Annotated in this window: 53 protein-coding genes and 3 pseudogenes (1 of these 56 cut by a window edge); 31 read left to right on the top strand and 25 right to left on the bottom strand. The window is 69.7% G+C overall.

Annotation, left to right across the window (positions count from 1 at the left end; genetic code table 11):
• The 5 genes from AB0D57_RS11145 to AB0D57_RS11125 all read right to left on the bottom strand — a co-directional run.
• Nucleotides 1-366: the 5' end (the start) of a dipeptide ABC transporter ATP-binding protein gene (locus AB0D57_RS11145; RefSeq protein WP_362070259.1), read on the bottom strand. The gene continues 681 nt to the left of window position 1, outside the view; 366 of the gene's 1047 nt are visible here — the first part of the coding sequence; it begins with the start codon at nt 364-366; its stop codon lies beyond the left edge, outside the window.
• A gap of 26 nt (nt 367-392) precedes the next feature.
• Complete coding sequence (locus AB0D57_RS11140) at nt 393-1430, bottom strand: ABC transporter ATP-binding protein (RefSeq protein WP_362070256.1); 1038 nt, start codon at nt 1428-1430, stop codon at nt 393-395.
• A gap of 50 nt (nt 1431-1480) precedes the next feature.
• On the bottom strand, nt 1481-2461 hold the full coding sequence (locus tag AB0D57_RS11135; protein ID WP_362070253.1) for an ABC transporter permease: 981 nt from the start codon (nt 2459-2461) through the stop codon (nt 1481-1483).
• A 306-nt stretch (nt 2462-2767) separates the two neighbouring features.
• Entirely contained in the window at nt 2768-4528 is a 1761-nt protein-coding gene (locus tag AB0D57_RS11130) for an ABC transporter substrate-binding protein (RefSeq protein ID WP_362070250.1), read from the bottom strand.
• Nucleotides 4529-4607: 79 nt separating this feature from the next.
• Nucleotides 4608-5636, bottom strand: coding sequence for an ABC transporter permease (locus tag AB0D57_RS11125; protein ID WP_362070247.1), 1029 nt, complete (start codon nt 5634-5636; stop codon nt 4608-4610).
• Between the two features lie 447 nt (nt 5637-6083).
• Here AB0D57_RS11125 and AB0D57_RS11120 point away from each other — a divergent pair, with 447 nt between their 5' ends.
• From AB0D57_RS11120 to AB0D57_RS11100, 5 genes are read left to right on the top strand one after another with little or no spacing between them, the layout of a single operon-like run.
• The gene (locus tag AB0D57_RS11120) at nt 6084-7712 is read left to right on the top strand and encodes an ABC transporter substrate-binding protein (RefSeq protein WP_362070244.1); all 1629 of its coding nucleotides are present in this window, start codon (nt 6084-6086) and stop codon (nt 7710-7712) included.
• Nucleotides 7713-7718: 6 nt separating this feature from the next.
• Nucleotides 7719-8642 (top strand): ABC transporter permease, encoded by a 924-nt coding sequence (locus AB0D57_RS11115; RefSeq protein ID WP_362070241.1) that lies wholly within the window; start codon nt 7719-7721, stop codon nt 8640-8642.
• Nucleotides 8635-9618 (top strand): ABC transporter permease, encoded by a 984-nt coding sequence (locus tag AB0D57_RS11110; RefSeq protein ID WP_362070238.1) that lies wholly within the window; start codon nt 8635-8637, stop codon nt 9616-9618. The genes AB0D57_RS11115 and AB0D57_RS11110 overlap by 8 nt, the downstream gene beginning before the upstream one ends.
• Before the next feature lie 5 nt (nt 9619-9623).
• Complete coding sequence (locus AB0D57_RS11105) at nt 9624-10598, top strand: ABC transporter ATP-binding protein (protein ID WP_362070235.1); 975 nt, start codon at nt 9624-9626, stop codon at nt 10596-10598.
• On the top strand, nt 10591-11652 hold the full coding sequence (locus AB0D57_RS11100; protein WP_362070232.1) for a dipeptide ABC transporter ATP-binding protein: 1062 nt from the start codon (nt 10591-10593) through the stop codon (nt 11650-11652). The genes AB0D57_RS11105 and AB0D57_RS11100 overlap by 8 nt, the downstream gene beginning before the upstream one ends.
• Before the next feature lie 245 nt (nt 11653-11897).
• Here the strand turns inward: AB0D57_RS11100 and AB0D57_RS11095 are convergent, their stop codons facing one another.
• Entirely contained in the window at nt 11898-14027 is a 2130-nt protein-coding gene (locus AB0D57_RS11095; protein ID WP_362070229.1) for a prolyl oligopeptidase family serine peptidase, read from the bottom strand.
• Nucleotides 14028-14203: 176 nt separating this feature from the next.
• Between AB0D57_RS11095 and AB0D57_RS11090 the strand changes: the two genes are divergently transcribed.
• The gene (locus tag AB0D57_RS11090) at nt 14204-14398 is read left to right on the top strand and encodes a hypothetical protein (protein ID WP_362070226.1); all 195 of its coding nucleotides are present in this window, start codon (nt 14204-14206) and stop codon (nt 14396-14398) included.
• A gap of 264 nt (nt 14399-14662) precedes the next feature.
• On the opposite strand, the gene AB0D57_RS11085 is transcribed toward AB0D57_RS11090, so the two are convergent.
• A complete protein-coding gene (locus AB0D57_RS11085) occupies nt 14663-14872 on the bottom strand; it encodes a DUF397 domain-containing protein (protein WP_362070223.1) in 210 nt (69 codons plus the stop codon).
• Nucleotides 14869-15747, bottom strand: coding sequence for a helix-turn-helix transcriptional regulator (locus AB0D57_RS11080; RefSeq protein WP_362070220.1), 879 nt, complete (start codon nt 15745-15747; stop codon nt 14869-14871). Before AB0D57_RS11080 ends, AB0D57_RS11085 begins: the two co-directional genes overlap by 4 nt.
• A gap of 144 nt (nt 15748-15891) precedes the next feature.
• Between AB0D57_RS11080 and AB0D57_RS11075 the strand changes: the two are divergent.
• The 6 genes and pseudogenes from AB0D57_RS11075 to AB0D57_RS11050 form a co-directional block, all read left to right on the top strand.
• Nucleotides 15892-16323: pseudogene (locus AB0D57_RS11075) on the top strand (ATP-binding protein); the annotation flags it as partial.
• 353 nt (nt 16324-16676) lie between these two features.
• Complete coding sequence (locus AB0D57_RS11070; RefSeq protein WP_362070217.1) at nt 16677-16802, top strand: hypothetical protein; 126 nt, start codon at nt 16677-16679, stop codon at nt 16800-16802.
• A gap of 53 nt (nt 16803-16855) precedes the next feature.
• On the top strand, nt 16856-17812 hold the full coding sequence (mshB, locus tag AB0D57_RS11065) for an N-acetyl-1-D-myo-inositol-2-amino-2-deoxy-alpha-D-glucopyranoside deacetylase (protein ID WP_362070214.1): 957 nt from the start codon (nt 16856-16858) through the stop codon (nt 17810-17812).
• The gene (locus AB0D57_RS11060; protein ID WP_362070211.1) at nt 17809-18228 is read left to right on the top strand and encodes a DUF6113 family protein; all 420 of its coding nucleotides are present in this window, start codon (nt 17809-17811) and stop codon (nt 18226-18228) included. The genes mshB and AB0D57_RS11060 overlap by 4 nt, the downstream gene beginning before the upstream one ends.
• 160 nt (nt 18229-18388) lie before the next feature.
• Nucleotides 18389-20812: a hypothetical protein gene (locus AB0D57_RS11055; protein ID WP_362070208.1), complete on the top strand. Its 2424-nt coding sequence runs from the start codon at nt 18389-18391 to the stop codon at nt 20810-20812.
• Nucleotides 20813-20907: 95 nt separating this feature from the next.
• Nucleotides 20908-21208 (top strand): annotated as a pseudogene (locus AB0D57_RS11050) (ATP-binding cassette domain-containing protein); the annotation flags it as partial.
• A 27-nt stretch (nt 21209-21235) separates the two neighbouring features.
• Here the strand turns inward: AB0D57_RS11050 and AB0D57_RS11045 are convergent.
• Together AB0D57_RS11045 and AB0D57_RS11040 are read right to left on the bottom strand one after the other, a co-directional pair.
• Nucleotides 21236-22087: a transglutaminase-like domain-containing protein gene (locus AB0D57_RS11045; RefSeq protein ID WP_362070205.1), complete on the bottom strand. Its 852-nt coding sequence runs from the start codon at nt 22085-22087 to the stop codon at nt 21236-21238.
• 17 nt (nt 22088-22104) lie between these two features.
• Entirely contained in the window at nt 22105-23118 is a 1014-nt protein-coding gene (locus AB0D57_RS11040) for a GNAT family N-acetyltransferase (RefSeq protein WP_362070202.1), read from the bottom strand.
• Between the two features lie 140 nt (nt 23119-23258).
• Between AB0D57_RS11040 and fdxA the strand changes: the two genes are divergently transcribed.
• The gene (gene fdxA / locus AB0D57_RS11035) at nt 23259-23579 is read left to right on the top strand and encodes a ferredoxin (protein ID WP_019058397.1); all 321 of its coding nucleotides are present in this window, start codon (nt 23259-23261) and stop codon (nt 23577-23579) included.
• Nucleotides 23580-23692: 113 nt separating this feature from the next.
• On the top strand, nt 23693-24799 hold the full coding sequence (locus AB0D57_RS11030; RefSeq protein ID WP_362070198.1) for a bifunctional succinyldiaminopimelate transaminase/glutamate-prephenate aminotransferase: 1107 nt from the start codon (nt 23693-23695) through the stop codon (nt 24797-24799).
• A gap of 315 nt (nt 24800-25114) precedes the next feature.
• Here the strand turns inward: AB0D57_RS11030 and AB0D57_RS11025 are convergent.
• A pseudogene (locus AB0D57_RS11025) lies at nt 25115-25513 on the bottom strand (ATP-binding protein); the annotation flags it as partial.
• Between the two features lie 345 nt (nt 25514-25858).
• Nucleotides 25859-26848: a heavy metal transporter gene (locus AB0D57_RS11020; protein WP_362070195.1), complete on the bottom strand. Its 990-nt coding sequence runs from the start codon at nt 26846-26848 to the stop codon at nt 25859-25861.
• A 76-nt stretch (nt 26849-26924) separates the two neighbouring features.
• Between AB0D57_RS11020 and dapE the strand changes: the two genes are divergently transcribed.
• Both dapE and AB0D57_RS11010 read left to right on the top strand, forming a co-directional pair.
• Complete coding sequence (gene dapE, locus AB0D57_RS11015; protein ID WP_362070192.1) at nt 26925-28007, top strand: succinyl-diaminopimelate desuccinylase; 1083 nt, start codon at nt 26925-26927, stop codon at nt 28005-28007.
• Between the two features lie 109 nt (nt 28008-28116).
• On the top strand, nt 28117-28875 hold the full coding sequence (locus tag AB0D57_RS11010; RefSeq protein ID WP_362070189.1) for a TIGR00730 family Rossman fold protein: 759 nt from the start codon (nt 28117-28119) through the stop codon (nt 28873-28875).
• A 147-nt stretch (nt 28876-29022) separates the two neighbouring features.
• Here the strand turns inward: AB0D57_RS11010 and folP are convergent, their stop codons facing one another.
• Entirely contained in the window at nt 29023-29883 is an 861-nt protein-coding gene (gene folP, locus AB0D57_RS11005; protein WP_362070186.1) for a dihydropteroate synthase, read from the bottom strand.
• Between the two features lie 150 nt (nt 29884-30033).
• Here folP and AB0D57_RS11000 point away from each other — a divergent pair, with 150 nt between their 5' ends.
• Nucleotides 30034-30384 carry a DivIVA domain-containing protein gene (locus AB0D57_RS11000; protein WP_362070183.1) on the top strand — a complete coding sequence of 117 codons (351 nt, stop codon included), beginning with the start codon at nt 30034-30036 and terminating at the stop codon, nt 30382-30384.
• Nucleotides 30381-30959: a DNA-3-methyladenine glycosylase I gene (locus AB0D57_RS10995; protein WP_362070180.1), complete on the top strand. Its 579-nt coding sequence runs from the start codon at nt 30381-30383 to the stop codon at nt 30957-30959. The genes AB0D57_RS11000 and AB0D57_RS10995 overlap by 4 nt, the downstream gene beginning before the upstream one ends.
• 291 nt (nt 30960-31250) lie before the next feature.
• Here AB0D57_RS10995 and AB0D57_RS10990 read toward each other — a convergent pair whose 3' ends face one another.
• Entirely contained in the window at nt 31251-32054 is an 804-nt protein-coding gene (locus AB0D57_RS10990) for an enoyl-CoA hydratase-related protein (protein ID WP_362070177.1), read from the bottom strand.
• A 375-nt stretch (nt 32055-32429) separates the two neighbouring features.
• Here AB0D57_RS10990 and AB0D57_RS10985 point away from each other — a divergent pair, with 375 nt between their 5' ends.
• Nucleotides 32430-32597, top strand: a complete 168-nt coding sequence (locus AB0D57_RS10985) for a DUF3117 domain-containing protein (RefSeq protein ID WP_003966491.1) — start codon at nt 32430-32432, stop codon at nt 32595-32597.
• Between the two features lie 145 nt (nt 32598-32742).
• On the opposite strand, the gene AB0D57_RS10980 is transcribed toward AB0D57_RS10985, so the two are convergent.
• Entirely contained in the window at nt 32743-33441 is a 699-nt protein-coding gene (locus AB0D57_RS10980) for an O-methyltransferase (RefSeq protein WP_362070422.1), read from the bottom strand.
• 251 nt (nt 33442-33692) lie between these two features.
• Between AB0D57_RS10980 and sigE the strand changes: the two genes are divergently transcribed.
• The 5 genes from sigE to AB0D57_RS10955 all read left to right on the top strand — a co-directional run bounded on the left by sigE (nt 33693) and on the right by AB0D57_RS10955 (nt 38759).
• The gene (gene sigE / locus AB0D57_RS10975) at nt 33693-34391 is read left to right on the top strand and encodes an RNA polymerase sigma factor SigE (RefSeq protein WP_362070420.1); all 699 of its coding nucleotides are present in this window, start codon (nt 33693-33695) and stop codon (nt 34389-34391) included.
• On the top strand, nt 34388-35368 hold the full coding sequence (locus AB0D57_RS10970; protein WP_362070174.1) for an anti-sigma factor: 981 nt from the start codon (nt 34388-34390) through the stop codon (nt 35366-35368). The genes sigE and AB0D57_RS10970 overlap by 4 nt, the downstream gene beginning before the upstream one ends.
• 138 nt (nt 35369-35506) lie before the next feature.
• Nucleotides 35507-37246, top strand: a complete 1740-nt coding sequence (locus AB0D57_RS10965) for a trypsin-like peptidase domain-containing protein (protein ID WP_362070171.1) — start codon at nt 35507-35509, stop codon at nt 37244-37246.
• A 192-nt stretch (nt 37247-37438) separates the two neighbouring features.
• Complete coding sequence (locus AB0D57_RS10960) at nt 37439-37900, top strand: sec-independent translocase (RefSeq protein WP_362070168.1); 462 nt, start codon at nt 37439-37441, stop codon at nt 37898-37900.
• A gap of 202 nt (nt 37901-38102) precedes the next feature.
• Nucleotides 38103-38759, top strand: coding sequence for a hypothetical protein (locus AB0D57_RS10955; RefSeq protein ID WP_362070165.1), 657 nt, complete (start codon nt 38103-38105; stop codon nt 38757-38759).
• A 147-nt stretch (nt 38760-38906) separates the two neighbouring features.
• Here AB0D57_RS10955 and AB0D57_RS10950 read toward each other — a convergent pair whose 3' ends face one another.
• Genes AB0D57_RS10950 through AB0D57_RS10940 form a run of 3 tightly spaced genes read right to left on the bottom strand, consistent with a single transcriptional unit; the run spans nt 38907 to nt 41999 of the window.
• Nucleotides 38907-40040, bottom strand: coding sequence for an Mrp/NBP35 family ATP-binding protein (locus AB0D57_RS10950; protein WP_362070162.1), 1134 nt, complete (start codon nt 40038-40040; stop codon nt 38907-38909).
• Between the two features lie 44 nt (nt 40041-40084).
• Nucleotides 40085-40678 (bottom strand): DUF1003 domain-containing protein, encoded by a 594-nt coding sequence (locus tag AB0D57_RS10945; protein WP_362070159.1) that lies wholly within the window; start codon nt 40676-40678, stop codon nt 40085-40087.
• Nucleotides 40668-41999: a CBS domain-containing protein gene (locus AB0D57_RS10940; RefSeq protein ID WP_362070156.1), complete on the bottom strand. Its 1332-nt coding sequence runs from the start codon at nt 41997-41999 to the stop codon at nt 40668-40670. Before AB0D57_RS10940 ends, AB0D57_RS10945 begins: the two co-directional genes overlap by 11 nt.
• 200 nt (nt 42000-42199) lie before the next feature.
• Here AB0D57_RS10940 and AB0D57_RS10935 point away from each other — a divergent pair, with 200 nt between their 5' ends.
• A complete protein-coding gene (locus AB0D57_RS10935) occupies nt 42200-42958 on the top strand; it encodes a hypothetical protein (protein WP_362070153.1) in 759 nt (252 codons plus the stop codon).
• A 166-nt stretch (nt 42959-43124) separates the two neighbouring features.
• On the opposite strand, the gene AB0D57_RS10930 is transcribed toward AB0D57_RS10935, so the two are convergent.
• Together AB0D57_RS10930 and AB0D57_RS10925 are read right to left on the bottom strand one after the other, a co-directional pair.
• On the bottom strand, nt 43125-43673 hold the full coding sequence (locus AB0D57_RS10930; RefSeq protein WP_362070150.1) for a hypothetical protein: 549 nt from the start codon (nt 43671-43673) through the stop codon (nt 43125-43127).
• 32 nt (nt 43674-43705) lie between these two features.
• A complete protein-coding gene (locus tag AB0D57_RS10925) occupies nt 43706-44818 on the bottom strand; it encodes a magnesium and cobalt transport protein CorA (RefSeq protein WP_362070147.1) in 1113 nt (370 codons plus the stop codon).
• A 531-nt stretch (nt 44819-45349) separates the two neighbouring features.
• Here AB0D57_RS10925 and AB0D57_RS10920 point away from each other — a divergent pair.
• Nucleotides 45350-45934, top strand: a complete 585-nt coding sequence (locus AB0D57_RS10920; RefSeq protein ID WP_362070144.1) for a suppressor of fused domain protein — start codon at nt 45350-45352, stop codon at nt 45932-45934.
• Nucleotides 45935-45962: 28 nt separating this feature from the next.
• On the opposite strand, the gene AB0D57_RS10915 is transcribed toward AB0D57_RS10920, so the two are convergent.
• Nucleotides 45963-47216, bottom strand: coding sequence for an MFS transporter (locus tag AB0D57_RS10915; RefSeq protein ID WP_362070141.1), 1254 nt, complete (start codon nt 47214-47216; stop codon nt 45963-45965).
• Between the two features lie 173 nt (nt 47217-47389).
• Here AB0D57_RS10915 and AB0D57_RS10910 point away from each other — a divergent pair, with 173 nt between their 5' ends.
• The 3 genes from AB0D57_RS10910 to AB0D57_RS10900 all read left to right on the top strand — a co-directional run bounded on the left by AB0D57_RS10910 (nt 47390) and on the right by AB0D57_RS10900 (nt 49804).
• The gene (locus AB0D57_RS10910) at nt 47390-48031 is read left to right on the top strand and encodes a DUF6758 family protein (protein WP_362070138.1); all 642 of its coding nucleotides are present in this window, start codon (nt 47390-47392) and stop codon (nt 48029-48031) included.
• Between the two features lie 165 nt (nt 48032-48196).
• A complete protein-coding gene (locus AB0D57_RS10905) occupies nt 48197-49054 on the top strand; it encodes a PHP domain-containing protein (protein WP_362070135.1) in 858 nt (285 codons plus the stop codon).
• Between the two features lie 144 nt (nt 49055-49198).
• Nucleotides 49199-49804: a MarC family protein gene (locus AB0D57_RS10900; protein WP_362070132.1), complete on the top strand. Its 606-nt coding sequence runs from the start codon at nt 49199-49201 to the stop codon at nt 49802-49804.
• 121 nt (nt 49805-49925) lie between these two features.
• Here AB0D57_RS10900 and AB0D57_RS10895 read toward each other — a convergent pair whose 3' ends face one another.
• Nucleotides 49926-50102: a hypothetical protein gene (locus AB0D57_RS10895; protein WP_362070428.1), complete on the bottom strand. Its 177-nt coding sequence runs from the start codon at nt 50100-50102 to the stop codon at nt 49926-49928.
• Nucleotides 50103-50295: 193 nt separating this feature from the next.
• On the opposite strand from AB0D57_RS10895, the gene AB0D57_RS10890 reads away from it, so the two are divergent.
• Nucleotides 50296-51201, top strand: a complete 906-nt coding sequence (locus AB0D57_RS10890; protein WP_362070418.1) for an NYN domain-containing protein — start codon at nt 50296-50298, stop codon at nt 51199-51201.
• Here the strand turns inward: AB0D57_RS10890 and AB0D57_RS10885 are convergent.
• Genes AB0D57_RS10885 through AB0D57_RS10875 form a run of 3 tightly spaced genes read right to left on the bottom strand, consistent with a single transcriptional unit; the run spans nt 51198 to nt 55136 of the window.
• Nucleotides 51198-52079 (bottom strand): alpha/beta hydrolase, encoded by an 882-nt coding sequence (locus AB0D57_RS10885; RefSeq protein ID WP_362070128.1) that lies wholly within the window; start codon nt 52077-52079, stop codon nt 51198-51200. The genes AB0D57_RS10890 and AB0D57_RS10885 overlap by 4 nt on opposite strands.
• 10 nt (nt 52080-52089) lie before the next feature.
• A complete protein-coding gene (locus AB0D57_RS10880) occupies nt 52090-53430 on the bottom strand; it encodes a protein kinase (RefSeq protein ID WP_362070125.1) in 1341 nt (446 codons plus the stop codon).
• Nucleotides 53427-55136: a tetratricopeptide repeat protein gene (locus tag AB0D57_RS10875; RefSeq protein WP_362070122.1), complete on the bottom strand. Its 1710-nt coding sequence runs from the start codon at nt 55134-55136 to the stop codon at nt 53427-53429. The genes AB0D57_RS10880 and AB0D57_RS10875 overlap by 4 nt, the downstream gene beginning before the upstream one ends.
• 165 nt (nt 55137-55301) lie before the next feature.
• Here AB0D57_RS10875 and AB0D57_RS10870 point away from each other — a divergent pair, with 165 nt between their 5' ends.
• Complete coding sequence (locus tag AB0D57_RS10870) at nt 55302-55484, top strand: hypothetical protein (protein ID WP_362070119.1); 183 nt, start codon at nt 55302-55304, stop codon at nt 55482-55484.
• Nucleotides 55485-55576 lie beyond the last annotated feature (92 nt).

The raw sequence follows: 55576 nt of genomic DNA, 5'->3' as shown, positions 1-55576 counted from the left end.
CGGACCCGAGATGATCTTGCCGACCGTGTGCCTCGGGTTGAGGGAGGCGTAGGGGTCCTGGAAGATCATCTGGATCTCGGAGCGGACCGGCGCGAGCTGCTTGCGGCTCGCGTGCGTGATGTCCTGGCCGCGGTAGTTGATCGTGCCGGCCGTCGGCTCCAGGAGCCGGGTGATCAGACGGCCCGTCGTCGACTTGCCGCAGCCGGACTCACCGACCAGACCCAGGCTCTCGCCCTCGGCCACCTGGAAGTCCAGGCCGTCCACGGCCTGCACCGCACCCACCGTCCGGCGGATGGGGAAACCACCCTTGATCGGGAAGTGTTTGGTCAGACCGGTGACGTCCAGGAGGGGGTTCGTGTTGCTCATGATCGTGAAATCCCGTCACTCGTACGTCAGTTGGACCGGCTGCCGGCGAAGTCGGCGAAGAAGTCGCGGCGCTGGTCGGCGGTCAGGTGGCAGGCGGAGCCTCGTCCGTCCGTGATCTCGAGCAGCGGGCGCTCGGAGGAGCAGAGCCCGCCCTCGACCTTCTCGGTGAAGCTGCACCGGGGGTGGAAGCGGCAGCCCGACGGCGGGTTCAGCAGCGAGGGCGGCGAGCCCGGGATCGGCGACAGCGGCACGTCGACCGGACCGTCCAGGCTCGGCATCGAACCCAGCAGACCCCAGGTGTACGGGTGCTGCGGCGTGCGCAGCACCTCCTTCTTGGTCCCGCGCTCCACGCACCGGCCGCCGTACATCACCAGCACCTCGTCCGCGATGTCCGCGATGACACCGAGGTCGTGGGTGATGAAGATGATCGCCGTGCCGAACTCCTTCTGGAGGTCCTTCAGCAGGTCCATGATCTGGGCCTGCACGGTGACGTCCAGGGCGGTCGTCGGCTCGTCCGCGATCAGGAGCTCCGGGTCGCAGACCAGCGCCATCGCGATCATCGCGCGCTGGCGCATACCGCCGGAGAACTGGTGCGGGTAGTCGTCGACGCGTACGTCGGGCTGCGGGATGCCGACCCGGGTCAGCATCTCGATGGCGCGTGCCCGGGCCTCCTTCTTCGAGCAGCCCGTGTGCTTGCGGTACGTCTCACCGATCTGCTTGCCGATGGTGTGGTACGGCGACAGCGAGGTCAGCGCGTCCTGGAAGATCATCGACATCTTGTTGCCGCGGAGCCTCTCCAGGGTCTTCTCCGAAGCGCCGTTCAGCTCCTCGCCGTCGAGGGTGATGGAACCCTCGACGGTCGTGCTGTCCGGGTTGTGCAGCCCCAGGATGGTCAGGTTCGTGACGGACTTGCCGGAGCCCGACTCACCGACGATGCCCAGCGTCTTGCCGCGGGTGAGGTCGAAGGAGAGGCCGTCGACGGCCTTGACGGTGCCGTCCTCGGTGGAGAAGTGCACCTTCAGGTCCTTGACGGACAGGAAGGGCTGCTGGTCGGTGCTCGTCACGGGGACGCTCCTGAGGGGGGTGATGCGGGGTAGCTGGTGGGGGCGGCGGATCAGGCGAGCCGGATACGCGGGTCGATCATGGCGTAGGCGGCGTCCACGAGGATGTTGGCGATGACCACGAAGGATGCGGTGATGACCATGATGCCGAGCAGCATCGGCAGGTCGCTCGTATTCACCGACTTCACGGCGAGCAAGCCGACGCCCTGGAGGCTGAAGGTCTTCTCGGTGATCATCGCGCCGCCGAGCAGGACGCCGAGGTCGATGCCGAAGATGGTGACGATCGGTCCCATCGCGCCGCGCCAGGCGAAGCGGAAGAAGACGTTTCGGCGGGAGAGTCCCTTGGCGCGGGCGGTGCGGACGTAGTCCTCGCTGAGTTGCTCGACCAGTTGGGAGCGCGTCATACGGGTGTAGTTCGCGGTCCAGATCAGCGCCAGGACCAGCCACGGAAGCAGCAGTCCGTTGGCCCAGGAAGCCGGGTTGTCGGTGAAGTTCGTGTACGAGGGCTGGTCCAGGATCTGCCACTGGTACACGAAGAAGTACAGGGCCAGCGTGCCCACGAAGTAGATCTGCATCGACGAGGCGATCAGCGAGGCGCTGCTGGCGAGCTTGTCGAGCGTCTTGCCCTGCTTGACGGCGGCGATCATGCCCGCGCCGATACCGCCGATGAGGAACACCACGGACGAGCCGATGGCGAGCGAGACCGTCGTCGGGAACCGGTCCATGATGGTGGCGAGGACGGGCTCGCGGTTGACGAACGAGTAGCCCAGGCACGGCGCGTCGCACTGGCCGTAGGACCCGTAGTCCCGGCCCATGAAGATGCCCGTCAGCCAGTGCCAGTACTGCAGCGGCAGCGGGTCCGAGATCCCCATGTTGTGGCGGATCAGCTCGAGCGTCTCCGGGGTGCAGAGCTTGCCGCAGGTCAACCGGGCAGGATCGCGCGGCACCGCGTAGAAGAGCATGAACGTGACGGCGCTGATGATCAACAGCGTCACCACGGCGCCGAGGATGCGGCGGACGAGGAAGCGAAGCATGGGGAGTGGCTTTCCTGGGATGGGCCGTCGTGCGGAGCGAGTGCGGACCGGGTGTGACGAGAGGCCACGGAAGGCGGGGCCTAGGCCCTGTCGTCAAACTCCCGTCGTCCGCCTGGAGGGCGGGCCCTGCGGCGTCAGGTGCGTGCTCTCGGTGTGCCGGGCATAGACCCTCGTACTGGATGTACTTGGGTCTGTGCCCGGTGCGGCGAGAGTGCGTGCATGGCGTCGCGGGGCAGGCGAGAGTTTGACGACAGGGCCTAGGGTGGGGCGGCGCGGGCCGCCCCACCCGTCAGGTGTGGATCAGAACTACTTGACGTACAGCTTGTAGAGCATGCAGCCGTCGAAGTTCGGGTCCATCTTGACGTTGCCGAGCTTGGAGCCGTGGAGGTAGATGCGCTTCATGTACACGTCGGGGATGAAGGCGCCGGTCTCCGTGACCTGCTTGTCCAGGGCGGCCCACATCTTGTTGGCCTTGGTCTGGTCGGTCTCCAGCGTCGCAGCCTTGATGGCGGCGTCGACGGCCGGGTCCTTGAGGTGCGAGTAGTTCTGCCCCTGGTCCACGACGTTCGCGCTGTCGAACAGCGGCTGGAACACCGAGTAGCCGGTCGGCCAGTCGGAGGACCAGCCACCCCAGTAGACGTCGAACGGGTTGTCCAGCTTGCCGATCTGGTCGTACCACGTGGTGGAGTCGATGGCCTTGGTGACCACGTCGAAGCCGGCCGCCTTGAGGGCGTTCTCGATGACGACCGCGATCTTCGGCTGGACGTCGTCCTGCTGGTAGGCGTAGACGATCTTGGTCTTGGCCTTGCCGGCCTTGTCGAGGATCTTCTTCGCGGCGGCCGGGTCGCCCGCGGGGTTCTTCAGCTTGCCCCAGACGTCCTGCGACTCGTAGCCGGCCACGAGCGGGCTCATGATGCCGGTGGCGTAGTCGCCACGGTGGGTGCCGCCCAGGAGCTGACGGATCTGCGAGGTCGGCCACGCCTTGATCAGGGCCTCACGGACGGCCTTGTCCTTGACCCGGCTCGTGTTGATCCAGTAGACGCTGACACCGCTGCCAAGGTCCTCGAAGACGCGGTCCTTGGCCTCGGTGGTGGCCTTCTGGATGCGCTCCTGCGGGATCGTGCGCCAGCTGACGGCGTACTGGTCCTTGCCGGCGTCCGCGAGCAGACGGTCGATGGCGGTCAGCTGCTCGATGCCGAAGGTGAAGTCGAACTGGTCCGGGTAGGCGTTGCGGATCGGGTCGGTGTCCGCGTCCCAGTGCTCGTTGCGGACGAGCACCATCGACTTGTCGGTGACGTGCGACTTCACCTTGTAAGGACCGTTGGACAGCGGCTTCTTGTCGTAGTCCTCCTTGGTGTCCTTCTTCACCGTGGTCGGCGCGTACGAGTGCATCGCGACGACGTAGTTGAAGTCGGGGCGCGCCTCGGAGAGGTGGAAGGTGATCGTCTTGCCGGTGGTCTCGATCGACTTCAGGTGCTTGCCCTTGTACGGGCCCGAGTACGACTTGCGGTAGTCCGTCGAGCCCGTCAGCCACGCCTGGACGTAGAAGGCGCCCTCGGTGACGAAGCTGGCGAAGGCACGCTCGATGCCGTGGCGGACGTCGTCGACGGTGACGTCGGTGCCGTCCTCCCACTTGATGCCGTCCTTCAGGGTGAAGGACCAGGTCTTGCCGCCGTCGGACATCTTGCCCGTGTCGGTGGCGAGGTCGCCGACCAGGGTCATGGAGCCGTCGTCGCCGACCTTGTAGCCGGTCAGGGTGCGGGAGAGGACCACCGCGGCGAGCGAGTTCCAGGCGTAGTAGATGCGCTGCGGGTCGAGGTGCGAGAAGTCGTCGTCGTTCAGCAGGTAGGCGGTGCCGCCCTTCTTCGCGCCGGAGACCTCGGGGGCCGGGCCCTTGGAGTCGGCCTCGGTGCCGATCTTGACCACGGTCGTGTCGGCCTTGGCGGCGTCCTGCTTGCCGCCGGTGGAGCCGCCGGTGGTGTCACCGCTGCTGCACGCGGACAGCACCGTGGTCGATGCGGCCACAACGCTGGTCGCGATCAGGAAGTTTCTGCGCGAAAAAGACATCGCATCCTGCCTTGGAGGTGAGTGTGATGAGAGAAGCCGGCACCCGGCGTCGTTGCCGTGGTCCTGAAGAGGGCCGGAACTAGCGCTTGGTCTTCGGGTCGAGCGCGTCGCGCAGCGAGTCCCCGAGGAGGTTGAAGGCCAGGACGAAGACCACCATCGTGATGCCCGGGAAGAGCAGGTAGGTGATGTCGTCCTGGTAGACGTCGGCGGCGCGTCCGAGCATGACGCCCCAGTCCGGAGTCGTTTCCTTGACGCCGACACCCAGGAAGGCGAGGCCCGCCTCCGTGGTGACCATCAAAGGCAGCAGGAGCGTTGCCTGGATCAGGATCGGGGTCCAGAGGTTGGGCAGCAGTTCCTTGAAGATGATGCGTACCGGAGACGCGCCCGTGACCTTGGCGGCCTCGACGAACTCCCGCTCGCGCAGGGCCAGTACCTGGCCGCGCAGCAGACGGGCGATGGAGGCCCAGCCGAAGAGGGTGAGGATGCCGATGAGGGAGGCCACGGTGAGCCAGGTCGGCGTGTTCTCGTCGGCCGCCACGAACAGGGCGAGCACGACCGGGGTGAAGGCGACGAAGAACAGCTGGGAGGGGAAGGCGAGCAGGATGTCGATGACCCGGCCGATGAACCAGTCGGTCTTGCCGCCCACGTACCCCGCGGTGACGCCCATGACGATGCCGATGATCATGACGAGCACGGTGACCGCCGCGGCGATCATCAGCGAGTTGCGGATTCCGTACAGCAGGAAGGTGAAGACGTCCCGGCCGAGTCCCGGCTCGAGGCCGAACCAGAAGTCGCTGCTGATGCCACCGTTGGGGAGCACCGGGAAGCCGTTGTCACCGAGCAGGCCCGGGGTGTTGATGCCGTAGGTCGTCGTCGGGTCCTTGCCGTACAGCTTCGATATGAGCGGAGCGGAGATCGAGACGACGAAGAAGAAGATCACGATGCAGGCCGATATGACGCCCGTGCGGTCCCGTTTGAAGCGGAGCCAGGCGAGCTGTCCCGGAGACCGGCTCTCGTTGGCCTTGGCGGCGGGAGAGGGGGTCGATTTCTCGACACTCTCGTCGGTCACCTCAAGCGGGGCGGCCGCGGAAGGAGTAGGGGGGGTCATGATGCTCCAGGCCCGAGGGGTCAACGACTCCGCAGGGCGCTCCCTACGCAGCTACGCCGGACTTTTTCAACGCAATTCATTCAAGGTCAATAAAATCTCGACCCCCTTGGTCTTCTCTTTACCTTTTTTGCCTTCCCTTGACTTGACCGTAACTACGCGTGTAGCGCTCTGTGGCCGTTCTGTGTCCAGAATCGGGCCAACTGGTCTTATCGGGCAACGGGTTCGATATGCGGACGCGCGAGTCTCGGAATGCGTACATCAGGGGCACTCAATCCAACGGTTCCGCATCGAACAGTGAAGATCCATTGCGTGGAACGTCCGGAGCGTCCGCCTTCGGGGTGCCTGCTTCCGGATGACGGAACCGCCCGGAAGGGTGGGGCGAATGTGGGATACGCCCCTTGTGGCCGAATATTGGGCGCAATGGCCGTATTCCTGAGGAGGCACTCCATGCGCGGAGCCACGCACGCCCGATGGGCCGCATGCGCGGTGGCGGTAGCCCTCGCGGCGACCGCCTGCGGGGGCGGAGGTGGCGACGGCGGTGCCGGCGACGGCTCCGGGGTCCTGAGCTCGTCGTGGGGAGACCCGGAGAACCCGTTGGAACCGGCCAACACCAATGAGGTGCGGGGCGGCAAGGTCCTCGACATGCTCTTCCGGGGCCTGAAGCGGTACAACCCCAAGACCGCCGCGGCCGAGGACATGCTGGCCGAGAAGGTCGAGACCTCGGACTCGCGGAACTTCACGATCACCGTCAAGGACGGCTGGACCTTCAGCAACGGCGAGGCCGTCACCGCGCGGTCCTTCGTCGACGCGTGGAACTACGGCGCCGGTCTCAGGAACAAACAGAAGAACGCGTACTTCTTCGGATACATCGAGGGGTACGACAAGGTCCACCCCGACTCGGGGAGCCAGAGCGCCGACACCCTCTCCGGGCTCAAGGTGACCGGCACGAACACCTTCACCGTCAAGCTCAACCAGAAGTTCGCGACGTTCCCCGACACCCTTGGCTACGCGGCCTTCGCGCCGCTGCCCAAGGTGTTCTTCGACGACCACGAGGCCTGGCTGGAGAAGCCGATCGGCAACGGTCCCTACACCGTCGACTCGTACGCCCGGGGCTCGCAGATGTCCCTGCGGAAGTGGGACGGCTACCCCGGCGAGGACAAGGCGCAGAACGGCGGAGTGGATCTGAAGGTCTACACCGACAACAACACCGCCTACACCGACCTGATGGCCGGCAACCTCGACCTCGTCGATGACGTACCCGCCTCTCAGCTCAAGAACGTGCGGAGCGATCTTGGCGACCGGTACATCAATACACCCGCCGGCATCATCCAGACACTCGCTTTCCCGTTCTACGACGAGAACTGGGGCAGGAGCGGAATGGAGAAGGTCCGCACGGGCCTGTCCAGGGCCATCGACCGCGACCAGATCACGAACATGATCTTCCAGAAGACCCGGGTCCCGGCCACCGACTGGACCTCCCCGGTCCTCGGCGAGGCCGGCGGCTTCAAGGAAGGTCTGTGCGGGGACGCCTGCGTGTACGACCCGGCCGCGGCGAAGAAGCTGATCGAGGAGGGCGGCGGGCTTCCCGGCGGCCAGATCAAGATCACGTACAACGCGGACAGCTCGCACAAACAGTGGGTCGACGCCGTCTGCAACTCCATCAACAACGCCCTCGGCAACGACAAGGCCTGTGTGGGCAACCCGGTCGGGACCTTCGCCGACTTCCGCGAACAGCTCACGCAGAAGAAGATGTCGGGCCCGTTCCGCGCCGGCTGGCAGATGGACTACCCGCTGATCCAGAACTTCCTCCAGCCGGTCTACTACACGAACGGCTCCTCCAACGACGGAAAGTGGTCCGACCAGGACTTCGACAGGCTCGTCGACCAGGCCAACGCCGAGACCGACACCACCAAGGCCATCGGGCTGTTCCAGCAGGCCGAGGAGGTCGTACGGGACAACATGGCCGCCATCCCGCTCTGGTACCAGAACGGCCAGGCGGGCTACTCGGAGCGGCTCTCGAACGTGGCGCTCAACCCGTTCAGTGTCCCCGTCTACAACGAGATCAAGGTCAGCTGAGTCCCCGTGGGACGCTATGTGATCCGGCGTCTGCTGCAGATGATCCCGGTCTTCATCGGCGCCACACTGCTGATCTTCCTGATGGTGAACGTGATGGGCGACCCCGTCGCGGGCCTGTGCGGCGAGCGGCAGTGCGATCCCGCCACGGCCGCCCAACTGCGCAAGGAGTTCGGCCTCGACAAGCCGGTGTGGCAGCAATACCTGACCTACATGGGCAACGTCTTCACCGGCGACTTCGGCACCGCCTTCAACGGCCAGCCGGTCACCGAGCTGATGGCCACCGCCTTCCCGGTCACCATCCGGCTGACGATCGTCGCCATCCTCTTCGAGATCGTCATCGGCATCCTGCTGGGCGTCATCACCGGACTGCGCCGCGGCCGGCCCGTCGACACCGGCGTCCTGCTGGGGGCCCTCGTCGTCATCTCGGTGCCGACCTTCGTCACCGGTCTGCTGCTCCAACTGCTGCTGGGCGTCGAGTGGGGCTGGATCAAACCGTCCGTGTCCTCGGACGCCACGTTCGGCGAACTCATCGTGCCCGGCCTGGTCCTGGCCTCCGTGTCCCTCGCCTATGTGACCCGGCTGACCCGGACCTCCATCGCGGAGAACAAACGGGCCGACTACGTCCGTACGGCCATCGCCAAGGGCCTGCCCCGGCACCGGGTCATCACCCGACACCTGCTGCGCAACTCGCTGATCCCGGTCGTCACCTTCATCGGCACGGACATCGGCGCGCTCATGGGCGGCGCGATCGTCACCGAACGGATCTTCAACATCCACGGCGTCGGCTACCAGCTCTACCAGGGGATTCTGCGACAGAGCACCCAGACCGTGGTCGGCTTCGTGACCGTCCTCGTCCTGGTCTTCCTGGTCGCCAACCTGCTCGTCGACCTCCTCTACGCCGTACTCGACCCGAGGATCCGCTATGCCTGAGCAGCCTCCGCACGAGCCAGGAGGCGCCATCGCCGCGACCGGCATGGGCGGTGCCATGGACCTCGCCACGAGCGAGGCGGCAACCCTGGAGAAGGTCCCGGGCGGACCGGAGGGCAGGGGTCCGCAGGAGAAACCCAGAAGCCTGTGGTCCGACGCCTGGCGGGACCTGCGGCGCAACCCCGTCTTCATCATCTCCGGGCTCGTCATCCTCTTCCTGGTCGTCATCTCCCTGTGGCCCTCGCTGATCGCCACCCAGAACCCCCTCAGGTGCGACCTCGCCAAGGCCCAGGAAGGCTCACAGCCGGGGCACCCCTTCGGGTTCGACGGCCAAGGCTGCGACGTCTACACGCGGGTGGTGTACGGCACCCGCGTCTCGATCAGCGTCGGTGTGTGCGCCACGCTCGGGGTCGCGATCCTCGGCTCGGTGCTCGGCGGGCTCGCCGGGTACTTCGGCGCGACGGGAGACGCGGTCCTGTCCCGGGTCACCGACATCTTCTTCGCGATCCCCGTCGTGCTCGGCGGTCTGGTCCTCCTCTCCGTGGTGACCAGTAGTACGATCTGGCCGGTCATCGGGTTCATGGTGCTGCTCGGCTGGCCGCAGATCTCCCGGATCGCGCGCGGCTCCGTCATCACCACCAAGCAGAACGACTACGTGGCGGCCGCCCGCGCCCTCGGCGCCTCCCACTCCCGCCTGCTGCTGCGGCACATCGCGCCGAACGCCGTCGCGCCGGTCATCGTCGTCGCCACCATCGCGCTCGGCACGTACATCTCCCTGGAGGCGACCCTCTCGTACCTCGGTGTCGGCCTGAAGCCACCGACGGTCAGCTGGGGCATCGACATCTCCTCGGCGTCCGCGTACATCCGCCAGGCCCCGCACATGCTGCTGTGGCCCGCCGGCGCCCTCGCGATCACCGTGCTCGCGTTCATCATGCTCGGCGACGCGGTGCGCGACGCCCTCGATCCGAAGCTGAGGTGACGGCCGTGCTGCTCGAAGTGCGGGATCTGCACGTGGAGTTCAGGACCAGGGACGGAGTCGCCAAAGCCGTCAACGGCGTCGACTACAGCGTCGACGAAGGCGAGACGCTCGCCGTCCTGGGCGAGTCCGGCTCCGGCAAGTCGGTGACCGCGCAGGCCGTGATGGGCATCCTCGACATGCCTCCCGGGAAGATCACGGGCGGGGAGATCCTCTTCCGGGGCAGGGACTTGCTGAAGCTCAAGGAGGAGGAGCGGCGCAAGGTGCGCGGCGCCGAGATGGCGATGATCTTCCAGGACGCGCTGTCGTCCCTGAACCCCGTGCTCAGCGTCGGCGACCAGCTCGGCGAGATGTTCACCGTCCACCGCGGGATGTCGCGGAAGGCCGCCCGGGCCAAGGCGATCGAGCTGATGGACCGGGTACGGATCCCGGCCGCCGCCGACCGGGTGCGCGACTATCCGCACCAGTTCTCCGGCGGCATGCGCCAGCGCATCATGATCGCCATGGCGCTGGCCCTCGAACCCGCGCTGATCATCGCCGACGAACCGACCACCGCGCTCGACGTCACCGTCCAGGCCCAAGTCATGGACCTGCTCGCCGAGTTGCAGCGCGAACTCGCCATGGGTCTCGTCCTCATCACCCACGACCTCGGCGTGGTCGCGGACGTCGCCGACCGGATCGCCGTCATGTACGCGGGCCGGATCGTCGAGTCCGCGCCGGTCCACGACCTCTACAAAGCCCCGGCGCACCCCTATACGAAGGGGCTCCTGGAGTCGATCCCCCGGCTCGACCAGAAGGGCCATGCCCTCTACGCGATCAAGGGACTGCCGCCGAACCTGATGCACATCCCGCCCGGCTGCGCCTTCAACCCGCGCTGCCCTATGGCCCAGGACGTGTGCCGGACCGACGTACCGCCGCTCTACGAGGTGGACGAAGACCGCAGGAGCGCCTGCCACTTCTGGCGGGAGTGCCTGCATGGCTGAGCCGATTCTCGAGGTCAGCGGCCTGGTCAAGCACTACCCCCTCACCAGGGGCATCCTCTTCAAGAAGCAGATCGGCGCCGTCAAGGCCGTCGACGGCGTCGACTTCCACCTCGGCCGCGGCGAGACCCTCGGCATCGTCGGCGAGTCCGGCTGCGGCAAGTCGACGGTCGCGAAGATGCTGGTCAACCTGGAGAAGCCGACGGCCGGGGTGATCAAGTACAAGGGCGAGGACATCACCCGACTGTCCGGCAAGGCGCTCAAAGCCGTACGCCGCAACATCCAGATGGTCTTCCAGGACCCCTACACCTCGCTCAACCCCCGCATGACCGTCGGCGACATCATCGGGGAGCCGTACGAGATCCACCCCGAGGTCGCGCCCAAGGGCGACCGGCGGCGGCGGGTCCAGGAGCTGCTGGACGTGGTCGGGCTCAACCCCGAGTACATCAACCGCTATCCGCACCAGTTCTCCGGCGGCCAGCGCCAACGCATCGGCATCGCCCGTGGGTTGGCGCTGCGCCCCGAGATCATCGTCGCGGACGAGCCGGTCTCCGCGCTCGACGTGTCGGTCCAGGCGCAGGTGATCAACCTCCTCGACCGGCTCCAGGACGACTTCGAACTGTCGTACATCTTCATCGCCCACGACCTGTCGATCGTCCGGCACATCTCGGACCGGGTCGGGGTGATGTACCTCGGGCGGATCGTGGAGATCGGCAAGGACGCGGAGATCTACGACCACCCCACGCACCCCTACACCCAGGCGCTGCTGTCCGCCGTCCCCGTCCCGGACCCCGAGGCCAGGGAACACCGCGAGCGGATCATCCTCTCGGGTGACGTCCCGTCCCCGACGAACATCCCCTCCGGGTGCCGCTTCCGCACCCGCTGCTGGAAGGCGCAGGAGCGCTGCGCCCTGGAGGTGCCGCTGCTCGCGGTCCCGGCGGAGTTCCGGTACGCGAGTGGTCCCGCGGCCCACGACTCGGCCTGCCACTTCGCGGAGGAGAAGCAGGTGGTGCCCCCGGAGAAACCACCGGACGATCTTGCAGAGGGCGGGGAATAGGCGTACAAACATGCATCAATCGCGTTAACACGCAGGCAACTCAGGCGACGCGATCTCGATATACGGACGCGTCACTCTGAACAACGTACGGCCGTGCGGGTGCCGTAAACGGACCGGGGCGCGCCATGTCGCCCCGGTCCGTTGCCCCTTTTTGCGCCTAAACCGGCGCCGCTCTCGCGGACCTGGCTGGTGCATCGCCGTGGTTCCTCAATTGATGGTTGCGGTGCTCCGTGGAATGTCGCCGCTCAGCCCAGCTTGAGAGCGCGCCGAAGGAAGTCCACCTGGAGCAGGAGCAGGTTCTCGGCGACCTGCTCCTGTGGGGTCATGTGCGTGACGCCCGACAGGGGCAGCACCTCGTGCGGGCGGCCCGCGGACAGCAGGGCCGAGGACAGGCGCAGGGCGTGCGCGAAGACGACATTGTCGTCGGCCGTGCCGTGCACGATCATCAGCGGCCGGTGCGGCTCGGCGGGGGAGGACAGGCCCTCGTCCGTCACCAGCGAGCTGTTCGCGTACGCCTCCGGGGACGTGGCAGGGTCCCCCAGGTACCGCTCCGTGTAGTGGGTGTCGTACAGCCGCCAGTCCGTGACCGGGGCGCCCGCGATGCCCGCGTGAAAGACGTCGGGGCGGCGCAGCACGGCCAGTCCGGCCAGCCAGCCGCCGTACGACCAGCCGCGGATCGCCACCCGCGACAGGTCCAGCGGGAAGCTCTCCGCGAGGCCGTGCAGCGCGTCGATCTGGTCGTCCAGGGAGCGGGTGAAGTCGTCGCGGACCGCCTTCTCCCAGGCGGGGGAGCGGCCGGGGGTGCCGCGGCCGTCGGCGACGATCACCGCGAAGCCCTGGTCCGCGAACCACTGCGAGGTGAGGTGGGCGTTGTGCGCGGCCAGCACGCGGGGGCCGTGCGGACCACCGTAGGGGTCCATGAGAACCGGCAGGGGAGTGTCACCGCGGTAGTCCGTAGGCATAAGCACGGCGCATGGAATTTTCCGTGCGCCCCCCTCGGTGAGGGTCACGCGCGGGGACAAACCAGGATGTTCGGCGTACGAGGTGACAGTCGCCGCCCGCTTGCCCTCGCGCAGTACCTGCACCTGGGCGCCCGGCTGGTCCGGCACGGACGAGACCAGTACGGTCACACCCCCGGCGCGTACTGCCGAGTGCACGCCGGGCTCCTGGGAGATGCGCTCGACGCCGAGCTCGTTGACGCGGTAGACATGCACCTCGCCGGTCTCCGGGGCCGGCGCGGACTTGCCCGCCGAGGCCGAGATCAGTACGTCGTCGTCCGAGACGTCCAGCACCGCGCGCACATGCAACTGCGGCCCGGTGAGCGGACGTTCACCGAACGCGAGGACCCGTGCCCCGCCCTCGTCGGCGATCCGTACGAGCTGTCCGCCGGGGCTCCAGCACGGCACTCCGGGGAAAAGATCCAGCCATTGTGGATCTTCGTCCGCGTGCACCATCCGCGTCGTTCCGGTGTCCGGGTCGACGGCCAGGAAGAGCTGGCTGCGCTGATCCCGGGCCTGCACCAGAATCAACGGCGCTCCGGCCGCTGACCAGTGCACATGCGCCAGATAGGGGTAGCGCGCCCGGTCCCAGGCGACCTCCGTACGCACTCCGTCGAGGGTGATCACGAAGAGCCTTACGTCCGCATTGTCCGTTCCGGCCACCGGGTAGGCGACCTGCTGCGGAGCGCGTTCCGGTTGTGAGGGATCGGAAATCCACCAGCGGCGAACGGGTGTGTCGTCGACCCGCGCCACGAGGAGCCGGTCCCCCTCCGGGGACCACCAGAAGCCGCGCGAACGCCCCATCTCCTCGGCCGCGATGAACTCCGCCAATCCATAGGAAACCGTCGCCGGCCCCGCCGCGGGCTCCGGCTCGGCGAGCACCCGGTCGTCCTCGCCCTCGGCGCCGACGACGCGCAGAGCGCCCCCGCGGACGTATGCGACGAGCCGTCCGTCGGGCGACGGGCGAGGGTCGATCACCGGGCCCGGGACGCGGATTTCACGTGCCGTGCCGGCCCGCAGCTCGGCCGTGAAAAGCCGCCCTGACAACGCGAAAGAGGCCAACTCGACCGCCGTGTCGGTCGCGTAGCCGACGATCCCGGCACCGCCCTCGCGACTGCGTTCGCGGCGCGCCCGCTCCGCCGCCGACAGCCGTTCCGTGGAACCCCCGAGCAGGGTCCCCGGATCGGCCGCGACGCGCTCCTTCCCCTCCGCGACATCGAGGACCCACAGCTGATTCGCCCGGTCCGTACCGGAGCGAGACCTCAGGAACACGACGCGGGAACCGTCCGGAGAGACGGTGAACGCGCGGGGCGCGCCGAGGGTGAACCGCTGCGTGCGGGCGTAGCGGCGCGGGAAGGAGAGAGGCTCGGTCGTCATGCCCTGACCATATTGGCCATGCGCCCCCTTGTGCGGCCGTGCGCCGATCGATGCGCGCGCCCGGATAGTTATGATCGCTAGCGGTCTGTGGGTATGAACCCGCTGGCCGCTGTACGGAATTACCGACCCCCATGTCCGACCCCCCATGTCCCTGGGATCTTTGGAGGTGAGCCGCCGTGGCACTCTCGATTTCGGCGGTGGTGCTGCTGGCGATCATCGTCGTCATCCTGGTCAAGAAGTCCGGGCTGAAGGCGGGGCACGCGATCGTGTGTGTCCTGTTCGGCTTCTATCTCGCATCCTCGACGATGGCGCCCACCATCAGCGACCTCACCACGAATGTCGCGGACATGATCGGTAGTTTCAAGTTCTGACGGGTGCCGGGTGAGCACCCGGAGTCGGGGATCGAACCCCGGTTCGGCGAGGCGCCGGTCGATGAGTCGGCCGAGGAGTTCGTCACTCGTACGGGCCAGGGGAGGGGCTCCTGGCCCAACGAGGCCAATGTGTCCCTCGTCGTCATCCGGGTCGACGATTGGCGCATTTGGGCCAGTTCCGATGACCATGAGCAGGCATTACCGGGGCCACGGGTGGCCCATACGTGCCAATCGCTCATGGCGAGGCCCCCGGTCGGTGAGCCGTCAGCCTTCGGAGGCGTACGGCACGAAGGCCGCCCACGTGTCCGGCGTGAGCGCGAGCTGGGGGCCGGCGGTGTTCTTGGAGTCGCGGACGTGCACCGTGGCGGGGGTGGTGGCGATTTCTACGCAGGAGTCGCCTTCACTGCTGCTGCTGTAGCTGCTCTTGAACCAGTCCAGCTCGGGAGCGTCCCCGGCCGGGATGTTGCGCGTCATGTTTCTCCCAGCAGTTGCTCGATGAAGGCCATCGACTCCCGTGGGGTGAGAGCCTGAGCCCGGATGATGCCATACCGCAGTTCCAGGATGCGGAGTTGCCTCGGCTCAGCGACCGGGCGGCCGTTGGCCAGTCCAGGGGAACGTCCGACCGCCGAACCCTCCGCGAACTTCAGCACCTCGATCCCACCGGCCACTCCGGCGTGCTCCTCGCGGTTCGTCGGCATCACTTGGATCTCGACGTTCCGCAACTGTCCGATCTCAAGCAAGTGTTCAAGCTGTTGGCGCAGCACCATTTTCCCCCCGAGTGGACGCCGAAGCACCCACTCTTCCTGGACGAAGCTGAGCTCAGGCGCAGGTTCCCGCTCGAAGACAATCTTTCGAGCCAGGCGCGCGGCCACGAACCTCTCCACCTCATCCTCGGTGTAGGCAGGCCGCCGCATCAGGAGCAGAGCCCGCGCGTACTCCGGCGTCTGCAACAGCCCATGAACGTTCAAGGGGTCGTAGAGCTGCAACTCGACAGCCTGCCCCTCCATCTTCGCCAGATCCCGCACCTTCTTCGGATACCGGACCTTCGCCACGTCCTCCTTCATCGCCGAGAGCAACCCACCCGCCCCCAACACCTCGTCCGCCGTGTCCAGATAGTCCGGCCGGGGAATCCGCTTCCCGCCCTCGATCTTGTAGACCATGTCCTCGCCGTACCCGACCGCCTTCCCGAACTCGGCGGCCCGCATCCCCACGGCCTCCCTGCGGAGCTTCAGCTGCCGTCCGACGGTCGCGACGACCGCCACACCCCAGTCGTCGTCCGGGTCCACCTCCCAACCCGGCTCGTCCGCCTCGCCCTTGAGCCGGACCGGCTCGCCGTCCACCTGTCGCATCGCGCACCCCTCCGTCGTACCGCCGTGCCTCAACGCTCCCTACCCGTACGACCGTTCCGGACCGGCCGGACATCACCGGACAGTCACCGTACGTATCGGTGTCGTCACTGTTCACGGTAGGCGCACACCGCCACGCTGAGTGACGTGAATCAAGAAACAGCCGCCCCCGAGGCTCAGCCCGGCACTCGCATCCGCAACTTCAGCGTCCTCCTGTCGCCGACGCCACGCGGAGCCCGCCTCGGCCGTCTTCTCGCCACCGAGCAACTCCGCGCCTGGGGACTCCCCTTGGACCCGGCGGCGCACATCGTCGCCGAACTGGCGGCCAACGCGGCGACGCACGGGCGCGTCCCGGGCCGCGACTTCCGGCTCACGCTCTACGTCGTCGCAGGCACGCTCCGGATCGAGGTCACGGACACCCGTGGTGACCGTCTTCCGTGCGCCCGGCACTCCGCCCCCGACGCCGAGTCCGGCCGTGGTCTCGTCCTCGTCGACGCCTTGGCCGACCGCTGGGGCTGCACGTCGGGGCCGCCCCCGCGCAAGACGGTATGGGCCGAGCTGGACCTCGCACCGGAACCCGGCGGCTCAGCGTGCGCAGAGTCCGGTATCGCGGGCAAGCCGATTCCGCGTCCCGAGCGCACCCCTGACGCGCTGCGCGCGGCCCTGGCCATCGTCGATCCGGGCCGTCTGGTGGAGATGCAGGCCACGAAGGATGAGGCATTCGCCAAGGCGGTCGAGTGGCGGTCACCTAGCCCCGTGCGGAGCTGGGTCCTGGCCTGGGCCCGAGACATCGAAATCGCGCGTTGCCCCGATCTGTCCGCCCGTTACTCCCGCGCGAAGAGCCATCTGGAACACGAAGATCCGGCCATCGCGCAGCAAGCGCTGCGGGAACTGTGCTCCGTCCTCGACGAGGCTGGGTCCAGGGCCTGACCATGCTGAACGAGAAAAAGCTTCGCAGTCGCTATCTGGAGATCATCCGGCGGTGTAACAAGATCGCCCTCGACGCCGACCCGATGGGCGGCGATCTCAAGCAGCGCCGACCGATCTACGAGGAGTGACAGGCGACGAGGAGGGGGCGGATGGGGAGCGGGTGCCTCGTAGGGTGGGTTCCATGACGGAACTGCCCGACCGGCGTCTGCTCCTGGTGCACGCGCACCCGGACGACGAGTCGATCAACAATGGCGCCACCATGGCCAGGTATGCGGCCGAGGGCGCCCATGTGACGCTGGTGACCTGCACCCTAGGCGAGGAGGGCGAGGTCATCCCGTCCGAGCTCGCCCACCTCGCCCCGGACCGGGACGGCGGACTCGGCCCGCACCGGATCGGCGAGCTGGCCGCCGCCATGAAGGAGCTCGGGGTCACCGACCACCGGTTCCTCGGCGGCCCCGGGCGCTTCCACGACTCCGGGATGATGGGCCTCGAGCAGAACCACCGCGCGGGCGCCTTCTGGTCCGCCGATGTCGACGCCGCCGCCGCGCACCTCGTCGAGGTGATCCGCGAGGTACGCCCCCAGGTGCTCGTCACCTACGACCCCGACGGGGGCTACGGACACCCGGACCACATCCAGGCCCACCGCGTCGCGACGCGTGCCGCCGAGCTGGCCGCGGCGGCCGCCTTCCGCCCGGACCTCGGCGAACCCTGGGAGATCGCCAAGGTCTACTGGAACCGCGTACCGCGCCCGGTCGCCGAGGAGGGCTTCCGGCGGCTGCGCGAGGCGCTTCCCGGGCTGCCGTTCGGCGCGTCGGCCGCCGTGGACGACGTACCGGGTGTGGTCGACGAGGCGGTGATCACCACCGAGATCGACGGGACCGCGTACGCCGCCGCCAAGGCCGCCGCCATGCGCGCGCACGCCACCCAGATCGAGGTCGCCGAGCCGTGGTTCGCGCTCTCGAACCAGCTGGCGCAGCCGCTGTTCGGCACGGAGTACTACCAGTTGGTGCGCCCGGAGCGGGCCGGAATCGGCACCGGAACCGGTGCTGGTGCCGGTCGGGAGACGGACTTGTTCGCGGGGATCGTTGCGAGCGGTGCGACCGGTCCGGCTGCTCGGCGAGAGGTGGAGGAACGATGAGTACGACGGGACCGCGCGGGAGCGCGCTCGCCCAGCCGCTGACGCGCCCGTCGGGCGGGCGGATCGCCGCCCACCTGGGGCTTTTTGTGCTCGGCGCGGTGATCGGGGTCGCCGGCGCGCTGGTGCAATCCGGCTGGTTCCCGGGTGGGTTGCTGCTCGCCCTGGTCGGCGCGGCCGGACTCTTCCTGGGCGGCTCGCGGGCGACCGGTTCGCGGGCCGGCGCCGTGGCGCCCGCGGCGGGCTGGATGGTCGCCGTCGTCCTGCTCACCTCGACCCGCCCGGAAGGGGACTTCCTCTTCGGCGCGGGCCTGGGCTCGTACCTTTTCCTGCTCGGCGGGATGGCCGTGGGTGTGATGTGCGCCACGCTTGGCCAGGGGCGGCAACCAGCCGAGTCCGCGGTCCGACTTGGGAAGTGACGTACCACTTCGCCGTATCGGACACGTGCAAGTCCCGTGGGGGTTTCCTCGGCGGGCGAGGTTTGCGCGCTGAATATGGCCAGTATGGTGGTGCGCGCCGCCGAGCTGCCCGAGATGAGGTCGAGTAAACGGGCGGCGGAGCCAACCGGGAGAACCTGCCTTGAGTCGTGAAACTGACAGTTCGTCCTCCGGGCCCAACGGGCGCGGTGGAGCCGTGTACCCGTCGGGGACGCCGCCGTACGGGACGCCCACGGCTTCCGAAAGCGGTGCCGACGCGGGCCGTTCGGCCACGGGCACCCCGCCGGAGGATCGCAAGACCGAGACCACGCTGACGACACGGATCCGGATCAACATCCCCGGGTCGCGGCCCATCCCGCCGGTCGTCGTGCGGACGCCGGTCGCCGACGCCGACGCGTCCGCCGATGCCGCGGGAGCACCCGCGGAGGCGCCGCGCGCCATGAGTTCGCCGAGTTCGCCCATGGGCGCGGGCGCGGCCGCGACGGCGGGGGTGTCGGGATCCGCACCCACACCGCCGTCCGCGCCCGCATCGCCGTCCGCGTCCACGACCGGATTCGCGTCCATGGACCGTTCCGGCGAGTCCGCCGCTCCGGCCAGGGAGAAGCCCAGCGACTGGTTCGCACCCCGCAAGTCCGGTGCGCCGGGCGGCGGTTCCACCAACGGGGCAGGCCTGCCCGGCGGTTCGGGGCCCGCAGGTCCCGCCGCGCCGCAGGGCGCGGGCGCGCCGGGCGGCACCGGTGCCGGCGGAGCGCGTCCGAGTGCTCCGGGCGGCCGAGGGCCGGGCGCTGCCGGTGGCGCGAGCGGTTCGGGTCCCTTGGGCGCCGCGGGCGGTGCCCGACCCGGCGGGGCGAACGGGCCCCGACCCGGCGGTGGCGGTACGAACGGTGCCGGGCTGCCCGGTGCCACCGGCGCCGGACCCGTGGCGCCGGGGCACGGCGGCGGCACCGGTTCCTTCGACGTCTCCGCGGCGCTGAGCAACACGGCCTCTTTCCCGGCCATAGGGAGCGACGGCGCGGGTGGCGAACCGCGGCGTGACGACCTCCCGTACTTCGCGGAGAACTTCGCCGACAACGGCAGGGGCGGTCCCGCGGGCCCGACCGGCGGTCCGGTCACCGGGGACGGCCCGCTGGTCCCGCCGGCCGGCCCGGGCGTGGCTCCGGGCAGCCTGGCCGCGGGTCCGGGCAGGCCGGGCGCCGGCCCGGGGCAGGCTCTGGCCAGGCCGGGCGCGGGTCCGGGTGGTCCGGGCGCAGGACCTGGGCAGGGTCCGGGCGGTTTCGCCGGGGGACCGGGGCAGGGTCCGGGCGGTCCGGCCGCAAGGCCGGGCGGAGCCGGTGCTCCCGGCCGGGACATGGGATACCCGGGCGGCGGCCTCAGCGACGACACCGCGATCCTCACCCCGCAAAAGCCCGCGCCCGAGCCGGTCGGCCAGGGCTACGGCGGCGCTGGGGACAACGTCTCCGGGCACACCCTGACCAGCGGCATCCCCGTTGTGCCGACGGCCGCCGAGAACTTTTCGCTCGGTCCGGGCTCGCACCTCGACGGCCCGCTGCCGCACACCCCGCCGAAGACGCCCGAGCCGGCCCCGAAGCCCGCCGCCTCGTCGAAGCCGGCCAAGAAGAAGGGCCGCAGCAAGCGGATGCTGCTGGTCGTCGGCGTGGTCGCCGTCGGCGGCGGCGCCTACGGTGCGGGCCTGCTCATGAACCACTCGGACGTACCCAAGGGCACCACCGTGCTCGGCGTCGACATCGGCGGCGGCACCCGCGACGACGCCGTCAAGAAGCTCGACGACGCCTTCGGGGATCGTACGAACAAGGCGCTCAAGCTGTCCGTCGACGGCGACACGGTCTCGCTCAAGCCGGACCAGGCCGGGCTCCAGCTCGACAGCCAGGCCACGGTCCGCGCCGCCGCGGGCAGCGACTACAACCCCGTCTCCGTGATCGGCTCGCTGTTCGGCCAGCAACGCGTCGTCGAGCCCGCGATGCCCGTCGACGAGGAGAAGCTGCAGGCCGCCCTGGAGGGCGTCGCAGCCGGCTCCGGATCGGTGAGCGACGGCACCATCAAGTTCCAGGCGGGCAAGGCCGTCTCCGTGTACGGCAAGGCGGGCAAGGGCATCGACGTGGCGTCCTCGACCCAGGCCGTCGAGGACGCGTACCGCACGCAGGTGGAGACCGGCACGACCGACGCGGTGCGGGTCGCCACCAAGACCCGCCAGCCGACGATCTCGAACACCGAGGTCGACCGGGTGATGACGAGTTTCGCGAAGCCCGCGATGTCCGCGAACGTCACGGTGCGGACGGATGCCCTCCACACCATCTCGTTCAGCCCGCAGAACTCCATCTGGAAGTTCCTGAGCGTGCGCCCGGTCAACGGCAAGCTGGTCGAGTACTACGACCTCGATGTCCTCAAGGGGCTGTACGGCGGCGCCTTCGACGGCATCAAGATCACCAAGGGTGACGGCAGCAAGAAGGACGTGAGCCCGCAGGACGTCGCCTCGGCCCTCGGCCAGGCGCTGCGCGGGAAGACGGCGGCCGACCGCATCGTGACCATCTCGACCGACCCCAGCTAGCGGGTTCGTCCCGGCATACGACAAGAGGGCACCCGGCCATGGCACGCCTGGCCGGGTGCCCTCTCGTATGCCCTCTTGCCGTACGCCGACGCCCGATGCAGCGTTGCTCCGAGCAGGCCTTGGCGAGCGGGTGTCGAAGGGGCGGTGTGCGGGCCGTGGACGGGATGACGCTCGATCTGCACCCGGGCGAGACCGTCGCCCTGCTGGGTCCGAACGGCGCGGGCAAGTCGACCACGCTGGACCTGCTCCTCGGCCTCAAGCACGCCGACAGTGGCGCGGTCCGGGTGTTCGACACCAGCCCGCGGTGCCATCGTCGGCGGCCGGGTCGGCACCATGCTGCAGAGCGGCGGCCTGAGGGACGAGGTGACGGTCGGCGAGCTGGTGAAACGCGCGTGCAAAACCCCTACGGCCCCAGGGCGAACCTCAGTTGAGCCTCGCCCGCGCGGCCCGGGCCTGCCCCCGCACCCGCTCCGCCACTGCCACATCCACCGCGGCGATCATCTCCGCATACGCATCCAGCTCCACGGCCCCACCCAGGAAGTCACCGCGCTGAACGAGCAACTGGGCCCGTTCGTACCGCAGCCGCGCCGGATGCGAAGGCAGCAGCAGCGACAACTCGACCGCCCACAGCGCCACATCCGACCGCTCGGGCCGGGCGGCCGCCCACGCCCGGATGTTGTTCAGGATCCGCAGAACGACATCGAGCGGATCGGCGGGGGCGAGCATCGAGGGGTCGATGGGCGCACCGGTGGCCCCCGCGACGAGCAACTCGGCGTCGGAGCCGCTCAGCACCCGCCCGCCGTCGAAGGGATCGGCGAGCACCTGCTGCTCGGTCGGCCCGAAGCCGACCACGAAATGCCCGGGCAGGGCAACCCCGTACACCGGCGCTCCGGCCCGCCGTGCGACCTCCATCCAGACCACGGAGAGCAGGATGGGCAGCCCGCGCCGGCGCCGCAGCACCTGGTGCAGCAGCGAAGACCCCAGCCGCTGGTAGTCCCCGGGCGAGCCCCGGAACCCGCAGCGCCCGCCGAGCAGTTCGGCGAGCGCGGTCGCCCAGGACCGCGGCCCACCGGGCCGGAACGGGAGCTGCCCCGCCAACCGGTCCAGCTCGATCTGCGCCTCGTCCATCCCCGTCTCGTCCAGCGTCCCGTCCGCCGCCGCCCCCACCAGCAGACACAGCACCGCCAGATCGGGCCGCTCGGACCGTGCCTCCTCGGCGAACCGCCGCCGCACCTCGGCGGCCCGCTCCGGTTCCGGGGGATGAGGGGGACGCATGGCAGCCTCGCGCTCCTTCACGCCGGTCGCGGGCGGTCGGTATCGGGCGCGCGGTAGTGGTGATACGCGTGGTGCGCCCCGAAGCCCATTCCGGCGTACAACGCCCGCGCCCCCGTGTTGTCCGTCTCCACCTGGAGCCAGGCCGCCGAGGCGCCCTCGTCCAGGGCGCGTTCCGCCAGGGCCGCCATCACGGCGGTGGCCAGACCCCGGCGGCGCTCGGCGGGGTCGACCTCGACGGCCGCGAACCCGGCCCACCGGCCGTCGACCACGCACCGCCCGATCGCGGCCGGAGCGCCACCCGCCGCGCCGGGCACCGTCGCGAACCACACCGAGGGCCCGCTGCCCAGCACCTTCAGCGCGACCTCGCTCAACCCCTTGCGCTGATAGCGGTCCAGCCACGCCTGGTCCGCCGTGCGCGAGAGGGCGACCTCGGGCGCCTCGCGGTCGGCGAGGGGCGCGAGCGAGCCGATCCACAGCTCGGCCGTCACCTCACGCGCCCAGCCGCGCGCCTCCAGCTCCGCGCAGAGCAGTTCCTGCGTGCCCTCGGCGCCGGTGGCGGTCTGGACGTAGGCGGGCAGGTCACGAGCCGTGTACCAGTCGCGTACGTAGGCCAGTGCCTCGTCCAGCGGCCGACCGGGATCGCCGAGGGGCAGCACGGAGTTCGCGCGCCGGGTGAACCCGGACGCCGCCCGCAGTTCCCACCCGCCGAGCCGCTCGCTGTCCACCGGCTGCCAGGCCCGCGCGGCGACCGGCGCCAGCTCCTCGTACGAGGCGGCCGGGCCCCGCCGACGCGCCGGAGCGGCCGGCACCACCTTGCCCGCGACCAGCGAGGATTCCGGAATCCGGACGCTCTCCCCGCCCCGTCGCGTGATCAGCAGCACGTCGCCGTCCCATGATGTGAGAACACCCACCGTGTCGGTGAACTTCTCACCCCCGGGTCCATGTTCGCTCAAGCGCCGCACGGAGACGCGTTTGCCCACGTCAGCAGCGGTGATACGGACCTCAAGGCGGCCAGAAGCTGAGATTTCCACAGGTCAGTTCACCCCTCCTGTTCGGATCATGCCCAAGAACGGAGATACTAGATGCGGGCATCGACGACGCCGCGCTCCCGCGCGCCAGGCGGCGGAGCCTACGGAGGCCCGCCAGCGCCCTATCGAGGAGGAACGACAGCGTGACCTACGTCATCGCGCAGCCTTGTGTCGACGTCAAGGACAAGGCGTGCATCGAGGAGTGCCCGGTCGACTGCATCTACGAGGGCTCCCGGTCCTTGTACATCCACCCGGACGAATGCGTCGACTGTGGAGCCTGTGAGCCGGTGTGCCCGGTCGAGGCGATCTTCTACGAAGACGACACTCCCGAAGAGTGGAAGGACTACTACAAGGCGAACGTCGAGTTCTTCGACGAGCTCGGCTCGCCCGGCGGCGCCAGCAAGCTCGGCCTGATCGAGCGTGACCATCCCTTCGTCGCAGCGCTGCCGCCGCAGAACCAGTAAGCGGCCCGCAAGCACGCGCCGCCTCGGTCCCGTACGGCCTGATCGCCTTGATCGCCGTACGGGACCGAGGCGTTTGCCGTACCAGCGAGTACAGAGAAAGTGAGCCCGATCCCGTGTCCGCAGTCTCCGACCGGCTTCCCACCTTCCCCTGGGACAAGCTGGAGCCCTTCAAGGCGACGGCCGCCGCTCACCCGGGCGGCATCGTCGACCTGTCCGTCGGTACCCCGGTCGACCCGGTGCCCGAGCTGATCCAGAAAGCTCTGGTCGCGGCCGCGGACTCGCCGGGCTATCCCACGGTGTGGGGCACGCCCGAACTGCGGGACGCGCTCACGGGCTGGGTGCAGCGGCGGCTCGGCGCGCGCGACGTCACCCACCACCACGTGCTCCCGGTCGTCGGCTCCAAGGAACTCGTCGCCTGGCTCCCGACGCAGCTGGGCCTGGGCCCCGGCGACAAGGTCGCGTTCCCGCGGCTGGCGTACCCGACGTACGAGGTCGGCGCCCGGCTGGCCCGCGCGGAGTACGTCGCCTACGACGACCCGACGGACCTGGACCCGACCGATCTCAAGCTCCTGTGGCTCAACTCGCCGTCGAACCCGACGGGCAAGGTCCTCTCCAAGGAGGAACTCACCCGGATCGTCGCGTGGGCCCGGGAAAACGACGTGCTCGTCTTCTCCGACGAGTGCTACATCGAGCTGGGCTGGGAGGCCGACCCGGTCTCGGTCCTGCACCCGGACGTGTGCGGCGGCTCGTACGAGGGGATCGTCTCCGTCCACTCGCTCTCGAAGCGGTCGAACCTGGCCGGCTACCGCGCCGCGTTCCTCGCGGGCGACCCCGCCGTCCTCGGTGACCTCCTGCAGATCCGCAAGCACGGCGGCATGATGACGTCGGCGCCGACCCAGGCCGCCGTGGTCGCCGCCCTGTCGGACGACACCCACGTCCGCGAACAGCGCGACCGCTACGCCGCCCGTCGCACCGCCCTGCGCGACGCCCTGCTGCGGCACGGCTTCCGCATCGAGCACAGCGAGGCCAGCCTGTACCTGTGGGCCACCCGGGACGAGTCCTGCTGGGACACGGTGGCCCGGCTGGCGGAGCTGGGCATCCTCGTCGCGCCGGGCGACTTCTACGGCCCGGCGGGCGAGAAGTTCGTACGGGTGGCTCTGACGGCGACGGACGAGCGGGTGGCTGCGGCGGTGGAACGCCTGGAGAGCCTGGAGCGGTAACTGCGGTAACTGCTGGACCTGCTCAGGGCAAGCGAAACGGGGCCAGGGAACGGCTTCCCTGGCCCCGTCGCCGTACGGCTGTGGCGGCTAGCCGAGCGGCAGGCCCTTGAGGGGCAGGCCACCCTTGGTCACCGCGTCGGTCGGCAGACCCTTGGCCACCGCGTCGGTCGGCAGGCCGCCCTTGGCCGCCCCGTCGGTCGGCAGGCCGCCCTTGGTGGCCGTGCGGGCCGGGACGCTCTTGGTCTTCGCGCGGGCCGGTACGCCCTTGGTGGCCGTGCGGGCCGGTACGCCCTTGGTCACCGCGCGGGCCGGGGCCCCCTTGGTCACCGCGGCGGTCGGCAGGCCGCCCTTGGTCGCCGTCTTCGCGGTGTCACCGAGCAGACCCCCGGCCTGACCCGCCGTGTCCCCGGCCACCTGCGTCGCGGCCGGCGTCGCCGTCTTGGCGACCTTGCCGCCGGCCTTGCCCGTGGCCGGCACCGCCTTCTTGACCGCGTCGCCGCCGGTCGTGCCCGCGAGTCCGGTGACGTTCTGCGTCGCACCGTCGACCGTGTTGCCGACCTGCGCCCCGTCCGGGGCGGTCAGACCGCCGAGGCTGGGGGTGGCCGGGAGTTCGGCCGCCGCGCTGGCGGAGCCGGCCGCACCGACCACGGGCGCCGCTCCCGCTGCGATGAGCAGCGCAGCACGGGCGATCCTGCGGGTCAGGGGGAGGGACATGATGCTCCTTAGACGGAAGAGAACGGTGAAGTGTCCGTCCACGCCCGGGAGTTGACCGACCGGCTGTCGGTCTGTCTGTTGCCTGCTGATCGTCCGGGCTCGGACGCAGTGACTACCGCTCGAAACGCCCGAAGGTTGCGGTGACACACGGTAAAGAGTTGGTAATGCTTCGCATTATCGGCTGCGGATAAAAGCGGGCAAAAAGCATCCGGTCGGAAAGTCTGCCGAATCCTTACGGCTCTTTGCTTTCAAGGGGCGAGGCCGATTCGGCGGTGCGGACGCGAAAACCTGCGCCCATCGTCGCCGCGAGGCGCCGCGTGTTCCCCGGAAGGGTGAGGACCCGTACTACTGTGCAGTGACGATGTGGACCTCTGCCGCGGACTCCTTCGCCGCCGAGCCGTCCGTGTCGTCGGACGTGCGCCACTCGCCGTCCCTTCTCCCGGCCGTCCACTCCCGCCCCGCGTACGAGACCCGTTCGATGTGCAGCGCGGCGGAGTTGGCCACGGCCCAGTGCGCGAGCTCCCAGCCGCGCTGCCGCACACCGGTCTCCGTGGTGGTCTCTTCGCCTACCGGCACGGTCACGGTCCGTCCCGCGCCTGTCGGCGAGGGCGAGGGCGTCGGCGATGCTGTCGATGAGGCGGTGGAGCCGGCGGCACTCACGGCGGCTGCCGTCTCCTGCAGCACGTCGCGGCCGAAGTCCCGCACGAGAGCGGTCCGCACCGAGTCCGGGCTGCCGGCCACGGTCTTCTCGGCGTGGCCTTCACAGGTCAGCGCGGCCGCCGCGCGGCCGGTCAGGGCGGCGGCCAGCAGCGTGGCGTCCGGCTCGTGCTTCGCATAGGCCTCCGGATAGCCACTGCGCTGCACGCGCTGCGCGGCGACCGTGAGCGGTAGCTGCGTGTAGTCCGGCACCTTGACCAGGTGATCGTAGAACTCCCCCGCCGCGTATATCGGATCCATGATCTGCTTCGTCGTCCCCCAGCCCTGCGAGGGCCGCTGCTGGAACAGGCCGAGCGAGTCCCGGTCGCCGTGCTGGATGTTGCGCAGCGCCGACTCCTGGAGCGCGGTCGCCAGGGCGATGGTCACGGCGCGCTCGGGCAGGCCGCGGGAGGTGCCGACCGCCGAGATCGCCGCCGCGTTCTGCGCCTGCTCGGGCGTGAACTCGTACGACGTGCCGTCGTCCTTGCCCGCGACGACCGTGCAGAGAGGCTCACCGGTCCCTCCTGTGAGGTACTGCACCGCGAGATACCCCGCGAGCGCGAGCAGGACCACGAGGGCCGCCCCGGAACGCAGGAGGCGGCCGTGACGGACGGGCGGGGTGGGGGACGGCTCTGACACGACGTACAAGGTACTGGAGGTCACTGTCTGCGGTCTGTGAGGTTGTGGACAACCATGGCGCGCTAGGGTCGACGGCATGGCCGATACCCCCCTTGACCTCACGCTGGACGCCGCCGAGCTCACCGCGCAGCTCGTCGACTTCCCCTCGGAGAGCGGCAACGAGAAGCCGCTCGCGGACGCCATCGAGACCGCGCTGCGGGCGCTGCCGCATCTGACGGTCGACCGGTACGGCAACAACGTCGTGGCGCGTACGAACCTGGGGCGGGCCGAGCGCGTGATCCTCGCCGGCCACATCGACACGGTCCCCATCGCCGACAACGTCCCCTCCCGTCTCGACGAGGACGGCGTCCTGTGGGGCTGCGGCACCTGCGACATGAAGTCGGGAGTGGCGGTCCAGCTCCGCATCGCGGCCACGGTCCCCGACCCCAATCGCGACCTCACCTTCGTCTTCTACGACAACGAAGAGGTCGCGGCCCATCTGAACGGCCTGAAGCATGTGGCCGAGGCCCACCCCGAGTGGCTGGCGGGAGACTTCGCGATCCTCCTGGAGCCGACGGACGGTCAGGTCGAAGGCGGCTGCCAGGGCACGCTCAGGGTGTTCCTGAAGACCAAGGGGGAGCGCGCGCACTCCGCGCGCGCGTGGATGGGCTCCAACGCGATCCACGCCGTGGCCCCCATCCTGGCCAAGCTGGCGGCGTACGAGCCGCGCACGCCGATCGTCGACGGCCTTCAGTTCCACGAGGGCCTCAACGCCGTCCGCATCGAGGGGGGCGTGGCCACCAACGTCATCCCCGACGCCTGCACGGTCGTCGTCAACTTCCGCTACGCGCCCGACCGCAGCGAGGCCGAGGCGGAGGCCTTCGTGCGCGACTTCTTCGCGGACTGCGACGTGGACGAGTTCATCGTCGACGACCACACGGGCGGGGCCAGGCCCGGACTGACCCACCCCGCCGCGGCGGCCTTCATGGCGGCCGTCGGGGGCGAGGCCCGTCCCAAGTTCGGCTGGACGGACGTCGCCCGCTTCAGTGCGCTCGGGGTGCCCGCGGTGAACTACGGCCCCGGTGCCCAGCTCTTGGCCCACAAGGTGGACGAGCGGGTCCGGGCGTCCGCGATTCCCGAGGCCGAGGAGCGCCTGCGCGCCTGGTTGACTTCCGGCTGACTTCTGATGGACCGCGGGTGTGGTGCGCGGCGGACATGCGCATGTCCCCCCTCCGTAACCAGCGGAGATCTACGCTGGGGCTGAAACACCGCAAGCGGAGGGAGCGCACATGGCTACTGGCAACCCCGAGGGCAAGAAGCGGCCACCGAAGGAGCAGCGGCTGGGACCGGTGCTGCGCAGGCGGGATCAGGTGCAGTCGAGCACCACGGATCAGCGGCTGCTGGACGCGGGCGGGCCCTCCGACTGGGTGCACACGGACCCCTGGCGGGTCCTGCGTATCCAGTCGGAGTTCATCGAAGGCTTCGGCACGCTGGCCGAACTCCCGCCCGCGATCAGCGTGTTCGGCTCCGCCCGTACGCCGGTGGACTCGCCCGAGTACGACACGGGCGTCGCCCTCGGACGGGGTCTGGTCGAAGCCGGCTTCGCCGTCATCACCGGTGGTGGTCCCGGTGCCATGGAGGCTGCCAACAAGGGCGCCTGCGAGGCCAAGGGCATCTCCGTCGGCCTCGGCATCGAGCTCCCCTTCGAACAGGGACTCAACCCCTACGTCGACATCGGCCTCAACTTCCGCTACTTCTTCGTGCGCAAGATGATGTTCGTCAAGTACGCGCAGGGATTCGTGGTCCTGCCCGGCGGGCTCGGCACCCTCGACGAACTCTTCGAGGCGCTCACCCTGGTCCAGACCCAGAAGGTCACCCGCTTCCCCATCGTCCTCTTCGGTACGGAGTACTGGGGCGGGCTGGTCGACTGGCTCAAGAACACCCTCATCGCCCAGGGCAAGGCCTCGGAGAAGGATCTGCTGTTGTTCCATCTCACGGACGAGGTGGAGGAGGCAGTGGCCCTGGTGTCGAAGGAGGCCGGCCGGTAGGTGGTGGGGCGGCGTCGGTTTCTTCCCGTCCTCCGGGGGGCTCCGCCCTCGGACCCCCGGCAGGTGGTTGTTCGGCTGCGGGGCGGTGGGGGCTGGGGGCGGAGCCCCCAGGGATGGGACGGGTAGGGGCGGCGGGGGCGAGAATCCCTACGCCAGCCCCCGCCGGGCCACCGCCGGAGGCCGCCACCCCGCGATCGACGCCACCATGTCCAGGACCTGCCGCGTCTCCGCCACCTCGTGCACCCGGTACACCTGCGCCCCCAGCCACGCCGAAACGGCCGTCGTCGCCAACGTCCCCACCACCCGTTCCTTCACCGGCTTGTCGAGCGTCTCGCCGACGAAGTCCTTGTTGGAGAGGGAGACGAGCACGGGCCACCCCGTGTCCACCATCTCGCCCAGCCGCCGCGTCGCCTCCAGACTGTGCCGCGTGTTCTTCCCGAAGTCGTGCCCGGGATCGATCAGCACGGACTCCCGCGGCACCCCCAAAGACACCGCCCGCTCGGCCAGCCCGACGGTCACCCGCAGAATGTCGGCCATGACATCCTCGTACGCGATCCGATGCGGACGCGTACGCGGCTGCGAGCCCCCGGCATGGGTGCACACGAGCCCCACCCCGTACCGCGCGGCGACCTCCGCGAGCCGCGGATCGACCCCGCCCCACGCGTCGTTGAGCAGATCCGCCCCGACCTCGCAGACCGCCTCCCCGACCTCGTGCCGCCAGGTGTCGACGCTGATGATCACGTCGGGGAAGCGGCGACGCACCTCGGCGACGAAACCGACCGTACGACGCGCCTCCTCCTCGGCCGTGACCTCCTCGCCGGGGCCGGCCTTGACCCCGCCGATGTCGATGATGGCGGCACCCTCGGACACCGCCTGCTCCACGCGGGCGAGCGCGGGCTCGTCGCGGAAGGTGGCTCCTTGGTCGTAGAAGGAGTCCGGGGTCCGGTTCACGATCGCCATGATCACCGGCTCGTGCGGGTCGAATTCCCGCCTGCCCAGCCTGAGCATCCCCTATGACCTCTCCCAGTAAGTCCACTGATAAGCCGCCTGCGACCTTAACTGTCAGACTCGCATGGCACGATCGGACCCTGACACTTCCAGTTTCAGTACTTCCGCGCCGGCGCGCCCGCGTCGGCACAGAGCGTGGGGACCTCAGCGATGTTCATGTTCTTGTTCCTGGTCGTCGCGCTCGCCGTCGTGGTCGCCGCGGTGACACTGTCCGTGGTGGGCGGCGGTGAGAGCGCGCCCCTGCCCGAGGCGACGCCCGAGCGGCTGGACGATCGGCTGCCCGCGGACCGTCCGGTCAACCGTGCGGATGTGGAGGCCCTGCGCTTCCCGCTGGCCGCCCGCGGCTACCGCATGGCGGACGTGGACGACGCCCTCGGCCGCCTCGGCGCCGAGATCGCCGAGCGGGACGCCAGGATCGCCGACCTGGTGGCCGCGCTCGAAGGCGCCCGAGCCACCGCCGCCACCTCGCTGCGGAAGTCGGACGAGGGAGAGCGGGAATGAGCGACGCGCTCGCCGGGCCCGACGGAGCCCTGCGCTGCCCCTGGGCACTGTCGACCGAGGACTACATCTCGTACCACGACGAGGAATGGGGCCGCCCGGTCCACGGCGACGACGCGCTGTACGAGCGTCTCTGCCTGGAGGCCTTCCAATCAGGGCTGTCCTGGATCACCATCCTGCGCCGCCGACCGGGTTTCCGGGCCGCCTTCGCCGACTTCGAGATCGCCAAGGTCGCGACCTTCACGTACGCCGACCAGGAGCGCCTGCTGGGCGACACGGGCATCATCCGCAACCGCGCGAAGATCGACGCGACCGTCGCCAACGCGCGCGTGCTGGCCGACTGGGCGCCGGGGGAGCTGGACGAGCTGATCTGGTCCTTCGCCCCCGCCCCGGCCACCAGCCCGGCCCCGAAGAAGCTGTCCGACGTGCCGGCGGTCACCGACGAGTCGACCGCTCTCTCCAAGACCCTCAAAAAGCGCGGCATCCGCTTCGTCGGCCCGACCACGGCCTACGCCTTGATGCAGGCGTGCGGTCTCGTCAACGACCACTTGGCGGATTGCGCCGCGCGCAGTCTGTAGCGGCGCGGGGCTGTGACCTCGCGCGGCTCCGCAGCGTGGGCGCGACAGGGGCTAGGACCGGCCGGACCGGTCCTTAGGGCCTGTCCGGCGGATCATGCCGGAGACGCGGGGTCTGGTGCGCCGATCTGCAGCGTTGTCGTCGGTTGCCGACGCTCCGCGTAGACGCCCTCCTCCGCCTTGCAGCTCGACGCACCAGACCCCGCTCACCTACGCCGACAAGGCGCCGCCGCTTCCCTCCGACCTGATCCGCCGGACAGGCCCTGGCCCCCGCCCGCACCTCCCCGCGAACCGTCACCGCCCCAAATACTTCGGCTTCTGCTTCTCGACGAACGCCCGCACGGCGATCGTGTGATCCTCGGAGGCACCCGCCCGCGCCTGCAACTCGTCCTCCTTCTCCAAGGTCTCGTCCAGGGAGTGGGACATGCCGTAGGCGAGGGACTCCTTCAGCGCGGCGTACGCGACGGTCGGCCCCGCGGCCAGCCCGCGAGCCATCTTCACCGCCTCCGCGGCCAGCTCCGCCGAGGGAACCACCCGATTCGCGATCCCCAGCTCGTACGCCTCCTGCGCGCCGATGCTGCGCGGAAAGAGCAGCAGGTCGGCGGCCCGGCCGGGGCCGACCACGCGCGGCAGCGTCCAGGAGATCCCGGAGTCCGCGGTCAGCGCGACTCCGGCGAACGACGTGTTGAAGGCGGCGGTGTCGGCGACGATCCGATAGTCCGCGGCGAGCGCGAAGCCGAAACCGGCCCCGGCCGCGACGCCGTTCACCGCGGCCACGACCGGCTTCGCGGCGCCGGTCAGGGCGCGCACGATCGGGTTGTAGTGCTCGCGGACGGTGCTCATCGTGTGCCCCGACCCCGACTCCTTCTCGGCGGCGAGCAGCCCGATGTGCTCCTTCAGGTCCTGGCCGACGCAGAACGCCCGGTCACCGGCGGCGGTGAGCAGGATCGCCCGTACGCCGTCGTCCGCCGCCGCCTGCTGCGCCGCGTCCCGGAAGGCGACCTTGGTCTCGATGTTCATCGCGTTCATGGCCTCGGGACGATTCAGCGTGATCGTCGCGAGTCCGTCGCTCACCTCGTAGAGCACGGTGTCGGCCATGGTGGGTCCCCTCCGGTGTCGCGGCTCCGTCGTACCCGTCGGTACGTCCTGCGTCCGAGGACAGCATGCAGGACAGCATGACGGAGATCACGGTCCGGGGTGCGGACGGGACATGTGACCTCGGTCAAAGAATTCCGAGCCGTGGAAGTCCATGCGGCGGCGCAGTATCGCAGTCACATCGCCGAATTGAGTGGTTTTGCTCAAGCGCGTTGCGCAAGCGATGCCGACTGATGTTGGTCATCGGGTCCTGAGATGCGGGATAATGGCTAGGAAGCAATGTGTTCGATGCCGGTGACGCGTGTCCTATGAGAGGACGTGCGTGCCCTCCAAGGGGCCGTCGGCGACGATGAGCTGGTTTCAGGAAGGGGAACGAGCATGGCGGCCATGAAGCCGCGGACGGGCGATGGCCCGCTCGAGGTGACCAAGGAGGGGCGGGGCATCGTCATGCGCGTTCCGCTCGAAGGCGGCGGTCGGCTCGTCGTCGAGCTGACCCCTGACGAGGCCGACGCGCTCGGCGACGCCCTCAAGAAGGTCGTCGGCTGACGCGGAACGCGACCATACCTTTTCAGCTGCCCCGGCATCGTATTCGGTGCCGGGGCAGCGGTGTATCAGGGGTGCGTCGTCGACGTATCCCCTGGTAAGGGCGCAGGTCAGGTGTGTAGTCAGGTGTGTACGGGAGAGTTGCCGGTCAGCGTTTGACCGCGCACAGCAGACCGTCGCCCACGGGCAGCAGCGAGGGCACCAGGTCCTGGCTCTCGCGCACCGCGCGCAGCAGTTCGCGCAGTCGGCCGACCTCCGCGGGCTGCGGTCCCGAGTCCACCGTGCGGCCGTCCGCGAAGACGCCCTCGAAGACGATGAGCCCGCCCGGGCGCAGTAGGCGCAACGATTCAGCGAGATAGTCCAGGCACTCGAGGCGGTCGCCGTCGCAGAAGACCAGGTCGTATCCGGAGTCCGCGAGGCGGGGCAGTACGTCCAGTGCGCGACCGGGGATGAAGCGCGCGCGGTTGCTGGCGAAGCCGGCCGCACGGAAGGCCTGGCGGGCGAACTGCTGGCGGTCCGGCTCCGAGTCCACGGTGGTCAGCACCCCGTCCGGCCGCATGCCGTGCAGCAGATGAATTCCGGAGACACCGGTCCCGGTACCGATCTCCGCGACCGCTTTCGCGTCCACGGTGGCGGCGAGCAACCGCAGCGCGGCGCCCGTGCCGGGCGACACCGGGCGCAGCCCTGCCTCGCGGGCCCGGTCGCGGGCCCAGCGCAGCGCCTCGTCCTCGGCGACAAAGGCGTCGGAGAACGCCCAGCTCGTCTGCCGGTTGCCGGTAATGACCCTCTCCTGTCCCCGTGGTTGCCTGGGCGTGACTGTATCCGTTGGTGCCGGGAACCCGCAGATGGGACCGGGCGTTTAGAGGGGTGGGGAATCAGAGCGGGGGGAAGCGGATGAATCAGGACGCACAGCGGGACACGGAGCAGGGCATGGAGCGGGGCGCCGGGCAAGTGCTGACGCTGCCATATGAGCGCGTATCAAATTCTCGTAAAACCGCTTATCCGGAGCTAACGGGCGAGGTGGCTATGGTAGGGGCTCCACTGGACACCACCAGAGCCGATAGGGGAGGTGCGGCTGCGCCTGTGGATCGAGGACGGGTGCTGCGGCGCCTGCTCAGATCGGCGGGTGAGCCGAAATCCGTGACCGACATCGCTGACAAGTTCCATGCTGCCCCCGCGCAGACCGCGACGTTTTCCACCGACGCGGAGTCGCAGGCGTGGACTCCGCCCACCTGGGAGGAGATCGTCAGCACGCACAGCGGCCGTGTCTACCGGCTCGCCTACCGCCTGACGGGTAACCAGCACGACGCCGAGGACCTCACGCAGGAAGTCTTCGTCCGCGTCTTCCGCTCCCTGTCCACCTACACGCCCGGCACCTTCGAGGGCTGGCTGCACCGCATCACCACGAATCTCTTCCTGGACATGGTGCGCCGCAAGCAGCGCATCCGCTTCGACGCCCTCGGTGACGACGCGGCCGAGCGCCTGCCCAGCCGTGAGCCGTCCCCCCAGCAGGTCTTCAACGACGCGCACTTCGACGCGGACGTCCAGCAGGCGCTGGACACCCTCGCGCCCGAGTTCCGCGCCGCCGTGGTCCTCTGCGACATCGAGGGACTCTCGTACGAGGAGATCGCCGCGACCCTGGGCGTCAAGCTCGGTACGGTCCGCAGCAGGATCCACCGTGGCCGATCGCAGCTGCGCAAGGCCCTCGCGCACCGGTCCCCCGAGGCCCGCGCCGAGCGCCGCGGGTTCTCGATGCCGCGTGTGCCCGCGCTGGGAGGAGGGGGCGCGACCGCGTGAGTGGATCACGGCCCAACTCCCCGGAGCGGCATGTCGCCGACCAGCACCTTGGGGACCGACTCTCCGCCCTCGTGGACGGAGAGCTCGGTCATGAGTCGCGTGAGCGCGTCTTGGCCCACCTCGCCACCTGCGCGAAGTGCAAGGCCGAGGCGGACGCCCAGCGCCGACTGAAGAACGTGTTCGCGGAAGTCGCCCCTCCGCCTCCTTCCGAGAGCTTCCTGGCCCGTCTCCAGGGACTTCCTGGGGGAGGTGACTTCGACGGCGGTGGTGGCTCACCGCTCGGCGGGGCCGGATTCGGCGGTGGACTCGCCCCGGGAACCGGCGTGAGCGGACTCTTCGGAGTGCGCGGCGAGCCCTTCGGTTACGTTCCCGCGGGGCCGCACGCCGACATGCTGCCCCCCTCCGCCGGGCGCGGCTTCCGCATCCATGACGTCAGCCGTCACGAGGCGGAGCGATCGGCCTCGCGCGGGCTGCGCTTCGCCTTCGCCGCCGCCGGCGCGGTGTCGCTGGCGGCGGTCGCACTCGGTGGAGTGGCGACCGGGGGATCGAGCGACACCGCGGACGCGCGCGGCGGCTCCGGCGGAACCAATGTGACACCGGCGCGTGCGCCGGGATCGGGCGCCGCGACGGCCCCCGAGTCACAGCGCCGGCGTGCCGTCGGGCCGCTGTTCGCCCAGGAGCAGCGCGCGCTCGGCGAGGCTCCCGTGGCGCCCACCGGGGTGTCCGCATCTCTGCTGCCCGGAGTCCCCGCTCCGATGTCCCAGAGGCAGGAAGTCATGCACACGCTGACGGCACCCGTGGTGGCCGGCGCCGCCGCGATGTCCCCGCTCATACGTCCGCTCACCGAGGCCCAGCCGGCCGCGCTGACCTCCTGGTCGACGGCGCCGGAGGTCATCACCCCGGGCCTGCTCGCCGCCCCCGCACCCGCCCCGTCCCCCTCTTCCGCCCCGCCCCCCTCCTCCCGTACGGCCCGCTGACCCGCCCTCTGCGCTGCGGCCCTGGAACCTGGTTGAATCCAGGGTGGGCCGCGTCCGCCGGAGGGATTTCCGGACGCGGGGTCGACAATCTGCGGTGACCGTCGGCTGGTTGTGCCGCGGGCCAGGTGTGGGGAGAGCATGGACGAGGGGAAGCCCACGAAGGCGAAGTGGTGGAGTCGGCCCCGACCGCAGGTCCCTCCTGGGGATGCCGGGGTGGGCGACTCCGGCGGGGGCGGTGACTTCGAGCTGGAGCCTCCCTTGACGAGCGCCGCCTCGGGTGGGTCCGGCACGGGCACTGGTGCTGACACCAACGGTCACGTGGACGGTGACGGTGACGGTGACTTCGAGCTGGAGCGGCCCGCTCCCGCTCACCACGGCGGTGCGCCGAGCGCCGCCGAGGACGCGGGGCCCGCCGACCGCGCTCCGGCCGACGGTCCGCGGCCCGTGCACGCCCCCGACTCCTCCAGCACGCCTCCGTACGGTGTGCCGGGCCCCTGGGCGCCCGCCCCGCCGGTCCAGCACCCGGCGGCCACACCGGCGCACGGCACGCCCGCCCCGGCGGCCCCCTCCGCGCCCGGCGTGCCCGTCCCGGCCGCAACCCCGGCCCGCGGCGCCTTCATGCCCCCAGGCCCGCCCACAGCCCCGTACACGGGCACCTCCCATCTCACCCCCGCCCCCACTCCTGCCCCCTGGCAGAACTACGACCCCTGGGCCGCCGCCTCCGGGCCTCTCCAGCAGAACGGCGCCGCCGTCGAGAGCACGACCCAGCGGCGCAAGCGGGCGAAGAAGGCGCTGGTCCTCGGGGCCGTGCTGCTCGCTCTCGGCTCCGGGGGCGTCGGCGGCGCCGTGGGGGCGTATCTGGAGGGCGGGACCACCGACGTCGAGCTGCCGCAGGCCGGCAAGGAGGCGCCAGGGCGGGCCGCGGACAGCGTGGCCGGGATAGCGGCCCGCGCGCTGCCCAGCGTCGTCACCCTGCATGTGCGCGGCGCCGACGAGGAGGGCACCGGCACCGGGTTCGTGCTCGACACCCGGGGGCACATCCTCACCAACAACCACGTGGTCGACCCGGCCGGCAGCGACGGCGGGATAACGGTCACGTTCAGCGGCGGCGAGAGTGCCAAGGCCACGATCGTCGGACAGGACAGCGGGTACGACCTCGCCGTGGTCAAGGTCTCCGGGGTCGGCGGGCTCGCCCCCATGCCGCTGGGCAACTCCGACAACGTCCAGGTGGGCGACCCCGTCGTCGCGATCGGCGCCCCGTTCGACCTTGCGAACACCGTCACCTCCGGCATCATCAGCGCCAAGGAGCGGCCCATCACGGCGGGCGGCGAGACGGGCGACGCGAGCGACATCTCGTACGTCGACGCCCTGCAGACCGACGCGCCCATCAACCCCGGCAACTCCGGGGGCCCGCTCCTCGACTCCCAGGCCCGCGTCATCGGCATCAACAGCGCCATCCGCTCCGCCGACAGCGGCACCGGCCTGCAGGGCGGTCAGGCCGGTTCCATCGGGCTCGGCTTCGCCATCCCGGTCAACCAGGCCAAGCGCGTGGCCGAGGAGCTGATCAACACCGGCAGGGCCACCCACCCTGTGATCGGTGTCATGCTCGACATGGACTACACGGGTGACGGCGCCCGGGTCGGCACGGAGGGCGCCGGCGACAGCGCGCCGGTCACCGCGGGCGGCCCCGGCGCCAAGGCGGGCATCAAGGCGGGCGACGTCATCACCGAGGTCGACGGCCGACGTGTGCACTCCGGCGAGGAGCTGATCGTGAAGACCCGTGCCCACCGACCCGGCGACCGGCTCGAGCTGACCCTGCGACGGGACGGCGCGGAAAAGAAGGTCACCCTGGTCCTCGGCTCCGCCGACGGCAACTGACATGAACTTCACAGGAGAGGCCTCGAACCCTGTCCTGAGCGGTAAACAACGCGGAAAACCCGCCGTGTACATGAACCAGGAAGCGGCGGGACAGTTCCGGACGGACGGGATCGACGGGTACCGTGGACCCGGCCCGGACCACGGAAGAACCGCCGAGGGCCCGAGGACCGAGGACATCGCAAGGAGCTTCAGGTGTTCAATGACATAGGACCGCTCGAGCTGGTGACGCTCGTTGTCCTTGCTGTGCTCGTCTTCGGCCCGGACAAGCTCCCGAAGGTGATCCAGGACGTCACGCGCACCATTCGCAAGATCCGCGAGTTCTCGGACAGCGCCAAGGCGGACATCCGTGACGAACTCGGCCCGGAGTTCAAGGACTTCGAGTTCGAGGACCTCAACCCCAAGACGTTCATCCGCAAGCAGTTGGACAATGACGAGCTGGGGCTCAAGGAGATCCGCAACGGCTTCAACCTGAAGAAGGAGATGGCCGAGGTCACGGACGCGGTCCAGGGCCGTGACTCCGAGTCGTCCGGCTCCGGCTCCGCTTCCGATGGCACGGGTTCGGCCGGCGGGTCCGTCGACATGAGCAAGAAGCCCGACATGACCAAGAAGCCCGACCCGGACGAGCGCCCGCCCTTCGACGCGGACGCCACCTGAGCCGTGGCGCGCCTGAAAACGCGCACGTCACCTGTGTTGCCGTACACGGCCTGAAAGCGACGCGTGCACGCCCCGCGAGCCGGGGCATTCCCTGCTGCTCGGAGCGGTGTGGCTATGCTGCCCAGTTGTTGTGCGGACCGCTGAGGACGCCCGAGGGGGGCGGGCCGCCCGGTCCGACGAGAGCGAGGAGGCGTCCGGCCAGATGGAGACGACAAGTCGGGTAGGCGCGCAGGCGTCGGCAGCGGAGGACGGACAACCGGTCCCCTCCGCACGGCGTGCGGTCGACGGTTACCTGCTGGCGCCCTTCCCGTGGTACGGCCTCGACGAGGCCTTCACGGGGCCGCGTTGGCTGATGCAGGTGGGCACCTCGGCGGACGACGCCGTCGAGCACGGTTCGATCGGGCACGGCGAAGAGCCCTCGGTGCGCGGTGAGTCGACGCAGGACAAGGAGCGCTTCGCGGTCGTGGTGACCGTCGCGGCCAGCCCCGACCGCCGCAGCGCGGACGGTATGGGTCTGCTGGAGGCCACCTCGGTGTCCTCCGCGGCCTGGCTCGCGGGGGTGGGGCTGCTGTCGTTCACCTGGCCGGGGCAGATGGACCACACCCTGCGGGACGACTGGCTGGACCAGCAGACCGAGACGGCGTGGGTCCTCGCGGACGACCTCGACGGGCCCGACTGGTCCTCGCTGTCCCTGCCCGTGGACGGCGTCCCCACGCCCTTCCACTACCGCGAGTCCGAGTTCGGCTGGGTTCTCGCGGGCTCCACCCAGGAGGGCGTCCACGTGGGTGCGTACGGCAGGGGCATGAGTGCGTACGGGTTGGGCTTCGCCATGATCAAGGACATCTCGGCGTACGCGTGACGCTCCGCCGGACGGGAGCAGGGGGACTGCGGACCGCTCGTGAGTGCGGGGCCGTCGTGGCCGGTCGCGCGCCCACGCGGCGGAGCCGGACATATGTCACGGCCCCGCGCCCCTTGCGGGGCGCGCCCCCGCGTCGTACGGGACCCCCTAGAACTTGTTTCTCGGGGTGATGCCCAGCGACATGCCCGACAGGCCTCGCTGGCGGCCGCCCAGCTTGCCGGCGATGGCGCGCAGGGCCGAGCCCGCGGGGGACTCGGGGTCGGTCAGGACGACCGGCTTGCCCTCGTCGCCGCCTTCGCGCAGACGGACGTCGATCGGGATGGAGCCGAGGACGGGGACCGTGGCCCCGGTCGTGCGGGTGAGGCCGTCCGCGACCGACTGACCGCCGCCGGTGCCGAAGACGTCGACCATCTCGCCGCAGTGCGGGCAGGGCAGGCCTGCCATGTTCTCGACCACGCCGACGATCTTCTGGTGGGTCTGGACGGCGATGGAGCCCGCGCGCTCGGCGACCTCGGCCGCCGCCTGCTGCGGGGTCGTGACCACGAGGATCTCCGCGTTCGGGACGAGCTGCGCGACCGAGATCGCGATATCGCCCGTGCCCGGCGGGAGGTCGAGCAGCAGCACGTCCAGATCGCCCCAGTACACGTCCGCCAGGAACTGCTGGAGAGCGCGGTGGAGCATCGGGCCGCGCCAGACGACGGGCGCGTTGCCCGGGGTGAACATGCCGATGGAGATGACCTTCACGCCGTTCGCCGACGGCGGCATGATCATGTTCTCGACCTGGGTGGGACGGCCGTCCGCGCCGAGCATCCGGGGCACCGAGTGGCCGTAGATGTCCGCGTCGACCACGCCGACCTTGAGACCGTCGGCCGCCATCGCCGCCGCCAGGTTCACCGTCACCGAGGACTTGCCGACACCGCCCTTGCCGGAGGCGACCGCGTACACGCGCGTCAGCGAGCCCGGCTTGGCGAAGGGGACCTCGCGCTCGGCCTGGCCGCCGCGCAGCGCGGTCGCCAGCTCGCGGCGCTGCTCGTCGCTCATCACGTCCAGGGTCACGTCGACGCGCGTGACGCCCTCGACCGCCGAGACCGCCTTCGTCACGTTCGTCGTGATGGTTTCGCGCATCGGGCAGCCGGAGACGGTCAGATACACGGTGACCGCGACCGCACCGTCCGCACCGATCTCCACCGATTTGACCATCCCCAGCTCGGTGATGGGTCGCTGGATCTCGGGGTCGTTCACCGTCGCCAGTGCTTCACGCACCGCGTCTTCCGTAGCCATAGACACGATGGTACGGCGCCCGGCGGGGGACCCGGAAAGCCCCGTCACCGGTCGTCTACGTCACGTCCGCGAGAGCGTTCTGTCGGGACTGTCGGGAATACGACCTGGCCGTCGGGACGGTGTTCCTCCAGCTCCTTGATCAGGTCCTGGAGTTCGGAGCGGATCCAGTCGCGGGTGGCGACCTCGCCGAGGCCCACGCGCAGGGCGGCGATCTCGCGGGTGAGGTACTCGGTGTCCGCGATCGACCGCTCGTTCTGCTTGCGGTCCTGTTCGAGGTTGACCCGGTCGCGGTCGGCCTGGCGGTTCTGCGCGAGCAGGATCAGCGGGGCGGCGTAGGAGGCCTGCAGCGACAGCATCAGGGTCAGGAAGATGAACGGGTAGTCATCGAAGCGCAAGGCGTAGGGCGCGCTGACGTTCCACACCACCCACAGGATGATGGCGACCGTCATCCAGACGAGGAACCGCCCGGTGCCGAGGAAGCGGGCGATGCGCTCCGACAGCCGCCCGAAGGCCTCCGGGTCCCACTCCGGCATCAGCCGACGGCGCGGCGACATCGGCTGGTCGAGCCGGGTGCGGGGCCGGGGGGCGGCGGTCGCCCCGGTGGCGGTCCGCTCGCGGGTCTCGCGGTCAGGCGCCATCGGCTCCCCCTTCCCCGGCTTCTCCTTCTTCTCCCTCTTCCGCTCTCGCCTTGTGTTCTTCGGCCTCGTCCAGATCGAACTCCGTCTCGCGCCAGTCCTCGGGCAGCATGTGGTCCAGTACGTCGTCCACGGTCACCGCGCCGAGCAGGGAGCCGCTCTCGTCGACGACGGGCGCCGCCACCATGTCGTACGTGGCGAAGAAGCCCGCGACGACGGGCAGCGCCGCGTCCGGGGCGAGGGGCTGCAGATCGCCGTCCAGGATCGAGCTGACCAGGGTGTACGGCGGGTCGCGCAGCAGCCGCTGGAAGTGCGCCGTGCCGAGGTACTTGCCGGTCGGCGTCTCGTCCGGCGGGCGGCACACGTACACCTGGGCGGCGAGTGCGGGGGACAGGTCGGCGTTGCGGACCCGGGCGAGCGCTTCGGCGATTGTGGCATCGGGCCGCAGCACGATGGGCTCGGTCGTCATCAGACCGCCGGCGGTCCGCTCCTCGTACGCCATCAGCCGCCGTACGTCCGCCGCCTCGTCGGGCCGCATCAGCGCCAGCAGCCGCTCCACGTCCTCCTCGGGCAGTTCGGCGAGCAGGTCGGCCGCGTCGTCCGGGTCCATCGCCTCCAGGACGTCGGCGGCGCGCTCCTCCTTGAGCTTGCCGAGGATCTCGATCTGGTCGTCCTCGGGGAGCTGTTCGAGGACGTCGGCGAGGCGGTCGTCGTCCAGTGCGGCCGCCACCTCCCCGCGCCGTTTCGGGGACAGGTGGTGCAGGACGTTGGCGAGGTCGGCCGGGCGCAACTGCTCGAAGGTGGCGAGCAGGCTCTCGGCGCCCTGTCCGTGCTCCTCCAGGGAGAATCCGGTGACCGCGGACCACTCGACGGTCAGCGTCTCGCCCTTGGCGCGCCGGAAGGCCCCGCTGCGGGCCTTGCGCACGAAGACCCGGTCGATCTCCCACTCCCGCCGAGCGGGGAGCTGCTGGATGGCCACATCGAGCACGGTCACCTCCTCGTCCGTCTCGACGAGCTGTACGCGCCGGTCGAGCAGTTCGCCGAACACGAGCCGCTCGGTGGGCCGCTGTTCGAAGCGGCGCACGTTCAGGACGCCGGTGGTGATGACCTGACCGGACTCGATGCCGATGACGCGGGTCATGGGCAGGAAGACGAGCCGCCGCGTGGACAGTTCGACGACCAGGCCCAGCAGCCGGGGTGGGCGCCGTCGGACGCGCAGCATCGCGACCAGGTCCCGCACCCGGCCCACTTGGTCGCCGTTCGGGTCGAAGACGGCGACTCCGGCGAGGTGCGAGACGAAGATCCGGGGGGCGCCTGCGACCATACCCGCGCCTCCTTCTGCCCGTATCTCTGCGTGCGCGCCTTTGGTTGCGATCTGTCCGCTCGGGTGGGCTTCAGGCTAGCCCGTCCCGGTCAAATACGCCCTGGTGAGCGGTCCGGACGGACTGGCTCCGCCGGGGGCGGGCGGCACCGGTACGCTGCCGTACGCCGTTGAGGACACCCGTATGAGAGGCAGCCCCACCTGTGTCTGCAATTCCCCAGGGCCGTACCCGCAGGGCCGTACTGGTGAGCGCGGTATGCGCACTGGTCGTCACCGGGACGGGGCTCACGGGGTGCAGTAGTGAGGATCCGGACGCGGGGACGAACGGGGTGGGCAAGCTGTCCGCCACCGAGATCCAGGCGAAGACGCGGAAGGCGGCCACGTCCGCGGAGACGGTACGGCTCGCCGGATCCGTGGTGTCGAACGAACGTACGTACAAGCTCGACATGCGTCTGAAGTCGGACGGCGGCACCGGGTCGGTCACCTCGGAGGGGGCGACCTTCAAACTCCTTCGCGTCGGCGAGCACCTCTTCCTCAAGGCCGACGCGGAGTTCTGGAACCACGAGGACGGCGAGGGCGGTGCCACGTCGGCGGACACCGCGGCCGCCGAAAAGCTCGAGGGCAAGTACGTCAAGGTCCCGAGCGGTGACCCCGCCTACAAGCGCTTCATCAGCTTCACCGACAAGGACGTCCTGCTCGACGGTCTCCTCACCCTGCACGGCACCCTCGCCACGGACGGCCGCAACGAGCTGTCCGGCGTCCGCACCATCCGCATCACCGGCGACGAGGGTGCGGGCGGCACCCTGGATGTCTCCCTGGAGGGAAACCCGTACCCCCTGCTCCTGGCCCGCGCGGGCGACGCAGGCACCCTGCGCCTCACCGACTGGGGCAAGGACTTCGCCCTCGAGGAACCTTCGAAGGACGAGACGGTGGACTACGGCCAGCAGCTGCCGACGTCGTAGGGGGCCCCACCCGCCGCACCGGGCGCAGACCCACGTACAACCAGTACGAGGGCCTGCGCCCGGCACGCCGAGAGCACGCACCTACGGCAGACATCAGCCGCTCCGCGGCGGGCGCGAGGCCCGCCCTCCGGGCGGACGGCGGGAATTTGACGACAGGACCTAGCCGCTACCGGCCGCGCTGCCGCCTCTTGAAGAGGAGGCGGGGGACGGACGCCGGGATCGGTTGCCGGGTCGTCGCCGGGGTCGGGACGGGTGCGGCGGCGAGGGAGCCGTCCGGCAGCGGCAGAGTGCCGGCCTGCGGCTCGAGGCGCAGGACCCGGCACTCGCGCGCCCAGCGGGCCGGCATCGCCTCGCCGTCGGGCGCGTTCAGGCGCTTGCCCTTGAGCTCGGCGACGGCCGCGTCCCAGGCGGGGGAACCGGGCGCGAGTTCCACCACCTTCGCGGTCCACGCGACGAGGCGCCCGCCCTTGTCCTTGCTGCGCACGGTGACCACCGCTGCGCCCCCGTCGACGAGACCGGGCAGCGGCTGCTCGCCGGGCCCGTCGCCGATCAGGCAGGCCGCGCCGTCGTGCCACACGTGCCACAGGGCGCGGGTGGGCGCGTCGGAGCCGGCGACCCCGTGCGCCTGCACGCCGCTGCCGCCCCGCACCCAGATCAGCCCGGACTTCTTCGTGGCTTCCTCGACGAGGGCCCGGTCGAGCAGCTGTTCCGTCATGGGCCCAGCCTATCCAGGGCCCTGTGAAGGCCTCAGAGCCAGCCGTTGCGCTTGAGCATCCGGTGGATCGAGAAACAGATGCCGACCGTCACGCCGAGCACCAGCGGGTAGCCGAACTTCCAGCGCAGCTCGGGCATGTAGTCGAAGTTCATGCCGTACACGCCACACACCATCGTCGGTACGGCGATGATCGCCGCCCAGGACGTGATCTTGCGCATGTCCTCGTTCTGGGCGACGGACGCCTGTGCGAGGTTGGCCTGGAGGATCGAGTTGAGCAGCTCGTCGAAGCCGAGGACCTGCTCCTGGACCCGGGCGAGGTGGTCGGCGACGTCCCGGAAGTACTTCTGGATGTCCGGGTCGATCAGCCGCATCGGCCGCTCGCTCAGCAACTGCATCGGGCGCAGCAGCGGCGAGACCGCCCGCTTGAACTCCAACACCTCGCGCTTGAGTTGGTAGATGCGGCCCGCGTCCGTGCCCCGGGGCGTGCCTTTGCGCCCCGGCGAGAACACCTCGGTCTCCACCTCGTCGATGTCGTCGTGCACGGCGTCCGCGACCGCGATGTACCCGTCGACGACGTGGTCGGCGATGGCGTGCAGCACGGCGGAGGGACCCTTGGCGAGCAGCTCGGGATCGTCCTGCAACCGGTGCCGCAGCCCGCGCAGTGAGCCGTGCCCGCCGTGCCGCACGGTGATGACGAAGTCCCGTCCGGTGAAGCACATGACCTCGCCGGCCTCGACCACCTCGCTGGTGGCGGTCAGTTCGTCGTGCTCGACGTAGTGGATGGTCTTGAAGACGGTGAAGAGGGAGTCGTCGTAGCGCTCCAGCTTGGGCCGCTGGTGGGCCTGGACGGCGTCCTCGACGGCCAGCGGGTGCAGTCCGAACGCGCCCGCGATACCGGCGAATTCGGCCTCGGTGGGCTCGTGCAGACCGATCCACACGAAGCCGCCGTCGCGGTGCACCAGGCTCTTCGCCTGGTGCGGGGTGAGCGGCCCGGAGGTCTGGACGCGGGCCCCGTCGCGGTAGATGGCGCAGTCGACCACGGCGGAGGGGGTACCGGGGGCGCGAGTGGCGTCGTACGAGCCACTCTCCTTGCGCAGCGAGGGGCGGGGGCGGACCGCGGCACGGAGGTCACGGATCATCGACATGGCAGGCTCCTTCTCGCAACGGAGGCGCCGACGACGGTTGAAACTACCCGGAATGGGGACGTCCTGACTGCGGATGTTTGGCACGTCCACAAAGCGGGGAGCACCGCACCGTCGCGGTGGCAGCTTCGCTACTGATTCAGATCAGACAGATCAGACGGATCAGGCGGAAACGAAGCGCTCTTCCGTGGTGCACCAGGGCAACGCTGACACTATGCACACGTTCGCAAAAAGCGGCAGCTAGGAGAAGTGCGGGACCAGCTACAGAATTCAGCGATCGGAAGAGCGGGTAGTACTGCACGGTCGACTTCGGTCCATTGCAGCCCCACCTCCTCCGGTCAGTCCCCCGTGAGGGACGATCCATCCCCCGTGGGGGAGTCTGTCTCCCCCTGTGGAGGAGCCAGTCAGTCTCAGTGCGTCGGAGCTCGAGAGCGACGCTTCTGCGTGCTGCCCCGACCAGCGGCCAAGACTATCAGCGCACTGATGCGTCAAGTCGCTGCTTTGCCCATTACTGACGAGTTCTATGCTCGGATCATGGCTGATGTTCTTCCCCTGGTCGAGGCCCGGTTGCGTTCTGCGCTGGGCGAACCCGACGCGCGGGCCGCGGTTACCTTCCTCGGCACCGACCGCATCGAAGTGTTGCGCTTCACAGAGGGTGACCTCGTCCGCTACGCCACGCTCGGCATGTCCGCCCAGCCGATGGCGGACCCCACGGCGGTCCTCGCCGACCCGGTGAAGGGGCCGCGCGCGGAGCTGGTCCTCTCGGTCCGCGTGGGCGGTGCCGAGACCGACAAGGTGCTCCGCCCGCTGGCCGTGCTCGCCGCTTCCCCGCAGGTCGAAGGGCTGATCGTGGCCCCCGGCGCCTCCCTGGACGTGGGCGAGCCGCTGTGGCCGGGGGCGCCGTTCAGCTCCGTGCTGGTCGCGGAGTCCGGCGGCCTGGTCGAGGACCTGGAACTGGACGCGCCCGCCGATCCCGTACGTTTCCTGCCCCTGCTCCCGATGACGCCCAACGAGGCTGCGTGGAAGCGCGTGCACGGCGCCGGCGCCCTCCAGGAGCGCTGGCTGAACAGCGGGACGGACCTGCGCGATCCACTGCGCAGGTCCGTCCCGCTGGACTGAGGCCGGATCATTTCCTGGCCGAAATCCGTCAGTTGGCGAAAACGGCCACGCTGTCCTCGGTGGAGTGCTGTGGCTGGAGCTCCTCCGCTTCGTGGGTGAGCGCGTTGCGTCGTACGAGGACGACCACGGCGCCGAGTACCGCGGTGACCGCCGCGACCACGAACGGGATGTGAATGTTGCTCCACTCCTCGATCTTCGGCGCGAAGAAGGGCGCCGCCGCGGCCGCGAACCACCGCACGAAGTTGTAGCCCGCGCTCGCCACCGGGCGCGGCGCGTCCGACACCCCGAGCGCCAGCTCCGTGTAGACCGTGTTGTTCACGCCGATGAAAGCGCCGGACAGGATCGTGCAGACGACGGCGGTGGTGTGGTCGCCGTATCCGAGCACGAGCACGTCGGCGGCGAGCAGCACGAGTGAGCCGCCCAGCACCTTCAGCGAACCGAACCGGGCCTGCAGGCGCGGCGCCACGAGCACCGAGAAGACGGCCAGCAGCACACCCCAGCAGAAGAAGACCGCGCCCGACTTGTACGGGGTCATGTTCAGCACGAACGGCGTGAAGGCCAGCACGGTGAAGAACGTGTAGTTGTAGAAGAACGACGAGACGGCCGCCGAGGCGAGACCACCGTGCCCGAGGGCCTTGATCGGGTCGAGCAGCGAGGTCTTCCGTGCGGGCTTCGGCTGCTCCTTCAGGAACACCGTGATGCACAGGAAGCCGACCGCCATCAGGAACGCGGTGCCGAAGAACGGGTAACGCCAGCTGGCGTTGCCGAGCAGGGCGCCGAGCAGCGGCCCGCACGCCATACCGAGGCCGAGCGCGGACTCGTACAGCAGGATGGCGGCGGCGCTCCCGCCGGCCGCGGCGCCGACGATCACGGCGAGAGCCGTGGACACGAACAGGGCGTTGCCCAGGCCCCAGCCCGCCCGGAATCCGACGAGTTCGCCGACCGAACCGGATGTGCCCGCGAGCCCGGCGAAGACCACGACGAGCGCGAGGCCGAGGAGCAGGGTCTTGCGGCCGCCGATGCGGCTGGAGACGAAGCCGGTCACCAGCATCGCGACGGCGGTGATCAGGAAGTACGAGGTGAAGAGCAGTGAGACCTGGCTGGCGGTGGCGTCCAGGCCCTGGGCGATGGAGGGCAGGATCGGGTCGACGAGCCCGATGCCCATGAAGGCGACGACGGAAGCCCCGGCGGTCGCCCAGACGGCCTTCGGCTGGCGCAGGATGCTGCCCGCACCGGCGTCGAATGTGTCCCCTTCGGTGGGGCCTCCCATGCTGTTGGCCATGCTCGCTCCTCGACTGTGTACCCAGGGGCACCGAGAGATCGTTGTCTTATACACACAATACGTTAGTTCGACTAATTAATGCAAGATGCATCTAATTTCTACGGGTGACCGGCACGCTCCGGACGGGTGATCGTCCTTGACGCGGCGAAAGACTGGGAGGAGCGTGGGGCCCTATGAGGGGCGAACCCAGTTGCCCGAAGTGTGGTGGCCGGGTCAGGGCTCCCGGTCTCTTTGCCGACTATTGGCAGTGCGATGTCCACGGGACCGTGCATCCGCTGCAGCCCGTGATCCCGCCCAGCGTCGAGGCCCTCGGTGTCGTGGTGCACCGTGCCCAGGTGCCGGTGTGGATGCCGTGGCCGCTGCCGGTCGGCTGGCTGTTCACCGGTGCGGCCTTCGCCGGCGACGACCGCAGCGGCGGGCGCGCGACCGCTGTGGCCTGCTCGGGTCCCGGGCCGCTCGGCGGCGTAGGGGAGCTGATCCTCGTCGCCGAGGAGCTCGGTGTCGGCCTCGGCGCGCGGTATGCGGGCATGGACGGACCCGACCCGGGGCCGTACATGAGCGTGGAGAAACCGCCGCAGGCGAAGGTCCTCGCGGCCGGCCGCCCGACCCCGCTGTGGCATGTGGCGGGCACCCCCGACGACCGCGCGGTCTTCGCGGGCGAGGCTCTCGGGCTGTGGCTGTGGGCGGTGGTGTGGCCCGAGCAGTCGGGGCTGCTGATGTACGACGAACTGGTGCTGACGGATCTACGGGACGCGGGGGCCGAGGTGGATCTGCTGCCTTGTGGGGCGCTGTCGCCGCGGATCTTGGAACCGTAGCGCTCCGCCGAGTCGCGTCTGTATGCCCGCGGCTCCGCGTTGCCGGTGGGCGCTCACAGGAGTCTCGTAGGGGGCGCTCACGGGATACGGGTGTGACATGGGGGCGCTGGATTCCCGTTATCCTTGAGCGTCACTTCCCGTACCGTCACGCCTGGAGTCCGCGTAGTGCGTATCGATCTGCACACCCACTCCGCCGCCTCCGACGGTACGGACACCCCTGCCGAGCTTGTGCGCAACGCTGCCGCCGCCGGTCTGGACGTCGTCGCGCTGACCGATCACGACACCACCCGCGGATACGCGGAGGCCGTCGCGGCGCTCCCCGAGGGGCTCACCCTCGTCACCGGCGCCGAGCTCTCCTGCCGCCTCGACGGCATCAGCATGCACATGCTGGCGTACCTCTTCGACCCCACGGAGCCCGAGCTGCTCGCCGAGCGCGAACTGGTGCGGGACGACCGGGTGCCACGCGCCAGGGCCATGGTGGCCAAGCTTCAGGAACTGGGCGTGCCGGTCACCTGGGAGCAGGTCGCGCGCATCGCGGGCGAGGGGTCCGTGGGGCGGCCGCACGTCGCCTCCGCCCTGGTCGAGCTGGGGGTCGTGGACAGCGTCTCCGACGCCTTCACCCCGGATTGGCTGGCCGACGGCGGCCGGGCGTACGTCCCCAAGCACGAGACCGACCCCTTCGAGGCGCTCCGGCTGGTCAAGGCTGCGGGCGGCGTGACCGTCTTCGCGCACCCGGCCGCCGTCAAGCGGGGCCGGACCGTGCCGGAGTCCGCGATCGCCGAGCTCGCCGCGGCGGGCCTCGACGGCATCGAGGTGGACCATATGGACCACGACCCGGCGACCCGGGCGCGGCTGCGCGCACTCGCGGCCGACCTGGGGCTGCTCGCCACGGGGTCCAGCGACTACCACGGCAGCCGCAAGACATGCGTGCTCGGGGAGTTCACGACCGATCCCGAGGTGTACGGGGAGATCACCCGGCGGGCCACCGGGGCCTTTCCGGTGCCGGGGACCGGCGGAGCCTGACCCTGACGGTTCCCCTCCCGACCTGACCTGACCTGACCTGACCTGATCTGTCGTCGGGGTGAGGTCTGTCCACGGGCGCTCGGCGTTTGCCGGTGCGCCCGCCTTTCCCGCGTTCCCGCTCCACTCTCTCGCAAGGCTTCACCCATGTTCGACGTCGCCGTCTTCGGCTCCCTCTTCCTCACCCTCTTCGTGATCATGGATCCCCCCGGGATCACCCCTATCTTCCTCGCGCTCACCTCGGGACGCCCCGCCAAGGTGCAGAAGCGGATGGCCTTCCAGGCCGTCTGTGTGGCCGGTGGAGTGATCGTCGTCTTCGGCCTGCTCGGGCACCAGATCCTCGACTACCTGCACGTGTCCGTGCCCGCGCTGATGATCGCGGGCGGGCTGCTGCTCCTGCTGATCGCCCTGGACCTGCTGACCGGCAAGACGGACGAGCCGAAGCAGACCAAGGACGTCAACGTCGCCCTCGTACCGCTCGGTATGCCGCTGCTCGCCGGCCCCGGCGCGATCGTCTCCGTGATCCTCGCGGTGCAGAAGGCCGACACCGTCGCCACACAGGTGTCCGTGTGGACCGCGATCCTCGCCATCCATGTCGTGCTGTGGCTGGTCATGCGCTACTCGCTGCTGATCATTCGTGTCATCAAGGACGGTGGTGTCGTGCTGGTGACCAGGCTCGCGGGCATGATGCTCTCGGCGATCGCGGTGCAGCAGATCATCAATGGGGTTACTCAGGTCATCGAGGCGAGCTGAGCTGGTCATCGAGGCGAGCCGAGCTGGTCATGGAGGCGAGCTGATTCGCCCCCTGCATACGCAAAGCCCCGTACGGCATCCGTGCCGTACGGGGCTTTGAAGTCTGCCAGGCGTCCGCGTGTTATGAGGCGGACGAGTCGGCCGGGCGGATCCAGAGTCGCTGCCCGATGGCGGCGGCCTGCTGAACGATCCGGTTGACGGAGGCGGCGTCCACAACGGTGCTGTCCACGGCCGTGCCGTCGACGTCGTCGAGTCGCATGATTTCGAAGCGCAAGGGCTTCTCCCTTCGTCTGGTCATCCTCCTGAGGAGAACTACTCGTGTGTGGAGCGCGAGGCGACTGTGTCCCCGCTTCCGTACGTATTCAACGGGGTGCGTGTTACAAACATTCCCTACGCTAAGGAAATTTTTCGAGAACCTAATTACCATCCGGTAAGAAGTGGGAGGGAGACTGAATGGGACCAGTTGTGTTCGCAGCGTGACCACCGGGACAATGGAGGTGATGAACGACGACCTCGCGGCGCTCGGCGCCCGCATCGACCGCACGAACGAGCTGCTCCAGCGCATGCTCGCCGAGGTGGCGAAGACGCCCTCGACCCATGCGATCTTCGTCGACGCCGGATACCTGTACGCGGCCGCGGGGCGGCTCGCCACCGGGACCGAGGACCGCCGCGCCTTCGACCTCGACGCCGAAGGCCTCATCGACGCGCTCATCGACAAGGCCCGCACGATCTTCGCCGACAGCAGGCTGCTGCGGGTGTACTGGTACGACGGCGCGCGCCGCCGCATCCACACGGCGGAACAGCAGTCGATCGCCGAGCTGCCGGACGTGAAGGTGCGGTTGGGCAACCTGAACGCCAACAACCAACAAAAGGGCGTCGATTCGCTGATCCGCAGCGACCTGGAGTCCCTCGCCCGGCACCGTGCCATCAGCGACGCCGCACTGCTCGGTGGCGACGAGGACCTGGTGTCGGCGGTCGAGGCGGCGCAGGGGTACGGCGCGCGGGTCCACCTCTGGGGCATCGAGGCGCCGGAGGGCCGCAACCAGGCCGAGCCGCTGCTGTGGGAGGTCGACAGTCAGCGCACACTCGACCTCGACTTCTTCAAGCCGTACGTGTCCCGGCGGTCCGCCGCCACCTACGACGCGACGGCGGCGATCCGGCCCACGCGCGAGGACGTACGGTTCGTGGGCGCCCAGATCGCCGCGAAGTGGCTGGCCGCCCGGGGTCGTGAGTCGCTGGTGGACCTGTTGCCCGGCCATCCGTATCTGCCCGGTTCGGTCGACCAGGACCTGCTGGTCGAGGCCGAGGGTCTGTTGCAGTACTCCCTGCGAGGGCAGGCGGATCTGCGCCGCGCGCTCAGGGACGGCTTCTGGGGGCACTTGCAGGCGCAGTACTAGGTACTGGTCGGCTGGGCGCCGTCCGTGCCGTCCCAGAACTTTGCCAGGGCCTGTGCCGTCCGCTCCGGCTGGTCCGTGTTCGGGGAGTGCTCGGCTCCTCGTACGACCGTGCGCATGGCCTTGAGGCGTACGGCCATGTCGTCCAGGAGCGGCACCGGCCAGGTGTCGTCGTGTGCGCCGGAGAGGACGTGCTTCGGCAGGCGTACGGCGGCCAGTTCGACGACGCGGTCGGGCTCGGTGCACAGCTGACGGCCCGTCGCGATCAGCTGGGCGGGTTTGGTGCCCAGCCAGCGGCGCCGCAGGTCTTCGCGCTCGTCGAGCCCCGAGTCCAAGCCGCCCGTTTCGGTGTCCTCCGGCGGTTCCATCGCCTGGATCGCCTCCCACACCTGGGCCATGCCCATCACGGTGAGCGCGTCCCGGAGCAGTTTGACGCGCTGTTGCTGCGGGACGGAGATCTGGGCGGGGCCCGAGGACATGAGGGTGAGTGAGGCGAAGGGGGTCGGGTCGAGGAGGACGGCGGCGCGGGCGATCTGGCCGCCCAGAGAGTGCCCGACCAGGTGTACGGGCGTGCCGACGGCCTGCGCCTGCGCGAGTACGTCGCGCGCCAACTCGTCCTGTGCGTAAGCCGCTTCGTCGTGCTCGGGCCCGTCGCTCTCGAACTGGCCGCGGCCGTCCACGGCGACGGTCCGGTACCCGCTCGCCGCCAAGGGCTGGTGCAGCGCGATGAAGTCTTCCTTGCTCCCGGTAAAACCCGGCAGCAGCAGTGCGGTGCCTTTTACGGCGACACCGGCCTCGATCACCGCGAACTCGCCGCGTCCTGTGTTCAGCCGGTGGGCGCGGGCTCCGGCCGGCGGGACGAAGCTGAAGGGACGACTCATGGGTCCGAGGCTATCGGGCGGGACCTTCAGGGTCCGGGTCGCCCTCGTGCTCCGGGCCGTCGTGATGAGCCAGGAGCCCGCGTGAGTGCTGTGCGAACGCGGTGACGGGCTTGCGGGGGATATAGCTGCGGGGGAGTGACGGGTCCGGCTCGGGGGCGTTCGGCGGGGGTGCGTCGGACGTGGGGGGTTCCCCGTCCTGCGGGCCCCTCCGCGTTTCTTGGCCCGGCTCCTCTTCCGGCGCCGCCACACTCGGCGCCGACGGCCGTTCCTGTCCGGCTTGCCGGTTCCACCACCGTTTCAGCCATGCCCGTCCTCGGCGTGGGCGGCGTGGCACCGCGGTCGTGGGCTCTTCCACCGGCGGCGGTGCGGGCGTCGGCATGGGCGTTTGCGGTCGCGACCGGGTTGCGTGCAGAGGCTCTGCGGGCGCTTGCGTGGTCTGCGCTCCGGGCGCCGTGGCGTCAGTCACCACGGGTGTCGGGGCGGGCTCGGCCGAGGGGTCCGCGGAGGGCTCGGAACCGATGATGTCGGACAGCTGGCGGATCACTTCGTCCGGCGTGGGCCGCAGCTCGGGGTCTGGTCGGAGCAGGGCGGTGAGAATCGGCAGAAGAGGACCCGCGGCTGCCGTGAATTCGGGTTCCTCGTACAACACGGCGTGCAGCGTGGCGAGTGTCGTGGTGCGGCGGAACGGGCTGTGGCCGCTGACCGCCGCGTACAAGGTCGCGCCCAATGACCACAGGTCGGACGCCGGCCCCGTGGCCCTGCCCGACACCCGTTCCGGAGCCATGTACTCGGGCGAGCCGATCAGCATGCCGGCCATGGTGACAGCGGACGTGTCCTGGATCGCCGCGATCCCGAAGTCGGTCAGGACGATCCGCTCGGGGTCCTTCCGCTCGAGGAGCACATTGCCCGGTTTGATGTCGCGATGGAGGACGCCCGCGGCGTGCACCGCGCGAAGCGCCGCCGCGAGTGCCCGGCCGATACGGGCCGTCCGCCAGGGGTTCAGCGGGCCACTGTGCACCAGTACCTGTTCCAGGGACCGGCCTATGACCAGTTCCATGACGATCCACAGCCGGTCGTCCTGATGCACTACGTCGTAGACCCTTACGACGTGGGGGTGGTCGATGCGGGCGGTGGCGCGGGCCTCCCTGAGCGTGCGTTCGAGCAGGACGGGCCGGTCTTCCGATTCGACACTGTCGAGGCGCATCTCCTTGATCGCCACGTCGCGGCTGAGCATCTCGTCGACCGCGCGCCAGACGCGCCCCATACCGCCTTGTCCGATCAGGCCCGTGAGTCGGTAGCGGCCGACGAGCAGACGAGGCTCACCCTGACCGGTCTCCGTCCATGCGCTCATGTCTGCGACCTCCCCTGCCAGTAAGCGAGGCTGTGGCGAATGGTTTGGGTGTGGGTATGACCACGGCCCAGCACTCGGAGCGTCTCGGGCAGCAGCTCGGAGAGCGTGGCGGCCGCGCCGGACAGGTCGCCCGACACCCCCTGCCAGGCAGCCAGGTTGTGGCGGACGATCAAGGCGTACATGTGGGTTCGTCCCAGCAGGCGCAGGGCGTCCGGCAGCAACTCGCCGAAACCGGTCACGGCACCGGACACATCACCCGAGACCCCGCGCCACTGGGCCAGATCGCTCCGGGTGGCGAGCGTGTCGAGATGGCCCGCGCCCAGCACGCGCTCCCGGTGCGGCAGCAGTTCGGTCAGAGCGGTCACGGCGCCCTGCGCGTCCCCGGCCTCGCCGCGCCACGTGGCCAGAGCGTGCCGCACGGCCAGGGTGTCGGGATGGTCCACGCCGAGCACCCGCAGGGCGTCGGGCAGCAGCCCGGCGAAATCGGAGACAGCGCCCTGCGCGTCGCCCGCCGCGCCGCGCCAGTGCGCGAGGTTGTGGCGGGTTGCGAGGGTATCGGGGTGGTTCGCGGTCAGGACGCGTTCCCGGTGGGGCAGTAGTTCGGTCAGGGCGGTCACGGCGCCCTGTGCGTCCCCGTCCTCGCCCCACCACGCGGCCAGGTTGTGGCGCGCGGTCAGGGTGTCAGGGTGATCGGGACCCAGCAGGTCTTGCTGGGCGGTGGCGAGCTCCCTGTAGAGGCGGACGGCGTCGGTCGCCCGGAACGCGTCGGCCGCCGCGGAGGCTTCGATCCACATCTCCTTCAGATCGTCCACACCGAGGGCGGCGGCCATGCGCGGCTCGGTGGCGCCTTGAACGGCGTTGTCCGATCCGCTGTCCTGTGCGCCGGGGTCCTGAGTGGGGTCGTTCTGTGCGCGGCGGTCCTGAGCGGGGTTGTTCTGTGCGTCGCGGTCCTGAGCGGGGTTGTCCTGTGCGCCGCCGTCCTGAGCAGGGTTGTTCTGTGCGTCGCGGTCCTGAGCAGGGTTGTCCTGGCTGTCCGCGCCCTCGGCGAGGTTGTCCGGGACAATGCCGGACAACCCGAGCTGGGTCAGATGCTGGGTCAGATGCCGCACGCGGACCTGCTCGCGGACGGCGAACTCCTCGGCCGCCATCTGTTTCTCCATGGCGGTACGTGCCTCGGCCTCGGCCTGGTCCCGCGCCACTTCGGCCCGGTCCAGGAGCTCACGCACCTTGCTCAACTCACGGGTGTGCCGTTCCTCGCGCTTCAGGCGCTTGCGCTCATTCTTGAGCGCCGCCACTTCCTGTTCCAACTCCATGCGACGACGCATCAGTTGGAGGTACGCGGGTTCTGGAGCCGAGGTTGCGGCTGCGGTCGGCGCTGTGGCCGGAGCGGGGGCAGAGGGACCGGTATCCCGCAGCGAACGCCGGGCATCGACCAGCAGCTTCAACGCCTTCCTCTTGTCGCGCTCTTGCGCTGCCTGCTCCGTGACACAGGCTTTCGCGAGGGCGACGACGAATTCCTCGTCCGGGACCTTGCCCGCGAGGAACTCCGAGATCCGGGTGCGGGAGCAATAGACGTCGTTCTCGAGCTCACGGTAGGTCTTGCCGCTCCGGTCCACGAGCTCGCGCAGGAAGACGGCCAGCAGTCTGGCCTCCTCCGTGGCGGCACGTACCGGTCCCCGGGGACGCCCGCCCTTCCACTGCGGCACAACACCGCCCCCTTTTTTTCGTTCCCCCACCGCACCGAGTGCGCCCACTGTCCCGGACAACTGTGGACCATCCGGACCTACTCCCGGACAAGGGCGGCCAACTGCGCTGCGCGTCACGGTTGTTACTGCAAGCCCCAGTCTCCGGTGGGACCACGTAAGGAGTCCATGATGTCTGTTCAGTCCCCAGGTGCCGAGCCCGTCAAGCCTTCCGGGCCCGGGTGGCCGTATCTCGTCCTGACCGTCCTGCTCACCGCGATCGGCAACGATTGGGCACCCGGCGAAGTGCGGTCGCTCGGATACGTTCTCCTGGCGCTCGTCGCCGTCGCCTACGCGGCCACGCGTGACTAGGGCCTGTCCGGCGGATCATGCCGCAGACGCGGGGTCTGGCACGCCCATCTGCGGCGTTGTCGTCGGTTGCCGACGCTCCGCGTCGACGCCCT

It is taken from the genome of Streptomyces sp. NPDC048275, assembly GCF_040652275.1.
Classification (GTDB): domain Bacteria; phylum Actinomycetota; class Actinomycetes; order Streptomycetales; family Streptomycetaceae; genus Streptomyces.
The sequence above is the reverse complement of the archived record's forward strand: the minus strand, read 5'-3'. Positions and strand labels throughout refer to the sequence as shown.

Coding starts and splice junctions, on each gene's coding strand:
- AB0D57_RS10945 (WP_362070159.1), bottom strand. CDS start 40,678: ATGGCGCCTGACCGCGAGACCCGCGAGCGGACCGCCACCGGGGCGACC.
- AB0D57_RS10920 (WP_362070144.1), top strand. CDS start 45,350: ATGGCTGATGTTCTTCCCCTGGTCGAGGCCCGGTTGCGTTCTGCGCTG.
- AB0D57_RS10890 (WP_362070418.1), top strand. CDS start 50,296: ATGGAGGTGATGAACGACGACCTCGCGGCGCTCGGCGCCCGCATCGAC.
- AB0D57_RS10925 (WP_362070147.1), bottom strand. CDS start 44,818: ATGTCGATGATCCGTGACCTCCGTGCCGCGGTCCGCCCCCGCCCCTCG.
- AB0D57_RS11085 (WP_362070223.1), bottom strand. CDS start 14,872: ATGACGCGCAACATCCCGGCCGGGGACGCTCCCGAGCTGGACTGGTTC.
- AB0D57_RS10880 (WP_362070125.1), bottom strand. CDS start 53,430: ATGAGCGCATGGACGGAGACCGGTCAGGGTGAGCCTCGTCTGCTCGTC.
- AB0D57_RS10940 (WP_362070156.1), bottom strand. CDS start 41,999: ATGGTCGCAGGCGCCCCCCGGATCTTCGTCTCGCACCTCGCCGGAGTC.
- AB0D57_RS10965 (WP_362070171.1), top strand. CDS start 35,507: ATGGACGAGGGGAAGCCCACGAAGGCGAAGTGGTGGAGTCGGCCCCGA.
- AB0D57_RS10930 (WP_362070150.1), bottom strand. CDS start 43,673: ATGACGGAACAGCTGCTCGACCGGGCCCTCGTCGAGGAAGCCACGAAG.
- AB0D57_RS11045 (WP_362070205.1), bottom strand. CDS start 22,087: ATGCGTCCCCCTCATCCCCCGGAACCGGAGCGGGCCGCCGAGGTGCGG.
- AB0D57_RS10950 (WP_362070162.1), bottom strand. CDS start 40,040: ATGGCTACGGAAGACGCGGTGCGTGAAGCACTGGCGACGGTGAACGAC.
- AB0D57_RS11125 (WP_362070247.1), bottom strand. CDS start 5,636: ATGACCCCCCCTACTCCTTCCGCGGCCGCCCCGCTTGAGGTGACCGAC.
- AB0D57_RS11120 (WP_362070244.1), top strand. CDS start 6,084: ATGCGCGGAGCCACGCACGCCCGATGGGCCGCATGCGCGGTGGCGGTA.
- AB0D57_RS10955 (WP_362070165.1), top strand. CDS start 38,103: ATGGAGACGACAAGTCGGGTAGGCGCGCAGGCGTCGGCAGCGGAGGAC.
- AB0D57_RS10910 (WP_362070138.1), top strand. CDS start 47,390: ATGAGGGGCGAACCCAGTTGCCCGAAGTGTGGTGGCCGGGTCAGGGCT.
- AB0D57_RS11060 (WP_362070211.1), top strand. CDS start 17,809: ATGAGTACGACGGGACCGCGCGGGAGCGCGCTCGCCCAGCCGCTGACG.
- AB0D57_RS11130 (WP_362070250.1), bottom strand. CDS start 4,528: ATGTCTTTTTCGCGCAGAAACTTCCTGATCGCGACCAGCGTTGTGGCC.
- dapE (WP_362070192.1), top strand. CDS start 26,925: ATGGCCGATACCCCCCTTGACCTCACGCTGGACGCCGCCGAGCTCACC.
- AB0D57_RS10870 (WP_362070119.1), top strand. CDS start 55,302: ATGATGTCTGTTCAGTCCCCAGGTGCCGAGCCCGTCAAGCCTTCCGGG.
- AB0D57_RS11010 (WP_362070189.1), top strand. CDS start 28,117: ATGGCTACTGGCAACCCCGAGGGCAAGAAGCGGCCACCGAAGGAGCAG.
- AB0D57_RS10900 (WP_362070132.1), top strand. CDS start 49,199: ATGTTCGACGTCGCCGTCTTCGGCTCCCTCTTCCTCACCCTCTTCGTG.
- AB0D57_RS10885 (WP_362070128.1), bottom strand. CDS start 52,079: ATGAGTCGTCCCTTCAGCTTCGTCCCGCCGGCCGGAGCCCGCGCCCAC.
- AB0D57_RS11000 (WP_362070183.1), top strand. CDS start 30,034: ATGTTCATGTTCTTGTTCCTGGTCGTCGCGCTCGCCGTCGTGGTCGCC.
- AB0D57_RS10995 (WP_362070180.1), top strand. CDS start 30,381: ATGAGCGACGCGCTCGCCGGGCCCGACGGAGCCCTGCGCTGCCCCTGG.
- AB0D57_RS11080 (WP_362070220.1), bottom strand. CDS start 15,747: ATGCGACAGGTGGACGGCGAGCCGGTCCGGCTCAAGGGCGAGGCGGAC.
- AB0D57_RS11110 (WP_362070238.1), top strand. CDS start 8,635: ATGCCTGAGCAGCCTCCGCACGAGCCAGGAGGCGCCATCGCCGCGACC.
- AB0D57_RS11135 (WP_362070253.1), bottom strand. CDS start 2,461: ATGCTTCGCTTCCTCGTCCGCCGCATCCTCGGCGCCGTGGTGACGCTG.
- AB0D57_RS11095 (WP_362070229.1), bottom strand. CDS start 14,027: ATGACGACCGAGCCTCTCTCCTTCCCGCGCCGCTACGCCCGCACGCAG.
- AB0D57_RS10990 (WP_362070177.1), bottom strand. CDS start 32,054: ATGGCCGACACCGTGCTCTACGAGGTGAGCGACGGACTCGCGACGATC.
- AB0D57_RS11070 (WP_362070217.1), top strand. CDS start 16,677: ATGCTGAACGAGAAAAAGCTTCGCAGTCGCTATCTGGAGATCATCCGG.
- AB0D57_RS10895 (WP_362070428.1), bottom strand. CDS start 50,102: ATGACCAGACGAAGGGAGAAGCCCTTGCGCTTCGAAATCATGCGACTC.
- folP (WP_362070186.1), bottom strand. CDS start 29,883: ATGCTCAGGCTGGGCAGGCGGGAATTCGACCCGCACGAGCCGGTGATC.
- AB0D57_RS11100 (WP_362070232.1), top strand. CDS start 10,591: ATGGCTGAGCCGATTCTCGAGGTCAGCGGCCTGGTCAAGCACTACCCC.
- AB0D57_RS10915 (WP_362070141.1), bottom strand. CDS start 47,216: ATGGCCAACAGCATGGGAGGCCCCACCGAAGGGGACACATTCGACGCC.
- AB0D57_RS10985 (WP_003966491.1), top strand. CDS start 32,430: ATGGCGGCCATGAAGCCGCGGACGGGCGATGGCCCGCTCGAGGTGACC.
- mshB (WP_362070214.1), top strand. CDS start 16,856: ATGACGGAACTGCCCGACCGGCGTCTGCTCCTGGTGCACGCGCACCCG.